The 56,720-nt window shown below is 66.0% G+C and carries 48 protein-coding genes and 1 pseudogene (2 of these 49 running past the window's edge); 16 read left to right on the plus strand and 33 right to left on the minus strand.

Going from position 1 to position 56,720, the window contains the following annotated elements; translation table 11 throughout:
• From DRF71_RS12195 to DRF71_RS12280, 18 genes are all read right to left on the minus strand, one after another.
• A protein-coding gene (locus DRF71_RS12195) for a baseplate J/gp47 family protein (RefSeq protein ID WP_112310785.1) crosses the window boundary here: on the minus strand, nucleotides 1–1,609 show its 5' portion. The gene continues 854 nt to the left of window position 1, outside the view; 1,609 of the gene's 2,463 nt are visible here — the first part of the coding sequence; it begins with the start codon at nucleotides 1,607–1,609; its stop codon lies beyond the left edge, outside the window.
• On the minus strand, nucleotides 1,606–4,086 hold the full coding sequence (locus DRF71_RS12200; protein WP_112310786.1) for a putative baseplate assembly protein: 2,481 nt from the start codon (nucleotides 4,084–4,086) through the stop codon (nucleotides 1,606–1,608). The genes DRF71_RS12195 and DRF71_RS12200 overlap by 4 nt, the downstream gene beginning before the upstream one ends.
• The gene (locus tag DRF71_RS12205) at nucleotides 4,083–4,451 is read right to left on the minus strand and encodes a GPW/gp25 family protein (protein WP_112310787.1); all 369 of its coding nucleotides are present in this window, start codon (nucleotides 4,449–4,451) and stop codon (nucleotides 4,083–4,085) included. The genes DRF71_RS12200 and DRF71_RS12205 overlap by 4 nt, the downstream gene beginning before the upstream one ends.
• A complete protein-coding gene (locus DRF71_RS12210) occupies nucleotides 4,448–4,783 on the minus strand; it encodes a hypothetical protein (RefSeq protein ID WP_112310788.1) in 336 nt (111 codons plus the stop codon). Before DRF71_RS12210 ends, DRF71_RS12205 begins: the two co-directional genes overlap by 4 nt.
• Nucleotides 4,784–4,798: 15 nt before the next feature.
• Complete coding sequence (locus DRF71_RS12215) at nucleotides 4,799–5,317, minus strand: phage baseplate assembly protein V (protein ID WP_112310789.1); 519 nt, start codon at nucleotides 5,315–5,317, stop codon at nucleotides 4,799–4,801.
• Nucleotides 5,314–6,432 carry a hypothetical protein gene (locus DRF71_RS12220; protein ID WP_157971055.1) on the minus strand — a complete coding sequence of 373 codons (1,119 nt, stop codon included), beginning with the start codon at nucleotides 6,430–6,432 and terminating at the stop codon, nucleotides 5,314–5,316. The genes DRF71_RS12215 and DRF71_RS12220 overlap by 4 nt, the downstream gene beginning before the upstream one ends.
• Nucleotides 6,419–6,739 (minus strand): LysM domain-containing protein, encoded by a 321-nt coding sequence (locus DRF71_RS12225; RefSeq protein ID WP_112310791.1) that lies wholly within the window; start codon nucleotides 6,737–6,739, stop codon nucleotides 6,419–6,421. The genes DRF71_RS12220 and DRF71_RS12225 overlap by 14 nt, the downstream gene beginning before the upstream one ends.
• A 9-nt stretch (nucleotides 6,740–6,748) precedes the next feature.
• Nucleotides 6,749–7,405, minus strand: a complete 657-nt coding sequence (locus DRF71_RS12230) for a hypothetical protein (protein ID WP_112310792.1) — start codon at nucleotides 7,403–7,405, stop codon at nucleotides 6,749–6,751.
• Nucleotides 7,406–7,408: 3 nt separating this feature from the next.
• Nucleotides 7,409–10,759 carry an eCIS core domain-containing protein gene (locus tag DRF71_RS12235; RefSeq protein ID WP_112310793.1) on the minus strand — a complete coding sequence of 1,117 codons (3,351 nt, stop codon included), beginning with the start codon at nucleotides 10,757–10,759 and terminating at the stop codon, nucleotides 7,409–7,411.
• Complete coding sequence (locus DRF71_RS12240; protein WP_112310794.1) at nucleotides 10,749–11,024, minus strand: hypothetical protein; 276 nt, start codon at nucleotides 11,022–11,024, stop codon at nucleotides 10,749–10,751. The genes DRF71_RS12235 and DRF71_RS12240 overlap by 11 nt, the downstream gene beginning before the upstream one ends.
• Complete coding sequence (locus tag DRF71_RS12245) at nucleotides 11,021–12,949, minus strand: ATP-binding protein (RefSeq protein WP_112310795.1); 1,929 nt, start codon at nucleotides 12,947–12,949, stop codon at nucleotides 11,021–11,023. The genes DRF71_RS12240 and DRF71_RS12245 overlap by 4 nt, the downstream gene beginning before the upstream one ends.
• Entirely contained in the window at nucleotides 12,946–13,674 is a 729-nt protein-coding gene (locus DRF71_RS12250; RefSeq protein ID WP_112310796.1) for a Pvc16 family protein, read from the minus strand. Before DRF71_RS12250 ends, DRF71_RS12245 begins: the two co-directional genes overlap by 4 nt.
• Nucleotides 13,671–14,549, minus strand: coding sequence for a hypothetical protein (locus tag DRF71_RS12255; protein WP_112310797.1), 879 nt, complete (start codon nucleotides 14,547–14,549; stop codon nucleotides 13,671–13,673). Before DRF71_RS12255 ends, DRF71_RS12250 begins: the two co-directional genes overlap by 4 nt.
• Nucleotides 14,546–15,313 (minus strand): hypothetical protein, encoded by a 768-nt coding sequence (locus tag DRF71_RS12260; RefSeq protein ID WP_112310798.1) that lies wholly within the window; start codon nucleotides 15,311–15,313, stop codon nucleotides 14,546–14,548. Before DRF71_RS12260 ends, DRF71_RS12255 begins: the two co-directional genes overlap by 4 nt.
• A gap of 7 nt (nucleotides 15,314–15,320) precedes the next feature.
• On the minus strand, nucleotides 15,321–15,845 hold the full coding sequence (locus DRF71_RS12265; protein ID WP_112310799.1) for a phage tail protein: 525 nt from the start codon (nucleotides 15,843–15,845) through the stop codon (nucleotides 15,321–15,323).
• Between the two features lie 10 nt (nucleotides 15,846–15,855).
• Nucleotides 15,856–17,898, minus strand: a complete 2,043-nt coding sequence (locus tag DRF71_RS12270) for a phage tail sheath family protein (protein ID WP_198672185.1) — start codon at nucleotides 17,896–17,898, stop codon at nucleotides 15,856–15,858.
• A 930-nt stretch (nucleotides 17,899–18,828) separates the two neighbouring features.
• Nucleotides 18,829–20,631: an NAD(P)-binding domain-containing protein gene (locus tag DRF71_RS12275; RefSeq protein ID WP_112310801.1), complete on the minus strand. Its 1,803-nt coding sequence runs from the start codon at nucleotides 20,629–20,631 to the stop codon at nucleotides 18,829–18,831.
• Nucleotides 20,632–20,702: 71 nt separating this feature from the next.
• The gene (locus DRF71_RS12280; RefSeq protein WP_112310802.1) at nucleotides 20,703–21,773 is read right to left on the minus strand and encodes a 2,3-butanediol dehydrogenase; all 1,071 of its coding nucleotides are present in this window, start codon (nucleotides 21,771–21,773) and stop codon (nucleotides 20,703–20,705) included.
• A gap of 284 nt (nucleotides 21,774–22,057) precedes the next feature.
• Between DRF71_RS12280 and DRF71_RS12285 the strand changes: the two genes are divergently transcribed.
• The 10 genes from DRF71_RS12285 (at nucleotide 22,058) to DRF71_RS12325 (ending at nucleotide 32,790) form a co-directional block, all read left to right on the plus strand.
• A complete protein-coding gene (locus DRF71_RS12285; RefSeq protein ID WP_112311299.1) occupies nucleotides 22,058–23,917 on the plus strand; it encodes a sigma-54-dependent Fis family transcriptional regulator in 1,860 nt (619 codons plus the stop codon).
• Between the two features lie 86 nt (nucleotides 23,918–24,003).
• Nucleotides 24,004–24,237: a winged helix-turn-helix transcriptional regulator gene (locus DRF71_RS28035; RefSeq protein WP_198672187.1), complete on the plus strand. Its 234-nt coding sequence runs from the start codon at nucleotides 24,004–24,006 to the stop codon at nucleotides 24,235–24,237.
• Nucleotides 24,238–24,866: 629 nt separating this feature from the next.
• Nucleotides 24,867–25,166, plus strand: a complete 300-nt coding sequence (locus tag DRF71_RS29040) for an aldo/keto reductase (RefSeq protein WP_198672224.1) — start codon at nucleotides 24,867–24,869, stop codon at nucleotides 25,164–25,166.
• Nucleotides 25,163–25,420 carry an aldo/keto reductase gene (locus DRF71_RS29045; protein ID WP_198672189.1) on the plus strand — a complete coding sequence of 86 codons (258 nt, stop codon included), beginning with the start codon at nucleotides 25,163–25,165 and terminating at the stop codon, nucleotides 25,418–25,420. Before DRF71_RS29040 ends, DRF71_RS29045 begins: the two co-directional genes overlap by 4 nt.
• Before the next feature lie 168 nt (nucleotides 25,421–25,588).
• Nucleotides 25,589–26,989, plus strand: a complete 1,401-nt coding sequence (locus DRF71_RS12300; protein ID WP_112310803.1) for an LLM class flavin-dependent oxidoreductase — start codon at nucleotides 25,589–25,591, stop codon at nucleotides 26,987–26,989.
• A 21-nt stretch (nucleotides 26,990–27,010) separates the two neighbouring features.
• Nucleotides 27,011–27,982: a sugar ABC transporter substrate-binding protein gene (locus DRF71_RS12305; RefSeq protein ID WP_112310804.1), complete on the plus strand. Its 972-nt coding sequence runs from the start codon at nucleotides 27,011–27,013 to the stop codon at nucleotides 27,980–27,982.
• A 7-nt stretch (nucleotides 27,983–27,989) separates the two neighbouring features.
• Nucleotides 27,990–29,552: a sugar ABC transporter ATP-binding protein gene (locus tag DRF71_RS12310; RefSeq protein ID WP_112310805.1), complete on the plus strand. Its 1,563-nt coding sequence runs from the start codon at nucleotides 27,990–27,992 to the stop codon at nucleotides 29,550–29,552.
• The gene (locus tag DRF71_RS12315) at nucleotides 29,552–30,574 is read left to right on the plus strand and encodes an ABC transporter permease (RefSeq protein ID WP_112310806.1); all 1,023 of its coding nucleotides are present in this window, start codon (nucleotides 29,552–29,554) and stop codon (nucleotides 30,572–30,574) included. The genes DRF71_RS12310 and DRF71_RS12315 overlap by 1 nt, the downstream gene beginning before the upstream one ends.
• A gap of 3 nt (nucleotides 30,575–30,577) precedes the next feature.
• The gene (locus DRF71_RS12320; protein WP_112310807.1) at nucleotides 30,578–31,558 is read left to right on the plus strand and encodes an ABC transporter permease; all 981 of its coding nucleotides are present in this window, start codon (nucleotides 30,578–30,580) and stop codon (nucleotides 31,556–31,558) included.
• On the plus strand, nucleotides 31,558–32,790 hold the full coding sequence (locus DRF71_RS12325; protein ID WP_112310808.1) for an acyl-CoA dehydrogenase family protein: 1,233 nt from the start codon (nucleotides 31,558–31,560) through the stop codon (nucleotides 32,788–32,790). Before DRF71_RS12320 ends, DRF71_RS12325 begins: the two co-directional genes overlap by 1 nt.
• A 3-nt stretch (nucleotides 32,791–32,793) precedes the next feature.
• On the opposite strand, the gene DRF71_RS12330 is transcribed toward DRF71_RS12325, so the two are convergent.
• The 6 genes from DRF71_RS12330 to DRF71_RS12355 form a co-directional block, all read right to left on the minus strand.
• Nucleotides 32,794–33,849, minus strand: a complete 1,056-nt coding sequence (locus DRF71_RS12330) for an ABC transporter ATP-binding protein (RefSeq protein ID WP_112310809.1) — start codon at nucleotides 33,847–33,849, stop codon at nucleotides 32,794–32,796.
• Nucleotides 33,842–34,894, minus strand: coding sequence for an ABC transporter ATP-binding protein (locus tag DRF71_RS12335; RefSeq protein WP_112310810.1), 1,053 nt, complete (start codon nucleotides 34,892–34,894; stop codon nucleotides 33,842–33,844). The genes DRF71_RS12330 and DRF71_RS12335 overlap by 8 nt, the downstream gene beginning before the upstream one ends.
• Nucleotides 34,894–35,736, minus strand: a complete 843-nt coding sequence (locus DRF71_RS12340; RefSeq protein WP_112310811.1) for a carbohydrate ABC transporter permease — start codon at nucleotides 35,734–35,736, stop codon at nucleotides 34,894–34,896. Before DRF71_RS12340 ends, DRF71_RS12335 begins: the two co-directional genes overlap by 1 nt.
• Nucleotides 35,733–36,602 carry a carbohydrate ABC transporter permease gene (locus DRF71_RS12345; RefSeq protein ID WP_112310812.1) on the minus strand — a complete coding sequence of 290 codons (870 nt, stop codon included), beginning with the start codon at nucleotides 36,600–36,602 and terminating at the stop codon, nucleotides 35,733–35,735. Before DRF71_RS12345 ends, DRF71_RS12340 begins: the two co-directional genes overlap by 4 nt.
• A gap of 123 nt (nucleotides 36,603–36,725) precedes the next feature.
• Nucleotides 36,726–38,258, minus strand: coding sequence for an ABC transporter substrate-binding protein (locus tag DRF71_RS12350; protein ID WP_112310813.1), 1,533 nt, complete (start codon nucleotides 38,256–38,258; stop codon nucleotides 36,726–36,728).
• Between the two features lie 41 nt (nucleotides 38,259–38,299).
• Nucleotides 38,300–39,352: an NAD(P)-dependent alcohol dehydrogenase gene (locus DRF71_RS12355; protein WP_112310814.1), complete on the minus strand. Its 1,053-nt coding sequence runs from the start codon at nucleotides 39,350–39,352 to the stop codon at nucleotides 38,300–38,302.
• A gap of 340 nt (nucleotides 39,353–39,692) precedes the next feature.
• Between DRF71_RS12355 and DRF71_RS12360 the strand changes: the two genes are divergently transcribed.
• Nucleotides 39,693–41,558, plus strand: coding sequence for a sigma-54-dependent Fis family transcriptional regulator (locus DRF71_RS12360; protein WP_112310815.1), 1,866 nt, complete (start codon nucleotides 39,693–39,695; stop codon nucleotides 41,556–41,558).
• An 88-nt stretch (nucleotides 41,559–41,646) separates the two neighbouring features.
• On the opposite strand, the pseudogene DRF71_RS29435 reads toward DRF71_RS12360, so the two are convergent.
• Nucleotides 41,647–42,759, minus strand: a pseudogene (locus DRF71_RS29435) (RNA polymerase factor sigma-54); the annotation flags it as partial.
• A 116-nt stretch (nucleotides 42,760–42,875) separates the two neighbouring features.
• Between DRF71_RS29435 and DRF71_RS12370 the strand changes: the two are divergent.
• On the plus strand, nucleotides 42,876–43,790 hold the full coding sequence (locus DRF71_RS12370; protein ID WP_157971056.1) for a hypothetical protein: 915 nt from the start codon (nucleotides 42,876–42,878) through the stop codon (nucleotides 43,788–43,790).
• Here the strand turns inward: DRF71_RS12370 and DRF71_RS12375 are convergent.
• The 3 genes from DRF71_RS12375 to DRF71_RS12385 are packed head-to-tail and all read right to left on the minus strand — an operon-like array spanning nucleotide 43,765 to nucleotide 45,436.
• Nucleotides 43,765–43,950 carry a hypothetical protein gene (locus DRF71_RS12375; protein WP_112310818.1) on the minus strand — a complete coding sequence of 62 codons (186 nt, stop codon included), beginning with the start codon at nucleotides 43,948–43,950 and terminating at the stop codon, nucleotides 43,765–43,767. The two genes, DRF71_RS12370 and DRF71_RS12375, sit on opposite strands and share 26 nt — an antisense overlap.
• 14 nt (nucleotides 43,951–43,964) lie before the next feature.
• Nucleotides 43,965–45,143, minus strand: coding sequence for a WD40 repeat domain-containing protein (locus DRF71_RS12380; RefSeq protein ID WP_112310819.1), 1,179 nt, complete (start codon nucleotides 45,141–45,143; stop codon nucleotides 43,965–43,967).
• 11 nt (nucleotides 45,144–45,154) lie between these two features.
• Nucleotides 45,155–45,436 carry a hypothetical protein gene (locus DRF71_RS12385; protein WP_157971057.1) on the minus strand — a complete coding sequence of 94 codons (282 nt, stop codon included), beginning with the start codon at nucleotides 45,434–45,436 and terminating at the stop codon, nucleotides 45,155–45,157.
• A 59-nt stretch (nucleotides 45,437–45,495) separates the two neighbouring features.
• Here DRF71_RS12385 and DRF71_RS12390 point away from each other — a divergent pair, with 59 nt between their 5' ends.
• On the plus strand, nucleotides 45,496–45,771 hold the full coding sequence (locus DRF71_RS12390) for a hypothetical protein (RefSeq protein ID WP_157971058.1): 276 nt from the start codon (nucleotides 45,496–45,498) through the stop codon (nucleotides 45,769–45,771).
• Nucleotides 45,772–45,776: 5 nt separating this feature from the next.
• On the opposite strand, the gene DRF71_RS12395 is transcribed toward DRF71_RS12390, so the two are convergent.
• Complete coding sequence (locus DRF71_RS12395; protein WP_112310822.1) at nucleotides 45,777–46,241, minus strand: hypothetical protein; 465 nt, start codon at nucleotides 46,239–46,241, stop codon at nucleotides 45,777–45,779.
• Between the two features lie 745 nt (nucleotides 46,242–46,986).
• Here DRF71_RS12395 and DRF71_RS28625 point away from each other — a divergent pair.
• Entirely contained in the window at nucleotides 46,987–48,552 is a 1,566-nt protein-coding gene (locus DRF71_RS28625; protein ID WP_157971059.1) for a TCP-1/cpn60 chaperonin family protein, read from the plus strand.
• A gap of 70 nt (nucleotides 48,553–48,622) precedes the next feature.
• The gene (locus DRF71_RS12405; protein ID WP_112310823.1) at nucleotides 48,623–49,666 is read left to right on the plus strand and encodes an NAD(P)-dependent alcohol dehydrogenase; all 1,044 of its coding nucleotides are present in this window, start codon (nucleotides 48,623–48,625) and stop codon (nucleotides 49,664–49,666) included.
• Between the two features lie 92 nt (nucleotides 49,667–49,758).
• Here the strand turns inward: DRF71_RS12405 and DRF71_RS12410 are convergent, their stop codons facing one another.
• From DRF71_RS12410 to DRF71_RS12420, 3 genes are all read right to left on the minus strand, one after another.
• Entirely contained in the window at nucleotides 49,759–51,777 is a 2,019-nt protein-coding gene (locus DRF71_RS12410) for a sigma-54-dependent Fis family transcriptional regulator (RefSeq protein ID WP_232831479.1), read from the minus strand.
• 124 nt (nucleotides 51,778–51,901) lie between these two features.
• The gene (locus tag DRF71_RS12415) at nucleotides 51,902–52,144 is read right to left on the minus strand and encodes a hypothetical protein (RefSeq protein ID WP_112310824.1); all 243 of its coding nucleotides are present in this window, start codon (nucleotides 52,142–52,144) and stop codon (nucleotides 51,902–51,904) included.
• A gap of 466 nt (nucleotides 52,145–52,610) precedes the next feature.
• Nucleotides 52,611–53,549: a LysR substrate-binding domain-containing protein gene (locus DRF71_RS12420; RefSeq protein ID WP_112310825.1), complete on the minus strand. Its 939-nt coding sequence runs from the start codon at nucleotides 53,547–53,549 to the stop codon at nucleotides 52,611–52,613.
• Between the two features lie 145 nt (nucleotides 53,550–53,694).
• Here DRF71_RS12420 and katG point away from each other — a divergent pair, with 145 nt between their 5' ends.
• Nucleotides 53,695–55,911 carry a catalase/peroxidase HPI gene (katG, locus tag DRF71_RS12425; protein WP_112310826.1) on the plus strand — a complete coding sequence of 739 codons (2,217 nt, stop codon included), beginning with the start codon at nucleotides 53,695–53,697 and terminating at the stop codon, nucleotides 55,909–55,911.
• A 107-nt stretch (nucleotides 55,912–56,018) separates the two neighbouring features.
• Here the strand turns inward: katG and DRF71_RS12430 are convergent, their stop codons facing one another.
• Nucleotides 56,019–56,720 carry the 3' portion of a transporter gene (locus tag DRF71_RS12430; protein ID WP_232831480.1) on the minus strand. The gene runs 69 nt beyond the window's last position, so 702 of the gene's 771 nt are visible here — the last part of the coding sequence; its start codon lies beyond the right edge, outside the window — the gene reads right to left on this strand; its stop codon occupies nucleotides 56,019–56,021.

The raw sequence follows: 56,720 nt of genomic DNA on the forward strand, positions 1-56,720 counted from the left end.
CACCCCAGAGGCTGTCGACCGGATGATACAGCCGCCCGCTGACCCTCAGTTCCAGCGCCGGCGCATAGCCGCGCGGTCCGGGCGCTGCAATATGGGCCAAAGGCGCGCGCGGCAGGGCAAAGCTTTGCAGCCGCCGCGACGGATCGCCCGAGCCGATCACCTCGATCCCTTGCGGCGCGGATTCACCCTGGACCGCGCCGCAGCAATTGCCGGCGATCTCCAGCGTAGCGCTTTTCCAGCGCTCGGTTGCGTTCCCGGTGATGGTCAGCCGGGTCCGGTTGTTGTCGACCGGCTCGCATTTCTCGACCGTCACCACCCGGGCCAGCGGTTTGCCGTCGGTGCCCAGCCCCTGGACGATCAGCCGGCGCCCGGGTGGCAGATCGACGGCGCTGGCCAGCACCAGGCGGCGCGAGACAAATCCCATGGGTACGTCTTCGGGCAGTTGCAGCACCGCGCCGCGCGCTGTTTCCAGGCCGATCACCACCGCCCGCGCCTCGGCGCTATGCGCGGTGAGATTTGCGTCCGCGACACTGATGCGGGTCACCTTTGCGGCAAGGCCAAAGCCGGTCACCCCGGTTTCGACCGTCCGGGTGATCCGCGCCGCGCGAGCATCCGCCCCGGCGCTGCGGGTGAAAAGCGCCACCCGGCCCGGCGCGGCCTCGCCGTAAACCGCATCAAGATCCAGCTCCGCCGCCGTGTCGGAGACCGACAGAAAGGCCGGCTCGGTCCAGGGACCAAGATTGAGCTGACCCGGATCGACCTGCAGATCTCTCAGGATCCCGAGGATGGTCTGGCGCAGGCTGGGGGCGGTGGCCCCGAAGACCTGGGCCCTTGCGCCCAGAACGATGACTGTCCCGGCGACATTTGGCAGCGTCGCCGCCGCTGCAATGCTGCCCCCGCCGGCAAGCGCCAGCCGGGTGCGCGGCGGGTCGGCCACCGGGTCCGGGGCGACCCCGGTGATCCGGAACCAGAGCCAGCCGGTTACCACCCGGACCAGCAGGCCGTCACCGGCCCTGGCATTGAAACTGCCGCCTTCGACGGTGATCCCGGTGCTTGCCATGGTGATATCGGGCAGCGGGCTTTCGCGCCAGGGCAGCAGGCGGTTCCAGCCCGGCCGGGCGACCAGGTCGGTTTCGGTCTCGAAGATCACCGGCAGGGCGCCAGGTTCGGGCGTCGAGGCAATTTTGCTGCCTTTGGGCACCAGCACCTCTTCGGGCGCACCGGCAAGGTCATCAAGCTGGAAGGCCAGCACAGTCCCGGCCGAGATCGCCGGTTTCGGGCGGTAGCCGACCAGCCCGGTCAGCGAGGCCAGAGCCTCCGGGTCCTGGCTCAGCCCCAGGGTGCCATCGGCGTAAAGCTGGCCGATCACCCCGCCCAGAACATGGGTTGCCGCCGCCGCCGCGTCGATCAGCGCGATGGCGGGGTCGCCAGGATCGCCGCGCATCAGCCCGGCCAGCGGGCGCTTTCCAAAACCTTCGGCGCGGGTGATGCGGTCCAGCATCCGCTCGCGCAGGTCGGAATGGCGAAAGGCCAGCGCATCGCCGGGCAAGGCGCCTGCACCGGTATCCCTGCAGTGACAGCCGCCGCCACAACCGCAATCCACAGTCATCGCCCGCCTCCCATCATCAGGGTCAGCCGTCCACGTTCGGGGAAGTTCGGATCATCGGCCAGTTCCAGGATGCCGGTGCCGCCCGGACGGATCACGCCGGCGGCAATCTCGCCATCCGGGGCGCGGCCAAAGCGCTGGAAGGTGAGGGGCACCACGCTTTGCACGCCGGGCACCGCCAGCACGGCAGCGATCAGGCGCGACAGGTAAAGCACGGATCCGAAGGTGAAATTATCGGGATGGAAAAAGCCCGGCGCTCCGTCTGCCGGCCCGAACGGGCTGAGGCTGCGGCGCACCGCGCGCGCCACTGCGCTGCGCAGATGGCCGGGGGCGGCGCAGATCGTCAACGCGATATCAAGCGGGATGGTTCTGGCGTTGCGGATCGCCACATCGAACCCGGCAAGGCGGAAATGGTCGAGATGCACCAGCAGGGCATCGCGGAACCCGGCATCGACCGCCAGCCCGCCCTCGCGGTCGATATGGATCAGCATGGTCTGCCAGGCGCCCGTCCAGCGCGGCACTGCGACGGCATTGGCGACTCCGGGGAAACGCATCGCGGCTGCGGCATAATCGGCGGCGCTGACGGCGCGCTCCTGGCGGCGGAAGGCCTCGGGCGCGGCGATGCGGATCTGCGCGAGGCTCTCCGGCCCGGCCCCGCCTTGTGCGGGCAGCGGGTTCCAGATGCGGGCGATCCCGAGGCTGCTGTCGCGCACCACCGCGCGGCCAAGCGCGCCCGGCCCGATCATCCCGGCCCGGCCCAGTCCAAACCGCCCGGCTGGGGAAAAGCGCAGGCCGGTGCCGGGGCGCAGGCCCAGAACCCCATCGCCAAACCGGATCTGCGGCAGGCCGGCAGGGGTCTCTTCCAGCACGAAATCGCGATCATATGGGCCCGAGGCCAGCAGGTCGTCGCGCGCCTGCCAGGAGGTGAAGCCGTCATCAAGGCTCAGCTGTGCCACGCAAAGCGCGGGGTCCGACGGGATCAGCCCGGCCGCGCTTTCGCTGTTGTCCTCTGGCAGGCAGCGCGCCACCGGCCCGGGCACATTGCGCAGAACCGGCCGCCAGGGCAGCCCGTCGGGCGGCGAGGGAGGGTCGGGGCGGGGCGACAGCCCGGCCCCCGTCACTGCCGGCCCCAGCATCGCCGGCGGCGGCAGGCTTTGGCCATGGTCTGCGGCGGTGACATTGCCCAGCACCAGGGCGCAGGTCAGCCGCAGATCCGGGCCGGAGACCTGGGCGATATCGGCCTCGATCACCAGGTCAAAGGGCAGGGCATCGGCCTCGGACCAGGTGACCTGCACAAGGTTGGTGCCAGCCGGGGCCAGCGGGTCGGATACCGCGCTTACCGCAGTCAGCCGCACCGCATGGCGCAGCGCCGGATCGGCGTCGGCGGCAGCACCGGTATCGGGCGCGCGGGTCTGGACCAGTACGAGGTCATCGCCCGGCTTTAGCCCCCCCTGGCCACCGCTGCCATCCACCAGCGTCGCCGAGACCGCGCCACGCGGCAGCATGCAGAGCCCATCGGACCAGGTGTGAAAGCGGATCTCATTGCGCCAGGACCAGAGCTTTAGCGCGCGCATCGTCTCGAACACGGTGAGATCGCCGGTGACGGCGATCCGGGCATATTCTTCGGGGGAGCAGAGCGGTCCCTCGCCGCTTCCCGCCAGCAGGGGTGTGCTGCGCGGCAAGAGCGCGCCCTCGGCCAGAGGCGAGACCGGGCGATACTCGACCGCGATGAAGGTCACTGCGCTGGCCCCTTCGCCGGGCTGGTAATCGAGGAGGCGGGCATGGGCGACCATGGCGGCGCGGGTGCGGGCGCTGTCGGGCAGGGCTTCGGTCCCGATCCAGTCGGCGCTGTAGCTTTGCTGGTCGAAACGCGAGGCCAGGGCTTCGATCAGCGTCACCGTCAGATCGGCGGGATCATCCTCGCGGAAACCGGGCACCAGCACCGCCATCCGGTCCAGCATCAGCCGGCGCAGGCTGGCCCAGTCGCGCGCCATCAGATCGAAGGGCACCTCTGCGCCGGTATTGCGCGGCAAAGGCGGCTCTTCCGCACAGTCGAAATCCGAGGGGCAGTCGATCTTGAAGGTGAAATCCACCGCCGCAAGGCGCGGGTCGATGAAGCCGGGCACTCCGTTTCCGCCACTGGCCACCAGTTCCAGCCGATAGGTCGAGAAATCGGTCAGGCCGGGGACAAAGATCACCCGATACTGGCTGACCTCATCCGGCCCGGGTTCTGCAATCACATCGGCAATGGCGGGCGCCGGATAACGCACCCCGCCGGTGACGCGGATATTCGCCTTTGTCAGCGCGGCGGCAGGCAAAGGCAGCGGGCGCACCAGATGGATGTCGATCTCGGTTGGCAGCGAGACCGGATTGCCCTGCCGCAGCTCGATATAGTCGATGCCCGACAGCCCGGCCGGCCCACCGATCTGCAGTGCCGCGCGCCGGCCCGGGTCGCAGCAGTCATAGCGCGCGCCGGTCATGTCAGTTCCTTCCTCAGAACGGTGGTGCCTGCCTCGCGGGTCGAGAGCACCTCATAGCTGACGGAAATCTCCAGCAATGCCTCATCGGCAGTGACGCCGAGGTCAAGCAGGTCAAGCACATGGCCCAGATGCTGCATGATCGCAGCCTGAAGCGCAGCCTCAAGCGCGATGGCCTGCGGGCCGCCGGTCGGGCCGAATACCATCTGCCGCACCGGGGTGCCGAAATCGGGGCGCATCACGCGCTCAAGCGGCATGGTGAAGATCACCAGCTCCAGCATCTGGCGGACATGCGCGGCCGAGCCATAAGCGACCGAGGCGCTTTGTCCGAGCGGGGTGACCGACCAGGGAAAGGCAAGCCGGCTCATGTCGCGATCACCCTTGTCTGCGACGAGATCACCGAGGGCGGCCCGCCCGGGATCTGCTCGGCCGAAAGGCACAGCCCGACCGCCGGGTTGATCAGCACCGGCTGGCCGCCGGCAGTCACGCGGGTGGCGCCGATGATCCAGCGCGTCGAGACGCAGGGCTGCGGCTTGCCGGGTGGCAGGGTAAAGACGCAGCCGGCAATCGGTGCGGCATCGGTGACCACCGCGACCGGCATCCCCGAGACCTGCACCCTGGGATTAGCCGCGATGATGTTCAGCGAGCCGCCATGCGGGCAGATGGCAACCGCGCCTGCGTGAAGAACCGGTCCTGGCATGGCATCCTCCGTCTTTCAGGTCACGACAAGCGCGCCGCCATTGATGATCACCGAAGGCCCCGACATCTGGATCGAGGCGCCCTGGCCGTTCGAGATGGTGATGCCCTGGGCACCGATGGTCAGCATGGCGCCGGCGGGCGTGCGGATCTGCACCTGGCTTGCGGGCAGGTCGGACAGGGTCACGCTGACCCCGGTGGTGGTCTGCAGATGCAGGTTCGGGGTGACCGGGGTGGCCCCGATCAGGGCCGAAGTCGGGAAACCGCCGATATCGGACCAGAAGCCACCGCTCCAGATCGGGCAATTCGGGTCGCCGGCTTCGAATTCGACCCAGACCGCATCGCCGATGGCGGGCATGGCGACGAGCGAGGCGCCGCCCTTTCCGGCGCGGGGGAAACAGGGCAGCACCCAGGTCGAGATGAAGAGCCCGTATTGCTCGGACAGCTGAACCTGGAGGCGGCCCTGGAATTGCGGGTCCTGGTTGTTCAGCACCGTCGCGCGGTATTTGCCGTAATGGCGCGGACCTGACTGGCTCATACTGCGACCCTCCCCACCAGGCTGCCAAAACCGTCGCGCGACAGCTGGAAGGCTTGTTTCCAGCTGCCCCGCGAAAGCGTGTGGGTGACCGAGCGGCAGAACCAGACCCCGTCATGCGCCGCGCCGGCGCCGCGCACCCCCACCAGTTTGCGCGCAGACAAAGGCGCGCCGTAACGGGTCAGATCCATGCTGCCGGTCGCGGTCACCGGATCGGTGCCCCCCGCACCGCCCAGCAGCGTCTTGAGCACATCCGGGAGTTTCAGCCGGTCGGTCCCCATCATCCGCGTCCGGTTCGGCAGCATCGGGCGGCGCGACAGCGGCGGTTTCAGGATCCCCACATCCGGCACCGGCACCGGCACCGAGAAATTCGCGACCTTCACGAAACCGATCGGCAGCACGGCGGCATTCCCGTCGGCGGAAAAGCTCATGGAGTCGATATTCGAGGCCTGGTCCATGTCGATGGTCAGCGCGGGCTGCATCATCCCCACCCTGACCGGCGGTCCCCAATAGGCGGTGTTCATGCCGGGTGTCGGGCCGCAGGTGACATACCAGTCATAACCGGCATCTTTGGCCAGTTTCTCGGCATATTCGTAATCGGTGCCCTGCTGATGCGGATAGCTGTCGGTGGGGGAGGACGCCGAGGAGAACGGGTCCGGGATCGTCACCGGCATCACACCCAGCGGCATGTATTTCGTCAGCATCATCGCCACCTGGGCGAAGGGCGGCATCGCGGGAAACGGCACCCCGGTCAGATCGACGATGTTCATATAGCCGCCCATATCCTCGCCGGTGAGCGTCAGCTTCCACTCCCCGGGTTTTGTCGAGGCGGTCATGTCCTGGCGGCGGATCGGCCCATCGGCCAGCACGACGGGCGTACCGCGCAGGGTGGCCACCAGCATGGCGCGGGTCATCGGCTCGAAATAGCCCGAAGGCAGCAGGTCGGTCGCGATGGGCGAGGTTTTCGAGAAACTGAAACTCAGCTGAAAGCCCGAGCGCGCGCCGACGGCCTCGGTCACCGTGGCGGACTCGAAGGCCTGGGCCAGCACCGCCGGCACCGGCCTGACCGCCAGCGGTCCCATTTTCAAAGACAGGGTGACGGCACTAAGCGGAGCCATTATCGGCCACCTCCAGCGGCAGGGGGATCGTCAGCAGGCGGCCCTCGGGGCCGGAAAGGCCGGCAGGGTCGGGCTCGCCTGCGGCATCGGCGATGCGCCACCAGAGCGCGGGGTCGCCGTAAGCGGCATAAGCGAGGGTATCGGGGCGCTCATCACCGCTGAGCCGCACCCGGTCGAGCGGCACGAACCGCTCGGGTGCGGGCAGGATGCGGCGTGCCAGCGAATATTGCGGCGCACCATCCGGCCCGGTCCGGGTCAGCACGGCGAGATTGGCGTAGCGGCTGTTTTGCGGAAAAGGATTGTCCATCTCGCCCTCCTATGGTGCGCCCGAAAGCCCGAAGACCTGCAGCCCCGGCATGCGGCGCGTGGCCAGTTTCTCTTTGCGCCTGAGCGCCGCGAGGAAGAGCTCTGCCCCTTTTGAGCCAGGCGCCAGATCGTCGCTGCCCAGCACCCTCAGCCCCAGCGTGATGCGGGCCAGGATCGGGTTCAGCTGCTGGTCAAACGCCTCTTCGGTGACGGAAAACTCGGTCACCCGCACCGGAAGCGTGCGGTTCCTGCCCAGCACCAGCACCAGAAGCGGCGAGGGCAGCGGCAGGATTTCCAGCACCCCCTGGCCCGCCAGCGCGGCGGCGGCGGTGATATCGGCGGCTTTGGGGGTGATCATCATCTCAAGCTCTGCCAGGTCTGCACTGATCCCTTCCGCCACCGTCAGCGGGTTCTGCGCCGGTTTCTCCAGCCGGTCGGTGGCGTCGAGCACGACCTCAAGGCGCAGCGTTTCAACCGGAGGTCCGGTCAGGCGCAGCGCCTCGACCCGGTCGCCGCCTTCGGCCGCGGCGCTGCGAGGCGTCAGGCTGCGGGTCAGGGTCTCGGGGTTGTATTGAAACGCGACCGTTCGCAAAACCGCGTTCCCGGCCGCATCCATCTCGATGAACCCGCCCTTCAACAGCTTTGGTGCGCCGGGGAAGCTGGTCATGGCTCAGGTCTCCTTCGCTTCGCCACGGTTCATCATCTCGCGGACCACCTGCATCGGGTCGATCTTTTCGGGCTCCATTTTGATCTGCGACAGGCTGGGCCAGGTGATGTCACCCGCTTTGGAATAGGCGATACGGCCAAGGGTCAGTTTTACCTCGGGGCCGATCTGGGCCTGGACGGCGGCCACATTATAGACCCAGCGATGCGAGAAGGCCCCCCAGGCGGCATAGAGATCGGCGGCAAGATCGACCTTCGCCTTTGCGATCAGCCGGCCTTTGGCGAAGGCCTCGGCGGAAAAGGCAAAGCCGTCGCGATCATAATCGGCCTCGACATCAAGCCCGCCCTCGCCCTCGATCCTGAGCGCCGGAGTGATCTCGATCCCGCCTTTGGCCCCCACCGCGCCAAGCGCCACCTCAAGCCCGATATAGGCGCCAAAGGTGCCATAGATCTCGCCATAGGCGGGCAGCGAGAAGGCGCCGGTCAGTTTGGCTTTGACCTGCGGGTCATCCTCCAGCGGGTAAAGCTCGCCATTGAATTTCACGCTTTTCAGCATCACCGGCCCGACGCCGTAGCCCAGACCCAATGATCCCCTGATCTCGCCATAAGCGGTCACCGCCGGCACCGGGGTCGGGATCGAGAACTTGACTCCGACGCTCCGGATGATGTCGATCTGGCCACCCTTTTCATTCGGCCATTTGCGCGAGAGGGGGATGTCGGAAACCGCCACCTCGCCAAAGAGTTTCACCCGCCGGTCGCGGGTCAGCTCTACCCCCAGTGTCGGGCGCAGGGTTTTGGTGACCTGGTAGGAAAGCTGGCCCTTGCCCCAGTAATTTCCCTGTTCGTCAAAGCTGAGATTGATGATGCCGCTGGCCTTTTCGGTTTTGACCTCGACATCGGCCTTGCCGGAAAAGCGCCCCTCTTCCTCATCGGGTTTGCGGGCGTAGCCGATGGTGATGGTGCTGTCGATACTCCGCCATTTGATGCCGGCCTTGCCCTCCAGCCACAGGCCGGCATCGGAATAACGGCCCTTGAGTTTGACCGAATCGACCATCGGCAGCGGTTTCGGGATATCGACCTCGCCGTAATAGCTGATGCCCTGGCCCTTCCAGCCCGCGCCAAGGGTCAGGGTGGCGTCGCGGATGCGGGTTGTGATGGCGCCGCTGGCATAGGGGGAGAAGCCGCCACCCTCTTCGCGAAAGCCGATCTCGACATTGGCCTCGGATTTCGGGATCGAGGAGGAGGCCGCCTTTACCCGCCCGCTCCAGCCGGTATCGGATTTCCACAGGACCTCGCCATCGGCGGCCGAGATGCCGGGGATCTTGCCGGCCGGCACCAGGCTGCCTTTGGCGATGAACACGCCGCCGATATATTCGACATGGATGCCGCCGCGCAGCAAAGGTTTGCCCGCCGGCCCGATCTCGAAATCCAGATCGCCCGAGGGGACGAGGCTGGGTGAAAGCTGCATTTCCAGCTTGCCACCGGTAAAGCGGAAGGCGCCAGGGAGCGGCGAGACCAGTTTCGCCGCAGGGATGGGCGCGATCAGCGACAAAACGTCTTTGGCGTATTCCACATCCAGCTTCGGCAATAGCGGGATGCTCGGCGTTATGGTGCCCGAGGCGATCAGCCCGCCGGTATCGTCCAGTGCCAGTTTCGTCAGAACGCCGGGGCTGAGATAGGGGTAGTAGAACGGGATCTTCTGCTGCGACTGTGTGCCGTCGAATTTCAGCTGCCGCGCCTCGGTCACCGGGCTGGGTTCCGCCCCGGGTTCCGCGCTGGCGGGCGCCTTATGCGGCACCGCTTTCAGTTTGATGCTGGCATCGGCGCTGGAACTCATCCGCATCGCGCGGCTGTCCAGCTCGGCCGTGACAGTGTCAGAGACGCTGTTCCTGCCATTCGCACCGCGTTTATAGCTGGTCAGCCGCATCCCCGGCACGATCCGTTTGGTCGCGGCGGTGATCGGGGTCTCACCGGATTCCTTCACCTGGACCGCCTCGCCCTGGCCGCCGGCGCTCAGATGCACCGGCGTGCCGCCAGCCAGTGTTTTGACCTTTTCCGATCCCGCGACCGCGCCTTTTCGCAAAAGCGTCTCGATGACAAAGCTGGCATCCGTGGTCCCCGCCGGCACCTGGATCGAGGGGATGCGCAGCTGGATATTCTTAACCTTGTCGCCGCGCATCGCGGGCGAGCGGATCTCGCGCACCACATCGACCAGGGCGTTATAGGTCGAGGCGCCGGATTCGCGGTTCTTGGTGGCATCAAGCAGCTGCATATTTGACGGGATCGAGGTGCCGCCGATCTGCTTTTCGACGATATGGTCGATGTCGCAGCCGGCTTTGGTCAGATTGGTGCCCAGCCCGTCCACCACCTTTTTCACCGCAGTATCGGTCAGCGCGGTCTTCACCTCTTCATTGGTGGCGGCGGCGGTGGTGAAGGCCTTTTTCACATCCGCCGTGGTGGCGAAACCGTAATGGCCCAGCCAGATATCCTTGTATTTCTCGCCCCCCTCTTTCCAGGCGGCGATGGAATTGCCGGTGATCTCGGGCGAGAAGACCAGCCGCCCGCCCGCTGCCGCATCGGTGTAGGCCTGGCGGACCCAGGCGCCCATGCCTTTCTCTTTGGGCATGGCGAAATTCTGCAGCTCAATCACCAGCTCATCGGTTCCCAGCCCCGCGGGCGTGTCGGTGATCACCTTGCAATTCGCTGGCAGCGGTCGCGCCGGGGCGGTGACGCGCGAGGGCGGGGTCGGCGCGGCCTGGGCGCTGCCCGCCGGCAGGCCCGCAGGCGCAGCGGCCGAACGTGCCGCCCGCATCACCCGTTTCGCGGTCTTTTGCCGGATGGCGGGGCGCTCACCCCTGGCGGCGGATCTGACGGCGGCCTCGGCCTCGGCTTCGGCGGCCTCGGTTTCGGCGGATCCGGGGGAGGCGGGTCCGGGGGAGGCGCTCCCCTTGTCGCCCTGTTGCTGTAAGGCATGGGCCAGTTCATGCGCGATCAGCCCGCGCCCCTCATCGGTATCAGGGCGGAAGGCGCCGGCGGCAAAGGCGATATCCGCGCCATGGGTCAGGGCGCGGGCGCCGTGTTTTGCTGCCAGAGTATCGCCGGCAGCCCCGTCATGCAGCCGCAGCGCGGGCAGGGGCGTGCCGAACCGCCCCTCCATATCGCTGCGCAGCGAAGCGGGGAATTCGCGCCCCGCCGCCAGATCGGAGCTTGCGATACCGGGCGCAAAAGCCGGTCGCGTCAGTGCAGATTTCGCAGGCGCAGGTTTCGCCGATGCAGGTCTCGCGGGAGCGCGCGTCGATGCGGGAAGGGCGGCGGCGGCCGGGCGATGCGCCATGGCGGGCAAAAGATCACGCTTCATCGCCGTGCCTCCCGCTCCTGGCCACGCCTTCGCTGCGAAGAAGCGCCGCCGTCGCGATGCGCAAGGCGATGCGTTCGGCCTCGATCTCGATGCGCGGCCGTCCGGCTGCCGGGCGCAGGGCCGGCAGCTCGGGCCAGCGCGAAAAGGAGTGCTGCAAGGCCGCAGGCAGGGCGCCGGCCAGCCGCTGCACCTCGATCCGCGAGGCGCCGGTGATCCGCAGATCGCCGATCCGCACCGTGACCGGGGGAGAGGGGCGCGTGTTCATGCCGCTTTCCCCCAGTCGATCCGGGGCACCGGCAGGTTCATCTTGCGCAGCTCTGCCGCGACTTCCTCGGCGATCAGCGCGCGGGTCACCACCTGGCCGCCCGCCGCAGCCCGGAACGCCGCGCCAAGCGCCACATTGCGGATCGAGCCGCCCGAAAGCGGCAATGCGGCAAGGACCGACCAGTCGATTTCCTCGCAAGGCGTCGGGGCGGGGAAGGCGCGGCTCCAGAGCCGCAGCCGTTCCTCGATACCCGGGGCCGGGAACTCGACCGCAAAACGGAAGCGGCGCAGGAAGGCGGGGTCGATCGCGCTGCGCAGATTGGTGGTGACGATGGTAAAGCCGGAAAACTCCTCCATTCGCTGCAAGAGGTCGCTGATCTCGGCATTGACCACCCGGTCGGTGCCGCTGGAAACCGCGCCCCGGCTGCCCCAGAGCGCCTCGCCCTCATTGCAGACCAGCACCGCGCCCGAGGCTTCGGCGCAATCGAACAGGGCGGCGATGTTTTTCGAGGTCTCGCCGATCCATTTCGACATGATCTGCGAGAGATCGACCGCCAGCACGCGCAGCCCCAGCGAGGCCGCCAGAACCTCGGCCGCCATGGTCTTGCCGGTGCCGGGAGGACCCGAGAACAGCGCGGCGACGCCGCGCCCGCGCCAGCCCTCGCGCCCGCCCATCCGCGCGGCGAAACCCCAGTCATCGAAGACAAGGCTGGCATGGCGGACATGCGCCCCGATCCGGTCGAGGGCCGAGGCGGTGGCGGCGGGCAGGATCAGATCGTCGCGGATATAACCCGGCTCGATCAGCCGCGCGCCGGGGATGCCGGGATCGGGAACGGCCCGGGCAGCTGCGCGCCAGAGGGCGGTTTCCGGTTCCGCCGTCGCATCGGCGAGGGCATTGTCGAGCGCAGGGGCGGCTCCGGCAATGGCGGTGGCGATACCGGCCGGGTCCAGCCGGAACTGCGCGGCGATGCGCCCGATCCCCCGGCCAAGCCGTGCCACCAGTGCTGGCCCGAGCGCCTCTTCCCAGGCGCTGCGCGCCAGCGCCGGATCGTCTTTCGGTGGCGGCAGCAGGTGCAGCCCGCGCAAAGGCGGCGTGGCAGGAATGGTATCCAGCACGATCTGGCCAAGAAAGCGGTCGGCGAAGCCCGGGGTCAGAGTGCCGGTGACGATCAGCGCCGCCCTGGACAGCGCCGCCTCACGGCTGAGAAGATCGGCAAAACCGGCGCGTTCGGGCGGATCCTGCGGCAGATCGCTCGCGGCGATCACCCATGGCTGCAGCCCGGTGGCGGCGATCAGGGTGGCAAGCGCCCCCGGGGTACGGCCCGGCGCGGCAATGGCCGGCGGCAGGCCAAACGGCCCCCGCGCCTGCAGGCCCGCCAGCAGGCTGGCCGATGCGGAGGCCCCTTCCTGCGTCCCGGCCCTAATCCCGGCCCGCATCTCCACCGGCATCTCGGGTGCCACCACCCGCGCGCCCACGCGGGCATCCGGGGCCTCACCGCCCAGAAACCGGTCAAGCAGCGCCGGTGAGATCCGCAGCCTTGCCTCGATCCTCGGCGCTGCTGGGCTCAGGGTTTCCACCATGTCAAACCGCATCAGCGGCGCATCGGCGGCAAGAGCCGTTGGCGTAAGGCCGGGGATCAGCCGCATCAGCAGCCAGAAGGGCAGGCCTGGCCCCGGCTGGCCGCCCGCCATGGCCTCGGCACTCACCGCTGCCCGCGCCACCCGCTCGGAAAGGCTGGCCGCTGCCAGCACCGCAAGCGCCGCGACCGAGGGCTGAGACAGCGCGAAACCGCTGCCGAGCTGCGCGAGCGGATGCCCCTCGTCCTGCGCCAGCGCGGCGCCGAGCGGGGCGAAAAGATCGGGCGTTTCCGGCGCGGCCAGCGCGGCCAGCGTCAGTCCCTCGGCCAAAGCAAGGATCGGGGTCATGCCTCATCCTCCTCTGACCGGGGAACCGGCAGTACCCGCTTGCGGTCGGGGTCGGGATGGGCCGCAAGGCGCAGCGCCTCGACCAGCCGGGCAGGGGGCACGGCCTCATCGAGATGGAGGAACACGGTGGTTACGAGAAAGGAGGCCGAGGGTCGCAAAGGCGCCTGCAATGCCGACCAGAGTTTGGTCGAGAGGTCGAAATCGACCGGGTTCTGGGTGACGGTGATCTGTTCGGGCTGGTGAAGCGGGTCGAAAAGCGGCTCATTCCCCAGCTCTTCAATCGGCGTGGTGGGCTGCGCCGGCACCTGCAACTGGCCAAGGATGGCATGGACGCGGGAGCGCGGCACGATGGCCGCGCGGGTCAGCGCATGGATTCCGAGGCCCAGCAGCATCTCGCGCTCCAGCGCCGGGCCGGTGGCGGCCAGCAGGTAATGCAGGTCAAGAACCACCGGCGCCGCGACGATGCGGCGCCCGTCCGGCCCCGTCTGCGGATCATGCATGTTGCGCCAGGCGGGGTTCGGGCCGGCATGATGCAGAAAGAGATGCAAAGCGAGCGGCTCGGGCGGTGGCGCCTGGTTTTCGCGCAGTGGTGCGGGCTGCTGGCGCGGCGGTGGCTCGGCCAGCACGGGGGGCGGGATAAAGCCCTGCCAGGCGGTCTCCAGCGCCTCGCGAAGGAGGCCGCACAGCACCACCGTGGTGGCGGGTATGGCGAAATGGGCGGTCATCGTCCGGGCTTTCCGGCCTGATCGAGATAGTCGCCAAGGGACGGCGCATGGGGCGGCGCGCGCTGCGGGTTACGGGTCGGCGCGCGTGGCGGGGCCGGATCGGGGCCGAGGCGGATCTCCAGCCGGGCAATCTCGATCACCACGGGGGCGGGGTGGTCTGTTTCGGCGGGGGGCAGGTCGAGGGCGAAGGGGGAGGGTGCGGTGCCCGGACCCGCGGCCTCTGGCTGCACCGGCAATGCGGCGACGGAGGCAGCCGGGGCGGGGCTGTCCCGGAGTGGATCATCCCCGCCTTTGATCTGTCGCGGGGACGGGTCATCTTCGTCGGACAAAGCGGGCTGAGTGGCATCTGCGAAACCGCTTGCTGGCACTGAAGGGTGGTATGCTGGCCGCGCCTCGACGGTCGGCGGCGGTGGGGCGGCGATATCAGAGGGGGCGGTCTGTGCACCTGGCGCGGGCACGGGCGAGGTCCGCACGGGCGCCGGATCCTGCGGCCCGGCGCCACCAGGGGCGGGGTGATCCGCCCCGCGCTCTTGCCGTTGCGGAACCGGCAGGGCTGCGATGGGCCGTTCAGCCCCTGGATGGCCGGGATCGGGGCCGCGATGATCGGGGCGCCGGGTTGCGCGCTCTCCGGTCCCGGCGGCAGGGCGGGGCCTGTCGGGTGCTGCATCGCCGAAGGGGAGTTCCGGGCCGGTAAAGCCCGGCTCTGCTTCCAGCGAGAAAAAGGGAGAGGCGTCGTCTTGCGCTGTGGTCCCGGTCCAGCCCGGTCCGGTATCCTCAAAGCGGGAGCGCGGGCGGGGGGTGGCGAGGCTCTGGCCTTCGGTTACCGGGGCCGGCAGGCCGGCGGCAAGGCGCAAGGCGGTCAGATACTGGCTCATGCCCGCCCCCCTGCTGCCAGTCTTCGCGCGGGGACTGCGCCCGTGGTGCCGGTGCCGGCGCTGCCGGTGGCGAGGATCATGCCGACATAGCGGCGGCGGCGGTTTTCCGGCAGCGCGAGGATCTCGCCCTCGCTCCAGCCATAGGCACGGGCGATCAGGTCGATTTCGCGAAACAGCCGGTCGATCAGCGCATCCAGCACCGGGGCGACAAAGGCGGCCGGATCGGCCAGCGCAGCAAACCCCTGGCCGCAACCGGCGCAATCCAGACCCAGTGTGAGCGAGCCGGCGGGGTCTGCCTCCTCCCAGGCGGCGGCAAGTGCGGGCAGGTCGGCGGCGGTGAAAGCCCGGGCATCCGCCCCGGCGATCAGCGAGCGCGCCAGGCGCAGCGGGTCAGCGGCCAGCGGATCGCCCGCCGCCGGCAGCCCCGCCCGCATCGGACCGGCCGCTGCGGTGAGACCGACAAGGCTGCCCGCTGCCGGCGCCGGCAGGGCAAGCAGTGCATCGACCGGCAGCGCCACCTCATTCGCGGCCGCGCAATGGGGGCAGATCATCTGCGCCTCGGGCAGCCGTCCGGTCAGCGCCCGGTGCAACAGCAAAAGCCGCTGGTTGCGCCGCCCGGGCCCGTCGGCGGCGACATCCTGGCCAAAGACCGCAAGGCAGAACCGGGCGAGCCGTGGAGATGCTGCGCCAGCCTCCGCCGCATCCGGCCAGTGCCGCAAGAGATCGGCGGCAGCCGGCAGCACTGGCAACAGATCCAGAGCCATGACAGCCTCAGTTCGGTTCCGAGAAGCTCGGCTCTGCCGGCTCGGTCACGGCATAATCGCGCTCCCAGCCCTCATTTTCGAGCTTCAGTTTCGCGATCGCCACCGCATTCGCATTGGCATCCAGATCGGGCAGCGCCTGGTATTCCGACACCCAGCAGCGGTAGATGCTGTAGCTCAGCACCACCTGGCCGGCCTCATTCAGCAGGTCGATAATGATATCCTTGCGGAAGTCGGCCAGCGAGACCTCGCCGCCCAGGCCGGACCCGAAATTCCAGACCTTATTGGCCCATTTCTCGAAATCCCCGTCATGGGTGACGCCGCGTTCAAGCGTGATCGCGTCATATTCGGTGCGGCCAGGCGATTTATACGAGGTCGAGGGGTCGCCTCCTGCGCGGTGCTTGATCACCTCGGTCGTGCGTTTCAGAAGCGATACCTTTGAGATGCCCGCGACATAGCGACCATCCCATTTCACCCGGAATTTGAAGTTCTTATAGGGGTCGAGCCTGCGTGCATTCAGGGAAAACTGTGCCATATCTGCGCCCTCAGCCTGTGGCCTGTGTGATCTGCCGCAGATTGATCACGACAAATTCGGCGGGTTTCAGCGGCGCGAAGCCCACGACGAGATTGACGATGCCGGCATTGATATCGTCGGCGGTGGTGGTCGAGGAATCGCAGGCGACGAAATAGGCATCGCGTGAGGAGGTGCCCTTGAAAGCCCCCTGACGGTAAAGCCCATGCATGAAACTGGTGGCGGCAATGCGCAGCTGCGACCAGAGATCCTCGCCATTGGGCTTTTGCACCGCCCAAAGCAGCCCCTCGGACAAAGAGCGCAGGATGTAACTCGCGGTGCGGCGCACGGGGATATATTTGTAATCGCTGGCCATGGCATCGGCCCCGTCCACCGTGCGCGATCCGAAAGCCACGGTGCCGAAGATCGGGAATTTGCGGATCACGTTCAGGCCAAGCGGGTTCAGCAGCCCCTGTTCGATATCGGGCACATCCAGCGCCGGGCCGAAAGTGCCGCTCAGCCCGGCCTCGGTGCCTGCCGGCGCCTGCCATACTCCGGTCTGGGCATCGGTGCGGGCGATCATGCCCGCCACCGCGCCCGAAGGCGGATGCGAGCGGATCGCGCCCGGCTCAAGCGGGTCGGAGACGCGAATATTCGGGAACCAGGCGCCGGCATGTTCCGAGCGAAAGCCGAATTTCACCGATTTCCACGCCTCGGCGCTGTTGGTGCTGGTGGCGTCGGGTGGCGGGTCCACCAGCAGGAACGCGTGTTTCAGAGCGCAGATCCGCGCAGCCTCGGCATAGATCCCGGCCGCATCGGTATGGTGCAGCGCCTTCGGATCGCTGGCCGAGGGCCGTACGAGGTCAGGCAGGCAAAGAAGATTGAAGAAAGGATCGGGGATCTCAAGCGCAGTGACGGCGGCCTGAAAGACGGGCGTTTCGGGCTGGCCGCCGGCGCTGTCCAGCCCGGCGGTGAAGGCAGTCACCTCGCCGCCGGCCAGAGCCAGACCCAGCCGGTAGCGCGAGGGCATCGTCTGCAGCTGCGAGATGCCGGCAACGGCCATGAATTTGTTTGCCGCAGCCGCCGGATCGGTCAGCGAGATCACCGCATCATGCACCCGCGCCGAAGGCGCCGCCCCGGGCGCGCTGAGGGTCAGGCGCAGCAGGCGGTTATCCTCGAATGTGGCGCTCTGGATCGTGGCGCCGCCCAGTTTCGCGAAGAGGGCGGTGTCTGCGGCCAGCTTTGCATTCAGCGCCCGGGTGAGAAGGAGGGCCAGATCGGCGGGATTGGCGGGGCGCGCCTGGTTCGCGGTGAAAACCGTGACTTCCTGCCCCTGGATCGAATTGGCGGCATCGGCGGTGCCATCGGCGGCATAGCGGCTGATGCCAAGAATGACCTTCAGCTCATTGGTCATCACCATGGTCGCGACCGAAGCGGGCAGGCGGTAGATCGAGCCGTTCGGCTTTGGCGCGGGGCCGTCATTGCCGCTCAGGCTCAGCGCGATCAGTTTCGATCCGGTGTCCGGGTCCTTCAGCACATCCGGCGCACAACGCGCCGAATTCGACGCGGTGGAAAGGCCGCCGAACCGCTCGCTGCGACCGTTGACCGGGTCGAGAATGGTCAGGTTGAAGCGCGGGCTCAGCGCGCCATCGGTGGTCGAGAAGGGGTTGGTGCCCAGGCCGAACGGGTCGATCTCGACATAAAGCGCATTGCCGCCACCGCCCGAGGAAAGCGCCTCGAATGTCATGGCCCGGTCAGGATCGGCGGCTGCCTTCTTTTGCTGTTTCAGCCCGAGCGAGGCTTTTGCCGCGCCCTTGCCCGCCACCCGTTTCACCCAGGCCTGGCCACCACCATTGGCAAAGAAATGCAGGACGGAATAGGAAAGCGCGCTCTCGGAACTGAGCCCGCCAAAAGCGCGTTCGAAATCGGCAAAACTGAAGAGGCGGGTCGGCCGGTCATCAATGCCGCTTTTGGTTGGCCCGACGAAAAGCGCCACCGAAGTCGGTGCCCCGGCAATGCTGCGCACGCCAGAGGGGATTTCGCGGGTATAGATGCCTGGATAGGTTAACTGCAGCATGGAAACGGGCCTCCAATCTCTCATCCGCAGATGGTGAAGGCAAACCCCGACCATGGGTCACAAGTGCTGTGGCCGTAAGAAATGCCCTTGAAAATCAGAAGGTTCTGGTTCCCCGTGAAGGGGTGCCGTGCCGAAACGCTACTGCCTCAGTTCGATTCGGACAACCCGGAATATTTTTAATGCAAGCGCATGGCGATGCGTCGCCAGCCGAGCGCGCGCCGGCAAATTCAACGCCAGGTTTTTGGGGGAAATCTGTGGGAGAGGCATATGGAACCGGCCATTGCCACTATGATTCCAGCCGTAAATCAGACCTGAAATCGCTCGTCTGAAAGACACCGCCGCATTGCCGGTTATCAGATGCCAGAGAGCCGTATTCTGCGGCGTGATCCTGATATACGGGTCGACATGCGGGGAGGCTGTTTCACAACAGGATTGTAGTTCCGGCTGTTGCCGCAGCCCGGGTTTGTCACCACCGTTCCATCCGCAATATGTGCCGTCGACTGTCCGGGCGCGGCCCCTTTTCGCCGGTCTGCACCAGTCCTGGTCCTGTGGGGGGCGCCGCCATGATATGCGGTGTCACGATGGGATCGGGGGGCGATGTCCGGCGGGTAAATCCCGGGGCGTTCTCTCGCGGGGCGGGCATGGCCTGGCTGCCGGATTGCGCCAATGTTGCCTTGCCACCCGGCGCCGCAATCGCCTTGCAGAACAGCATCGCAAAGAGGCGGGGAGCAGTCCTGCCCTCGGGCGTGTGGCGGGAGGTTCATCGCCCGACTACAGGGTCGCAATCCCGAACCCTTGCCTCCGGCCCGGGACCTGAGGCCGCGCAGATCGGGATGGCTGCCCGTGTTCTGCCGTCAGAGCTGCCGCAGCAGGAATACAGTGGGCGCGATTTGGGGCTGGCCTTCAATCGCGCCCGCCTTCAGCCGGGGTTCAGCTCAGGTGATGCGGCGCCTCAAGCCCCCAGACCGGCGTTTCGATTCCGGCATGCCGCGCTTTCAGCTGCAGCGAGAGATAGCGCGAGTAATGGCGCGACTGGTGCAGGTTGCCGCCATGGAACCAGAGGCCCTCTTGCATGGTGGGTTTCCACATATTGCGTTGCTCGCCCTCCCACGGCCCGGGATCTTTGGTGGTCTCAGACCCCAGACCCCAGCATTTCCCGACCTTATCCGCGACCTCCTGGCTGATCAGATCCGCAGCCCAGCCATTCATCGAGCCATAGCCGGTGGCGTAAACCACCAGATCGGCGGGCAGCTCAGAGCCGTCATCCAGCACCACGCCGGTCTCGGACAGATGACTGATCCCCTTGCCGGATTGCAGCTTGATCGAGCCATCAATGATCAGATCACAGGCGCCCACGTCGATGTAATAGCCCGAGCCACGGCGCAGATATTTCATAAACAGGCCCGACTCATCATCGCCGAAATCAAGCATGAAGCCGGCTTTCTCCAGAGCCGCGTAGAAGTCAGCGTCGCGGACCTTGATCTCGTCATATTGCGGCACATGGAAATCGGCCATGATCTTATAGGGGACGGATGCGAAGATCATATCCGCCTTGTCATGGGTGATCCCGTTCGCCACCGCCTGTTCGGAATAAAGCCCGCCGAGGCAGACCTCCATCAGGCTGTCCGATTTGACGATATGGGTGGAAGAGCGCTGCACCATCGTCACATCCGCCCCGCCCTCCCAAAGCGCGGCACAGATGTCATGCGCCGAGTTGTTGGCACCGATCACCACGACCTTCTTGCCCTTATAGGCATCCGGACCGGGGTGCTGACTGGAATGCTGCTGCTCCCCCTTGAACACGTCCTGGCCTTTGATCACCGGCACATTGGCCTTGCCGGACATGCCGGTCGCCATGACCAGCTGTTTCGGGCGGAGCGTGATGTCACGCCCGTCGCGATGGACCACGACCTCCCATTCGCCCCTGGCCTCGTCATATTTCGCCGATTTCGCGGTGGTGGAGGACCAGTAATTCAGCTCCATCACCCTGGTATACATCTCCAGCCAGTCGCCGACCTTGTCCTTCGGCGCAAAGACCGGCCAGTTGTCGGGGAAGGGGATGTAAGGCAGGTGATCATACCAGACCGGGTCATGCAGGCAGAGCGATTTGTAGCGGTTGCGCCACTGATCGCCGGGGCGCGGATGTTTGTCGATCACGATGGTCGGAACGGAAAGCTGCCGCAGCCGCGCGCCAAGCGCGATGCCGCCCTGGCCGCCGCCGATCACCAGCACATAGGGTTGATCTTCAAAGCCAAGCCGCGCGGCCTCATCAAGCTGCTTTTCCTTCCAGGTCTTGCGGTTCGGGTCATGGCCGTGCTCGGCCCCCATCGGACGGCGCAGCTTCCTCGGCTCCTCATGGCCTTTCAACTCGTGGAGGGTGGTCAGAAGGGTCCAGATCTTGCCCTCTTTCATGCGGATATAGCCCTGACCCCGGCCCGTGGCGGTCTCGATATTCAGCCAGCCCTCGGTGACGCCACCGGCATCGGCAACCGCCTCGGCAGGGTCCAGCGCCAGGGCTTTCGGGGCGACTTTCGGCAGCTGCGCGCGGGCCATTTCGGCGATCTGCGCCCGGCCCTCACAGGTTTTCAGGTTCCAGGTAAAGGCCGCCAGGTCGCGCCAGAAGCCGGTTTCCAGGAACAGATCGGCCACCGCATCCGCGTCCTGCGCCACCAGCGCGCGTTCCAGATCGGCGACCAGCGCGGCAAGCGCGCCCTCTTTGGTGGTATCAAGCATGGTTTCTCCTCCCATGTGGTTATGAAACGCACCGGCCGGGGCCTCCCAACCCCGGGGCGGTGCGGGTTGGATCAGGTCAGATCAATCAGGATCTTCAGCTGAGTGCCGGCCGGGTCGAGCAGCACGTCGAACCCCTCCGCTACCGCCTCATCGAGGCGGATCTTCTTCGTCACCACCTTTGAGGCAGGGATGGCGCCGGAGGCGATCAGGTCGATCACGCGCGGCCAGAGATGGGTCGGATAGGCCCAGGAGCCGCGCAGATCCACATCCTTGAAAGTGACATTGTGCCAGTTCAGCCCCGAATTCCCCGGATGCAGGCCGACCTGGACGATGGTGCCCTGTTTGCGCACAGCATCGAGGCAGCTTTGCAGGGCTTTCTCATTTCCCACGCATTCCAGCGCCACATCAACACCGACACCGCCCTCGGTTGCGGCACGGATCACCGCGCCGATATCATCGCGCCTCGGGTTCAGCGCGATCACGCCCGGCAGGATCTTTTTCGCCAGCTCCAGCCGGGTGTCGTTCAGGTCTGACAGGAACAGCTTCGTTGCACCAAAGGCCAGCGCCGTCAGCGCGGTCAGGATGCCGATCGGCCCGGCACCGGTGATCAGCACCGCATTCCCGGCCGTGACCTGGCCCCGGTCGCAGGCATAGACCGCAACGGCAGTGGGCTCGACCAGCGCCGCCTCTTCGTCGCTCATCGTGTCCGGGATCTTCACCACGTTGTAATCGTTGAGCAGCGCGCCCTCGGCCATGCCACCCGAGATCCAGCTGAGCCCTGCCAGCGCCAGGTTCTCGCTGAGGTGAAACAGCCCGCGATCCGCGAAATAATCGCCCGAGCGCGGCATAATCAGCGGCTGCACCGAGACGCGGTCGCCCACCGCGATATGGGTGACACCGGCGCCCACCGCCGTCACCACGCCGCCGAATTCATGGCCCAGCACCTGCGGGCCGGAACTGCCGGTGAACGGATGCGGCGCGGTCGGGATAAAGATCGGGCCGTAGGCATATTCATGCAGATCGGTGCCGCAGATGCCGACAAAGCGGTTGGAAATTGCCACCTGGCCCGGGCCTGGCGCGGGAATCGCCGCAATATCCTCGACTCGCAGGTCTTTGGCGGCGTGGAAGCGCAGAGCTTTCATACTGTCTCCTCCTCGAAACTGTCACCATGCTGTCCGGGCCACAGGCAAAGCGAAAACGCGAAAACTGCGTTGAGCGATTTCAACCACTTGGGCCTGCGACCTGTGGCAGGGGCTGCGCCATGTGTTGCATCCTGGTGCAACAGGTTCGCCGCAGTGCAGCGCGATGCTGCGCCATGCAGACAGCCGGGTTCATCCCTGCGCCGATCTGTGCAAGGATCACCCCAGGGATCACGGGGGGACTGCGCTGCGGGAAACACCGTGGCGGGGGGCGCAGAGGAGGCCATTTGCAAACCGATATCGACCATATCCGTGAGATCGAGGTGGTGTCGCATCAGGGCAGCGGCACCCGCGATCCGGTTGTGGTGCAAAGCTGGCTGCGCTGTCTGGAAAAGCACGGGCTGGACCCCGCGACCCGGGCCGAGGCCTATATCCTGCCGGATGCGGCGCTGCGCCGCCATCGCCAGCGGTCCGAGGATCTGATCCGCATCGCGCGCTCGGGGATCGACGATCTTTACAAGCTGGTGGCCGGGCAGAATTACGTTTTGCTTTTGTCGGATGATGCCGGGGTGACGGTCGAGTATCTGGGCGAGGAGGTGCAGAAGGAAGAGCTGCGCCGCTCGGGCCTCTGGCTGGGCGCGGAATGGTCCGAGGCGCGGGCCGGGACCTGCGCGCTTGGCGCCTGTATCGAGACGGGCGAGCCGCTGATCATCCATCAAAGCGACCATTTCGATGTGACGCATGGCGGGCTCTCCTGCACCGCTGCGCCGATCTATGACACCGAGGGCCGGCTGGCGGCGGTGCTGGATATCTCGCTTTTGTCGTCGCCGCTGGCACGGGCAAGCCAGTTTCTGGCGCTGAACCTGGTGCGCCAGACCGCGCGGCGGATCGAGATGGCGAATATCATGGCCGAAAGCCGCGAAGACTGGGTGCTGCGGCTGGCGGGCAGCCCGGATTTCCTGGACGTTGACCCCCAGGCGGCGATCAGGCTGGATCAGGCGGGCCGGGTGATCGGCATGACCAATGGCGCGGCGCGGCTGATGGCGCGCAGCCTTGGCCAGGACTGGCGGCGGGGCGAGGCGCTGATTGGCCGCTCGATCACCGATATGTTCAACCTGGAGCTTGGCGATCTTGAGGGGCTGACGCGGAGCCACGCCGCCCGCGACCGGCTCCTGGAAACCCGCGACGGCTACCGTCTGTTCGCCCATGCGATCGAGCCGCGCCGCAACAGTCCGGTTGCCGCGCCGGCGCTGGCACGACCACAGGTGATCCCGCCGGCCCTGCGGGAGCTGGCGGGGGATGATCCGGCGATGCGCCAGATTGCCGGGCGCGCCGCGCTGCTGGCGCCGGGGCGGCTGCCGATCCTGATCGAAGGCCCGGCGGGCAGCGGCAAATCCGGCCTGGCCCGGGCGATCCATGATGCAGCCCGGCGCGGCCCTTTCATCACCCTCGCCTGTGACAGCATCGCCGAGGATGAGGCGGCCATCCTGTTCGGGCGCGGCGATCCGCGCAGCTACAGCCCCGGCCTGATCGACGCGGCCGAAGGCGGGACGCTGGTTCTCGACAATCCCGGCGCGTTGCCGCCGCGGCTGCAGGCCCGGCTGATGACCCTGATCACCGAGCGCAGCTTTCGCCCCGTCGCCGCGCTGCGCGAACGGGCCTCGACCGCGCGGGTGATCGTGACCCAGACCGATGCGACCGGGCTGCGCGAGGATCTGTTGCACCGGATCTCGGGAACAAGGCTAAGCCTGCCGCCTTTGCAGGCGCGCCAGGATCTGGTTGCGTTGGCCATGCGGATCTTTCAGCGCGCCTTTGGCGGGCCGGTGCTGTTTGACCGCGAGGCGGTGGCGGCCCTGACCGCCTGGTCCTGGCCCGGAAATCTGGGCGAGATGACTGTGTTGGCCGAGGCTCTGGCCGCCGGATGCGCGCCGAAACAGACCGGCACGATCACGCTGGGCCTTGCGCAGTTGCCTGAGCAGTTTCTGTCCGGCACTGGTTCTGCGCCGGACAGTGCCGCGATGCTGGCGCATCTGCTGGGTGAAAGCGGCTGGAATGTCTCGGCTGTCGCGCGGGAGATGGGGGTCGACCGCAGCACCATCCACCGTCAGATCCGCCGCCACGGTCTGAACCGCAGCGGGAGCCTCTGACGCCCCTGGCGCCAGAGGCTCCCGCAGGGATTTTGCCAGCGATATGCGGACATATACGCGATAGGGCGCCCTGTTGCAGCGCGGTGATGCGCGACGCCACCCGTCGGATCGGTGCCGTCTATGACGAGGCCCTGGCCCCGTTCGGCATCAATGTCGCGCAATATCCCCTGTTGCGCCGGATCGGGACGCTGCAGCCGGTCAGCTTTACCCGGCTGGGCCATGAGCGGGAGCTGGATCGCTCCACCGCCAGCCGCAATACCCGTGTGCCGAAAAAAGGCACATCTGGTGGCGATGGGCCGGGGCGAGGAGGATCAGCGTGAGGCGGTGGTGGGCCTGACCCCTCGGGGCGTCGCCGTCCCTGAGGCCGCACGCCCCGCCTGGGGGGCATGCCAGACGAGGATCGAGGCGCGGATCGGCGCCGCCAGCCTGGATTTCTTTCCCAAAACCCTGAAGGAACTGCAATTTTTTGCCGCTTAGCCTGCATATCCCCATAAAAATCGCTGCCAGCGGCAAAACCCGGAAAGGAAAGACGAGGCACTGTCTCCCCTTTGGATCGACCGGCCGGAGCCTGTCGCAGATCGCCCCTGGCACCGGGGCATTCGGCACCGGCTGGGGCCATAGAGCCAGCGCCGCTGACGCCGCCGCGATTTTGACGCCTATGCAGTGGGGGTGGCCATGTCATCGACACTGCCGCTATCTGCCAGTTCGGCAAGTCGGAAGAGATCCTCGGCACGCCGCTGGCCGGTCAGCGCGAGAATGTCCTGCGGGCCAGAAATTACACCAATGGCGCGCTGCCAGGCTGGTCACCGGCAACAGCCGCAAGGCGATGGTGGCCTCGTCTGAGGCCAGCCTGACGCGCCTCAGGAGCGACCGCGGGTGCACCATCCCGATGGCGTGACCCGGTGGAAGAGATCCTGCGCGGGCTGGATGACCTCGCCCTTGCAGGCAAATCCTTTATGCGGGCCTGTCGAATTTCCCCGCCTGGCAGCTGTCGCGGGCGGTGACGCTGGCCGAGGTGACCCGCAGCCTGCTGATCGCTGCCGCGCAATTCGAACACAGCCTGGTGCGTCGTGAGGCCAGGGCCGATCTTTTCTCCACGGCCCGCGCCCTGAGGCTGGGCATTGCCACCTGGTCGCCGTTGGGGGATGGGGTGCGACCGGCAAAGACCGGTGCGGCGAAACGGGTCGGGTCGAGGCCATGGGCGGCCCGGTCTTTCAGCCTGAAAACAGCCCGCAGCGCGGCCTGGTGATTGACACAGTGATGGAGATCGCCGCCGATCCTGGTGCGAGCCCCGATCAGGCGGCCCTCGCCTGGGCTGGCAGCCATGGTGCGCTGCCGATGATCGGGACGCGCAGCCTGATGCAGCTTAGCCCCAATACCGGAGCGCTTGTGCTGGAGCTGACGCCGGCCCTGATCGTCCGTCTCGATGAGGTCAGTGGCAGTCCGATCACACCGGCGCGGCAGGCGGCGGAGCCCCGGAAAGCCGCTGCGCCAGGGCTCTGACCCCGGCGGCCGCAAAATCCGGCAGTTTCAGAGGCCGGAGAGAGAATTTCTGATCCGGCATGCCTTCACGAAACAGCCATGCCGGATCGGCGCGATCTTTAGACGACCCGTTTTATAGACATTAACCCCGCCGAAAGAGAGAGTCGTCCCGATCCTGGAGACGATCCGATGAGCCGGCGCCTGCGCTTTAATGCCTTTGAAATGAACTGCGTGGCGCATCAGTCGCCCGGGCTCTGGACATTTCCGGGCGACCGCGCGCGGCAATACAAGGATATCGGCTACTGGACCGATCTGGCTTTGATCCTCGAAGAGGGGCGTTTTGACGGTATCTTCATCGCCGATGTGATCGGCAGCTATGATGTCTATGGCGGCTCCAACGGGGCCGCCTTGCGTGAGGCGGCGCAGGTCCCGGTCAATGATCCGCTGCAGCTGGCTGTGCCGATCTCGATGGTTACCGAACATCTGGGGATCGGCATCACCGCCTCGACAAGCTACGAGCATCCTTACCTTTTCGCCCGCCGTCTCAGCACCGCCGATCACCTGACCAAAGGGCGGATCGGCTGGAACATCGTCACATCCTATCTCGAGAGCGGGGCACGGAATACCGGCATCCCGCTCAGGCCCCATGATGACCGCTATGAGGTCGCGGCGGAATATCTTGAGGTGATCGGCAAGCTGCTGGAGGGCAGCTGGGAAGAGGATGCCGTGCTGGCCGACCCGGCGCGGAGGATTTACGCCGATCCGGCAAAGGTGCATCCGATCCGGCATAAGGGCCGCTGTTTCGATGTGCCGGGGCCGCATCTGTGCGAGCCCTCGCCGCAGCGCAGCCCGGTCCTTTATCAGGCGGGCGCCAGCCGGGCTGGTATCGGCTTTGCGGCAAAGCATGCCGAATGCGTCTTTGTGTCGACCCCCACGCAAGCGGCGCTGGCCCGCTATATCACCGCGCTGAGCGAGGCGGCAGCGGCCCAGGGCCGGCAGCGCCACGATTTCCTCGTCTATGCGCTGGCCACGGTCATCGTCGAAGAGACCGATGCAAAGGCGCAGGCTTTGTACCAGCACTGCCTTGACCATGTCTCGACCGAGGGCGCGCTGGTGCTGCTTTCGGGCTGGACAGGTGCCGATCTGTCGGCTTACGCGCCGGGGGATCCGCTGGCAAAGATCCGGGCGGAGTCCGGCCTGTCGATGCTGGAGCGCTTTGCCGATCAGCGTGACTGGAGCCTTGCCGATCTGGCCCGCTGGGCCGGGATCGGCGGTGCAGGGCCGGTGATCGTCGGCGGGCCGGAAACCGTGGCCGATCAGCTTGAGGCCTGGCAGGAGACGACCGGGGTGGACGGGTTCAATCTTGCCCGCGTCACCGCGCATCAGACCTTTGCCAATGTCACCGGCTATCTTGTCCCCGAACTGCAAAGACGCGGCATCTATCCGCGCGATTATGCCCCCGGAACCCTGCGCCAGAAGCTTTTTGGCCAGGGCGACCGGCTGCGCGCATCGCATCCGGCGGCCCGTTTTCGCCATCCGGCGGCCATGGCGGAGGCGCCCGGGCCGCATCTCGTTCCCCCCTTTTCCTGACCTCTCATCCCGGAGCCTTCGATGACCCCCACTTCCATCCGCAGCGCGCTTGTGGCGCTTGTCGCGAGTACCGCCCTGACCGGCGCGGCACTGGCCGATGATGCAAAGCCGCTGGCCGGCAAGACCATCGGCATCACCACCATCCGCGCCGACAACCAGGCCGACCGATTGTTCTATCAAAGCGCCATCGCCGAGGTCGAAGCGCTTGGTGGTACCGTGATCGGGCTGGATGCGCAATCGAATGACCAGACCCAGATCGCCCATATCCAGACGCTGATCGCGCAGAAACCGGATGCGGTGATCGAGATCCTCGGCAATCTTGAGGTGCTGGAGCCCTGGCTTGCGAAAGTGACCGAGGCCGGCATTCCGCTTTTCACCATCGACACCACCTCGAAAGCGGCGGTGAATGTGGTGGCCTCGGACAATTACGGGCTGGGGTCCGCGCTGGCGCTGCAACTGGTGAATGACATCGGCGCCAAAGGCAATGTGCTGGTCTTCAACGGCTTCTATTCGGTGCCGCCCTGCCGCATCCGCTATGACCAGTTCCGCTATGTTCTGAAAGATTTCCCCGAGATCACCGTGATCGAGCCGGAACTGCGAGACGTGATCCCGAACACCGCGCAGCGCGCTTATTCCGATGTGACGGATATGCTGACGAAATACCCCAATGAGGGCGATATCAGCGCCGTCTGGTCCTGCTGGGATGTGCCGCTGATCGGCGCCACACAGGCGATCGACGCCTCGGGTCGCAAGGGGATTTATACCTATGGCGTCGATGGCAGTCCGGATTTCCTTGACCAGGTGGCCGATCCGGAAAGCGCCGGCGGCGCCGTCGTGGTGCAGCAGCTGGTCGAGATGGGCAAGGTCTCGGCCCGCAACGTCGCCGCCTATCTGAACGGCGAGACCGTGCCGCCGGTGACCTTTGTTCCCGGCATCATCGTCACCAAGAAGAATGCGGACGAGGTCATCCCGACCCTGCCGGCAACCGACTGAGCGCGCCATGACCAAAGCACCGGATCCCCGCCTGCCCGCCTCCCAACCCGCTGTCGAGCTTCGCGGCATTGTGAAAACCTATGGCGCCTCGCAGGCTTTGCGCGGCGCGGATCTGGTGCTGCATCCGGGGCAGATCCACGGGCTTGTCGGCCAGAACGGCGCCGGCAAGTCGACCATCATCCGCATTCTTGCCGGGATCGAACAGGCCGATCCTGGCTCGGGTCTGGTGCAGGTGTTCGGCGAAGCCGTCAGCCATCCCAGCCCCGAGGAGATGGAGCGGCGCGGCATCCATTTCATCCACCAGGACCGGCTGCTGGTGCCGACCGCCACCGTCGCCGAGGCCATCGCTTTGGGGCAGGAGCCGAAATTCGGCCCCTTCTACAATGGGCGCCGCGCCACGCGCCAGGCGGAAGCGCTGATCCGCCGGCATTTCGGGCTTGATATCCCCGGCAACCGGCTGATCCGCGACCTCTCGGCGGCGGAACAGAAGATCGTGCAGATCAGCCGCGCGCTGGCCTCGGATGCGCGGGTTCTGGTGCTGGACGAGCCGACCGCCGCCCTGGTGCGGCGCGAGGTCGAAAGTCTGTTCAGCGTGTTGCGCAACCTGCGGTCTCGCGGGCTGAGCATCCTTTTCATCTCGCATTACATGGATGAGATCGAAGAGATCTGTGACCATGTCACCGTCTTCCACGACGGCCGCCATGTGGCCTCGCATCCGGTCGCCAGCACCTCGATCCCCGAAATCGTCACCGAAATGGTCAATCGCGAGGTGGGCGAGCTTTACCCCCGCCGCAGCCACGCGCCCGGCGCCGTTGTGCTGAAGGTCGAGGGCCTTGGCCGCGACGGTGCCTTTTCGGATGTGGGTTTCGAACTGCGCGCAGGCGAGGTCCTGGGCATTTCCGGCCTGCTTGGATCGGGGGCGAAAGAAATCCTTGCGACGCTGTTCGGGCTTGCCCCCGCCGATCATGGACGGGTCACGCTGGAGGGGCGCCCCTATGCGCCGGGATCGGTGCGCGCGGCCGTCAGCCGGGGCGTCGTGCTGGTCCCCGAGGACCGGCGCCGCCAGGGGGTCTCGGTCTCGCATTCGATCCGCGAGAATATCACGCTCGGCAATCTCGGGCTGCTCAGCCGTCTGGGCCTTGTCAGCCGTTCCTCTGAACGCAGCCTTGCCGGGCGTGGTATCGCCGATCTTTCGATCCGCACCACCGGGCCGGATCAGAAAGTCGCGGCGCTGTCGGGCGGCAATCAGCAAAAGGTGGTGTTGTCGAAATGGCTGTCCTCGGGCGCCCGTGTCTATCTGCTGGATGAGCCGACCGTCGCCGTCGATGTCGGCGCCAAGGTCGAGATCTACACCGTGCTGAACCGGCTGGCATCCGAGGGTGCGGCGGTGATCGTGCTGTCATCCGACCTGCTGGAACTTGCGGGTCTTTGTGACCGGGCGCTGATCATCCATCGCGGTCGCATTGCCGGGCGGTTCGAGGGCGAGACCCTGCGCCCGGAACTGATGCTGGCCGCCGCAAGCGGTGCCACCCCTCATCTGCCCGGACCCAATATGAAAGGAGCCGCGTGATGACGCTGGCGCAAACCGAAATTACTCTGCCGGGGCCTGGACCGGGCCGGGTCAGGGCCTGGACCGCCACGCTTTCCGGCGGCGATGTGACAAGGCTGGTCGCGCTGGCCACGGTGGCGCTGGTCTTCATCGGCTTTGCGGTCACGACACGAGGGTTCTTTACCAGCTGGAACATCCTCAATGTGATCGAGCAATCGGCGATCCCGGGGATCCTTGCGCTGGCAATGGCGCTGGTGATCCTGACCGGCGGATCGGATGTGCAGACCGGCGGCATCGACCTGTCGCTGGCGGCCAATATGGGGCTTTCCGCCGCGATCTTCGCGGTCGCGCTGCGCGCCGGCTGGGGTGAACCTGCCGCCCTGGCCGCCACATTGGGCGCGGGCATGCTGGTCGGCGTGGTGAACGGGCTGGCGGTGGTGCGGCTTGGCATCCTGCCGCTGCTGGCGACCCTGGCCATGAGCAATATCGTCGGCGGCCTGGAGCTGGTTCTGACCGAAAACACGGTAATCCCAGCGACATCACCGATCCTGAATGTGCTTTCCGCCGGCAGTTTCCTTGGCCTGTCCAGCCTGACCTGGGTGCTGATCCTGGTCAGCACTCTCGCCGCTGTTATCCTCCATGCCAGCCCGCCGGGCCTGCGCCTCTATGCGACCGGCGGTCACCCCGAAGCCGCGCGCGCCGCCGGCGTCTCCGTGGGACGGTTGATCCTGGGCAGCTATGCGGTGGCCGGCTTCACCGCCGCCTTCGCCGCCATTCTCAGCGTTTCGCGGTTGTCGGCCTCCTCGACCGGCACCGGCGAGATGCTGCTCTCGATCCTTGCCGCGGCCTTGCTGGGAACGGTGTTTTCCCGGCGCGGAGTGCCGACTGTTGCCGGCACATTGATTGCGGTGCTGTTCATCGGCTTCCTGTCCAACGGCTTCCAGCTGAAGGGCCTGTCGAGCAACTGGGTCTCGGGCGTCCAGGGCGCGCTGATCCTTGCCGTGGTCGCCGCCACCGCGCTGAACCGCCGCAAAGGGGGCTGAGACATGAGCATCGCATTGCCCCGCGCCGGGCTGATCGGCGAGAGACTGGCGGCATCGGCCCTGCTGATCGCCTTTGCCGGGCTGTTCCTGTTCTTTGCGCTTTCCGCCCCGGCCTTCCTGACCGCCGGCAATCTGAAGAACATCCTTGTCAACAATGTCGCCATCCTGGGCGTGGTCGCCATCGGCATGACCTTTGTGGTGAAATCCGGCGGCATCGACCTTTCGACCGGCGTGGCGCTGGATGCGGCGGGCTTTGGCTTCGCCTTCGCGCTGACCGCCGCAATCGCCGCGCCGCTGGCGATCAGTCTGGGGCTGGCGGCGGCCCTGGTGGTGGGGGCGGTCAATGTGCTGTTGATCGCCAGGCTGCGGCTGAACCCGTTCCTTGCCACGCTTGCGCTGTTGTTCATCGGCCAGTCGGCGCAAAGGCTGCTGACCGGCGGCGGCAGCCCGATCTATCTGGGCAACCGCTCTTACGCCGATGTGCTGGGGGCGATCGGGCGGTCCGATCTGCTGGGCATTCCGACCCCGGTGATCGTGCTGGCGCTGGTGGCGGCGCTGGCCTTTGTGATCCTGCATCGCGGGCGGCTGGGGCGCGAGATTTCGGCCATCGGCGCCGCCCCCGAGGCTGCGCATTATTCCGGCATCAGCACCACCTTTGTTCTGGCCCGCGTCTGGCTGATCGCAGCGCTTCTCAGCGGCATTGCCGGCATCCTTCTGACCGCGACGGTGCGCTCTTACATCCCGATGTCGGGGAATGGCTATCTGCTGGATGCCATTGGCGCCGCGTTCATCGGCACGACGCTGAGGCGCGACGGGCGGCCCTCGGTGCATGGAACGCTGATCGGCGTTTTGCTGCTGGGTGTGGTCCGGAACGGGCTCTTGCTGATCGGGTGGAATTTCTACTGGCAACAGGTCGGGATTGGCGTCCTCGTCTTTGCTGTGCTGGCGCTGAGCTATGGGTTGCGGCGAGAGGGACGACATTGATGAACACTTATTCATATATCGCGGATGGACAGGATGAAGCGGCGCATTACGCTGCGCTCTCTGCCCGCTTTCAGCCGGTTTTCGACCGCATCGCCGAAGGGGCCGTCACGCGCGAGACTAACCGCACCCTGCCGCATGAGCCGATTGCATGGCTGAAAGAGGCTGGTTTCACCCGCATCCGGGTGCCGCAGGCCCATGGTGGCGATGGCGCTTCGATCACCGTTCAGGCGCGGCTGCTGATCGACTTGGCCGAGGCGGATTCCAATATCCCCCAGGCGCTGCGCGCGCATGTCTCGATGGTCGAGGATGCGCTGAACCGCCCCGCAGACGAAGCCGCGCCCTGGCTCCGGCGCTTTGCTGCGGGGGAGACCTTCGGCAGCGCCTGGACCGAGCTGGGCAATGCGCAGGGCGAGGTGCAGACCCGTCTGCGCCCGGATGGGGCAGGGGGCTGGCTGCTGTCGGGGCAGAAATTCTACTCGACCGGCACGCTTTTTGCCGACTGGATCGACGTTTTCGCCCGCGACGGTGAGACCGGCGCCGATGTGATCGCGCTGGTGCCGGCAAAGGCGGCGGGCGTGACGCGGGTGGATGACTGGAAGGGCTTTGGTCAAAGCCTGACCGGCAGCGGCACCACGCGGTTTGAGGCGGTGCGGCTGACGGCGGATCAGGTGGTGCCGTTCCGCGCGCGATTCACCTATCAGACCGCCTTTTACCAGCTGATCCTGAATATCACCCAGGCCGGCATCGCCCGCGCCACCCTGCGCGACGGCGCCGGGGCGGTGCGTGCGCGGCGGCGCGGTTTCAGCCATGCCAGCGCCGCACTGCCGGCCGAAGATCCGCAGATCCAGCAGGTGATCGGGCGGCTTTCGGTCACCGCTTTCGCGGTAGAGGCGGCGGTGCTGGCCTCGGCCCGCAGCCTTGATGCGGTTTATGAGGCGCTCAGCACCGGGGCGCCGGCTGAGGTGCTGATCATCCGGGCCGAGCTTGATGCGGGCCGCGCCCAGGCGCTGGCAAGCCAGCTGGTGCCGGCAGCGGCGACGCAGTTCTTCGATGCGCTTGGCGCCTCGGCCACCGACCGCGATGCTGCCCTTGACCGGCACTGGCGGAACAGCCGCACCATCGCGCAGCACAATCCTGCGATCTTCAAAGAGCGGGTGATCGGCGACCACGCGATCAATGGCACGCCGCCCGTAGGGCTGTGGCAGGTGGGCGAGGTGGCGGCGAAGGCCTGATCCTCAGGCCATCAGCCGGTCATCAAGGTATAGCCGCAGCCGCCCCGGATCCAGCGCGATGCCGGCGGTATCGCCGGGCACGAGCCCGGTGCCGGCGGGTGCGCGCAGCCGGATTTCGCCCGCCGGATGGCGGATCGCAATGATCTCATCCAGCCCTTCGAACCACAGGCGGGTGACGGTGCCCGACAGTATGGCATCCGCTGTGGCGAGGCGCGCATGTTCGGGCCGGAAGCCAAGGCTCAGCGCGCTTCCGGCCCCTTCCGGCAGCGGCATGGAAAGCCCGGTGCCCGGCACCACTGCCGCGCCCCCCTGCGCGGTGGCGGGCAGGAAATTCATCGCCGGTGCGCCGATGAAACTGCCGACATGCCGTGTCAGCGGGCGCTCGAACAGGTCTCGGGGGCTGCCGGCCTGCACCACCTCGCCGGTATTCATCACGATCACCTCTTCGGCGAAGGTCATCGCCTCGGTCTGGTCATGTGTCACCAGCACCATGGTCACCCCGAATTCCGCGTTTATTTCCTTGAGGATGCGGCGCAGCTCGAATTTCTGCTGCGGGTCGATCACGGTCAGCGGCTCATCCAGCAGGATCGCCGCCACATCGTCGCGCACAAGGCCGCGCCCCAGCGAGACCAGCTGTTTCTGATCCGCCGTCAGCGCATTGGCGGGGCGGTTCAACGCGCCGGTCAGACCGAGACGTTCGGCAATCGCCTCGACCCTTTTACGGCGATGCGCGGCGGGCACCCCCTGGCAAACCAGCGGGAAGCCAAGATTCTGCCCCACCGTCATCGAGCGATAGATCACCGGCACCTGAAACACCTGGGCGATCCTGCGCCGCCCGGTGTCGAAAGCGGTCACATCCTGGCCGTCAAACAGCACCCGCCCCTCAGACGGGCGAATGAGACCCGAGATGATGTTCAGCATCGTTGATTTGCCGCAACCCGAGGGGCCGAGCAGCGCATAGGTCCCCCCCGAGCGCCAGATCATATCCAGCGGCTTCAGCGCATAGGTGCCGCCCGGGCTGTAGCGATGGGCAAGGGTCTCCAGCCGGATCTCAGCCATTCCGGCCCCCTTTCGCAATCAGCCTGCCATCCGGCCCATAGATCAGGGCCGCCTTGAAATCGGGTGTCACCACGAGGCTGCTGCCAAGGGCATGCTCAGCCACCTGGCGCTCCAGCATCACCAGCGGCTGCCCGCCCGCATCGAGATGGGTGACGGTTTCCGAGCCGGAAACCTCGGTCAGGGCAACGCGGGTCATCAGGCTGCCGCCCTGGCGGATGTCTTCCGCCCTGAGCGCCAGGGTGTAGCGGCCAGGCGGCAGGGGGGGCAGCAGATCGCGGGGTGCAGGGCCGAGATGGTCCAGCACAAGGGTCGTGTCGCTGACCGCAGCCCCCAGCAGATTGACCGGCGGGTCATTGACCACCCGCGCCGCATCCAGCGTTTCCGGCGCGGCGAAGACCGCGCGCGGTGCGCCCGATTGCAGCGCCCGGCCCTCGGCCATCAGCACGACCTGATCGCCCATCCGCAGCGCCTCACGCGGGTCGGTCGAGGCATAGATCACCGTGGTGCCGCTGGCTTGCAGCAGGGCGGAGAGTTCCTCGCGCATCCCCTCGCGCAGGTTGTAGTCGAGGTTCACGAAGGGCTCATCCAGCAAGAGGATCGGGGCGCCCTTGACCAAAGCGCGGGCGATGGCGACGCGCTGCTGCTGGCCGCCGGACAGTTCGGACGGGCGGCGGGAGGCCATTTGCGACAGGCCCACCCGGCCCAGCATATCGCGCGCGGTCTCGCGCGCTGCCGCCTTTGCCTCGCCCCGCCGCATCAGCGGGAAGGCGAGGTTATCCAGCACATTCAGATGCGGGTAGTTGATGAATTGCTGCGTCACCATCGCGACCGGGCGCTGCCAGGGGGCCAGGCGCGACCAGTCCTCGCCGTTGAAACGGATCTGCCCGGTGGGCTGCGCCAGCCCGGCAATCGCGCGCAAAAGCGTGGTCTTGCCGGCGCCGGTGCGGCCCAGCAGTGTGGTCAGCCCGGGTCTGAATGCAAGGCTGATCCCGGCCAGATGCGGCACGCCGGATTCTGTGAGGGTGAGGTCTGAGAGGCTCAGCATCAGCGCACCGCCCCGGCCAGGCCGCCCTTCGCGAGGAAACGCTCGACCACGAAGGCCAGGACCGCGAGTGGCGCGACCGAGACGATGGCGGCGGCGGAAAGCGACCACCAGGGCGTGACGGAAGAGTTCAGCGCGACGATGGAGACCGGCAGCAGCTGTGTCTCGGTAAAAGTCAGCGTGAAGGCAAAGAAGAAGTCGTTCCAGCCGAAGATCAGGCAGAACATCCCCGCGACCACCAGGCCCGGAAGCACATTGGGCAGGATCACCCGGAAAAAGGTGGTCACCGGCGTGCAGCCATCCATCCAGGCCATCTCATCCAGGGCGCGCGGGATGGTGTTGAAAAAATCCACCATCACCCAGACCGCGATCGGCATCAGGGCTGCAACATAGACGAGGATCAGCCCCGCAAGGCTGTCGAGCAGCCCCAGCCAGCGCAGCATCAGGAAGAACGGGATCGCCAGCACGATGGGCGGCATGATCCGCTGCGAGATGAAGAAGAAGGTGATGTCCCCGTTGCGCAGCGGCCCGGCGCGGAAGGTAAAGCGCGACAACCCGTATGCGGCCAGCGTTCCCAGCACCAGCGCGATCACCGAGGCCGAGCCGGTGACGATGACCGAGTTGATGTAAGGCTTCACGATATTGATGCCGCCCGCGCCGCCGAACAGCGACTTCCAGCCGGCGAGCGAGGGTTCAAACTGCGCCCAGGGGAGCCAGGTCGCGCCACCGGTGACGGCGTTCGAGGTTTTGAAACTTGTCGAGAGCATCCAGAGAAACGGGAAGATCACGAAGGCTGACCAGAGCGTTACGGCAAGGTATTTCAGCGCGAGATACAGCGTTTTCATGCATTCGCCCCCCGCACCATCAGCCGCATCAGGGCTTTCGCGATCAGGGTCAGAGCCACCGCCATGATGATCAGATAGGTCAGCGACAGGGCCGCCGAATAGCCGATCTGGAAATCACGCATCCCCCGGATATAGATGTAGTAACTTACTGTTTCGGTTGAGGTTCCCGGGCCGCCCGAGGTCAGGACATAGACCGTTTCCATGATCTTTGACGCCTCGATCGCGCGGATCAGGATGGCACCCACGGATATGGCGCCCATCATCGGGAAGGTCACAGAAAGGAAGGTGCGGATCGGCCCGGCACCATCGACTTTCGCGGCGAGATAGGGCTCGGATGGCAGCGACAGAAGGCCCGCAAGCAAGAGAAGGAACATGAAGGGCGTCCATTGCCAGATCTCGACAATCATCACGGCGGCGAAGGCAAAGCCCGGTTGCGACAGCCAGGGCTGCGCGCCGATGCCGATGGCGTTCAGGATCGGGTTCAGCGGCCCGAGGCTTTCATGGAAGATCGTCCGCCATATCACCGACATCACCACCGGCGTCGTCATCATCGGCACGAGGAACAGCACCCGGAAGAAGCGCCGCGCGGCGATCTCGCGCCACACGAGCAGCGCCAGCGCGAAACCCAGCACATATTGGATCAGCACGGTCGAAACGGACAGCAGCGAGAGGCGCCACAAAGCCTCCCAATAGCGGGCATCTTCCCACATGCGGGCATACATCGCGCCGCCGGCATTGTTCAGCCCCGGATTGTAGACATCCCAGGAGGAAAAGCTGACGCGGATGGTGAAGAGGAGCGGGAACAGGATCACCGCGATCAGCACCAGCAGGCCGGGCAGCAGGAAGATGTATTTCTGGCGGTACATGGCGCTCCTCGTGGCAGGGACGGCTGGCTGTCTGGTTCCGACGGGATGCGGAGCACTGGATGGCTGGCCGGATATGCAAAAGCGGAGGGCCGGGCACGGCCCTCCGGTTGCGGTCAGCCGCGATCAGCGGTCTTCCAGGGCTACCACATTGGCATAGGCCTCGCGGACCCGGTCGGCACCGATACGTTCCACGATAGCGGTCCATTCCGCGGCAACACCGTCAAGCGCTGCCTGGGCCGTCTGTTCGCCCGATTGCGCCCGGGCGACCCCGGCGGCGAGCGAGGACATGAATTCCCCCACTCCGGGCACCCGCAGGTCAAAGACCTGGTTCGGCGCGGTGTCGATGCCTTTCAGGGTGGTGGTATAGGTCTCGGCCACCGCCTTGTCCCAGCCAAGTTCCGCCTCATAGAAAGCCGGATCGAAATGGCTGTCGCGATAGGGGTTGATGCCGAAACGCCCGATCTGGAGATCGGATTCCGTGTTCCCCTCATTGGCAAAGAAGCACAGGAAATCGAAAGCCATATCCTGGTTCTGGCTGTCCTTCGCCACTGCCGAGGTCCAACCCCAGGTGACATAGGCGACGCGGTTCGGCTCGTCGAACGTGTCCCATTGGCCGGTCTCGCGGTTCCAGACCTCGCGCGCGCCGGGCAGCATGGCAGCGGCGACCTTGTTGCGGATCGGGCTGTCTTCCTGCATCGCCTGGATGAAGGCGTCATCCCAGCTGTAAGACATCAGCGTCTGGCCGCCGCCGAAGGAAAAGATCTCGTCGCCCAGCCCAAAGGAGGTGCCGCCGGGCGGCATCGAGGCCTGGGCCTCGACAAACAGCTCCAGCCCGCGCACCCAGCCGGGCGAGTTGACCAGCGGGGTCATGGTCTCAAGGTCAAAGAAGAAGCCACCCTTCACATCGGGATGTTTCGCGTAAGGCGCGACACGGCTGATAAAGGCCGAGAACATCAGGTCGTCGCGTTTGGTGACCTCGGCGGTGCCGAAATTCGGCGCGCCATCGCCATCCCAGTCGGTATTGGTGAAGGCGGCGGCGACCTCGTTATACTCTTCCCAGGTGGCGGGGACGGTCAGATCGCGGCCGGTTTTCTCTTTGAACAGCGCCTGGGCCTCGGGGCTGTTGAACACATCCGCGCGGTATTTCAGGTAATGCCGGTCGCCATCCATCGTATATTGCAGCATGCGATCCCCCCAGGAGGCGATGCCGCGATAGGTGGCGGTCACGGATTCCATGCCGGAAACCTGCTGGTACTCCGCGGGCACTTCGGCAAGATAGGGGTTGAAATCGCCGATCCAGAGCGAGGCGTAGAACAGCACGTCATAGGCGGCCTGCCGGGTCTGGAACGGGATCATCACGCGCTGGAACAGATCGCCGAAGGGGACATGGACGACATTCACCGTCGCGCCGGTCAGCTCCTGAAACTGTTGGGCGTGCAGCGCGGTCGGCTCTCCGATCACCGGGATCGCATGGGTGATGACGTTCAGCGTGCGGCCGGAATAATCCTTGGCATCAATGGACGCATAGCTGCAAATCCCCGGCACATCTTCTTTGATACCGTATTTTGAGTAATCCTCGGCCAGAGCCCCGCCGGCGGTCAGTGCCAGTGCGGTCGTGGCCAGAAAGCCCCGTTTCAACGTGGTTCCTGCGGTCATGACTTCCTCCCAGAGTCCTGTTGCGTTTGGTCGGGCGCCCTTTACGGCACCAGCACGGCGCGGCCGCGGATCCGGCCGGCATGCAGGTCCTGCAGCGCCTCATTCGCCTGATCGAGCCGGTAATGTTTCGTCGCGAGTTCCACGAGGCCGCGATCGGCGAGCGCCATCAGCTCGGTCAGTTCGGCCCAGGTGCCGACCAGATTGCCGATGATGTTCTTCTCGGTGATCACCATATCAACGGTGGGGACGCGGATATCCTCGCCATAGCCGACGACGTAGTAACTCCCCATGGCGCGGGTCATATCGAGACCCTTCTTCGTGGTGCCCTTTTCGCCCACGAAGTCGATGACGGCTTCCGCCCCCTTGCCGCCGGTCAGCGCGAGCACCGCATCGACCTCGCCGCCATCGGCCTTGATCAGATGGTCGGCGCCATGTTCGGCGGCCAAAGACAGCGAGGCGTCCGAGGTGTCGACCACGATGATCCGGGCTGCGCACATCGCCCGCAAGACCTGGATGCCGATATGGCCAAGCCCCCCCGCTCCGATCACCACCGCCGCCTGATCCGGCAAAAGCTGCTGCGCCGCCTTTTTTGCGGCCCGGTAGGCGGTCAGCCCTGCATCGGCATAGGGTGCAACGTCTTTCGGAGCCAGCGTCTTCGGCAGCGCGATCAGGTTCCGGGCCGAGGTATGCAGCAGTTCGGCGTAACCGCCATTGCTGTCGAGGCCGGGGAACTTCCCCTCCCCATGCATGTCATGGCCACGCCGGCAGGCGATACAGGTGCCCCCAGTCACTTTCGGATGGACGATCACCGGATCGCCCTTTTTGAACCCCTCGACCTCCGGCCCGACTTCTTCGATCCAGCCGGCATTCTCATGCCCCATGATCAGAGGCAGGAGGGCGGTGCCCGAGGGGTCGGTATGGGGACGCCAGATGCCCTCGATAATATGGAGATCGGTGCGACAGACACCCGCGCCGCCGATGCGGATGATCACGTCATTCGATTTCACGATCTTCGGATCGGCCACCTCTTCGCCGCGCACCCATTGGGGGGCGGTCAGAGCGGGATCATAGGTATGAAGAACCTGTGCTTTCATGGTCGGGGTGCCTCCTCGGATACCGCCCTCCCCGGCGGTGAGAGGCACTTTCCCCACCGGGGAGGGCGGGGGCAAATAAAGGCGATGCTGCGCCGGCAGCCGTTCGCGAAATGAACGAAACGGCGGTGGAGCCTGTTCAGGGTCTGAACAGCGGGGGTGCAGGGTTCCGGGATGGGTGCCGGGCCGGAGGGAGTGTTCAGAAACTGGACAATATCAGGCGAATCACAGGCTTTGATTGACAGAGAACCCCGGACCCTTAGGCTTTCCCAAAGCTGACGCGCCTGTGGGGAGACAGGCCGGGCGGTCGTGATGGACAAAGCCCGGGGGAGGGGCCTCGGCCATGGATATGCAGACTTCGGCGCTGACCCGTGCCCGCCATCAGCTTGAAACGCAAGGGCGTTTTCCCGGCGGTGCGCTGCCCGGGGATATCACGGAAAGCTGGCTGCGCAGCCTGTCGCATGGCCTTGATCCGCTGGAGCGGAGCCGGCGGCTGATCCAGTCCTCCACCGAATTCACCGCGACCTGTCAGATGCATGCCGATCTGATCCGCTTCGCGCGGCCGGAACTGGAACTCTTGTTCGACCAGATTGCGGGGTCGAATTTTATGATCGCGCTCGGCTCGCCCGAGGGGGTGGTGCTGGACACCATGCATGACCCGCAATTCGCCGAGACCGAGGCCGGCGCCCAGGTGATCCCCGGCTCGGTCTGGAGCGAGGAACTGCGCGGCACCAATGCGATGGGGGTCTGTATCGCGACGGGGCGCCCCGCCCAGGTCTATGGCGGCGAGCATTTTTTGCGCGCCCATGGCGATGTCTCCTGCATCTCCGCGCCGATTTTTGACGGGGCGGGGCGGCTGGCCGGGGTGCTGGATGCGTCCTCGATGTCGGCGGTCAGGCAGCAACATACGGCGGCCCTGGTGCAGATGTCGGCGTCGAGCATCGAGAACAGTCTGATCCGCGCCCGCCATGATCGCAGCATCGTGCTGCAATTCCACCCGCGTCCGGAATATCTCGGCACGCTGTCGATGGGGATGCTGGTCCTGGGCGAAGACCTCACCGTCACGGCGATCAACCGCAAGGGCGAGATGTTCCTGACCGGTTTCCCGCGCCTGATGGGGGAGAGCTTCGACCGCATTTTTGAACAGCCTTTCGCCGCGATCCAGCGCCGTCTGGCCGAGGGAGAGACGCTGCGCATCCGCGACCGGATCGGATCGGCCGTGTCTTTGCGCGCGGTGGCGAACCGGGCGAGTTTCGCGCTGGCGCGGCGGCTCCGTCCGGTGGCAGTCGAGGAGGCGCCAGCCCGGAACCTCTTTCGCGATGTGGTGGTCGAGGATGCGGCGCTGTGGCAGCGGCTTCAGGCGCTGCCCGATGCGGCGCGGCGTGGCGTGGTGATTGCGATCAGCGGCGAGACCGGCACCGGCAAGGCGCTGATCGCGCGGCTGGCCCATGCGGCGATGGGGCGGCAGGGGCCGCTTGTCGTGCTGGATGGCCGGATGCCGGGCGACGCCGATCTGCCGCAGCTGCTGGGCGCGGAGGGGCAGCCGGGGCTGTTGCAGCAGGCGAATGGCGGCACATTGCTGCTTGATGAGGTGACGGCGCTGCCGCAGATGGTGCAGGCGGCGCTGGCCGCCGTGATGGATAGCGGCGAATACCGCCAGCCCCGGACCGGCGCGCTGATCCGCTGCGATCTGCGGCTGGTCAGCGTGACCAGCGAAGCGGATGGGCTGGCGGGGCTGCTGCCGGCCCTTCGCTACCGGCTGGAAGGGTTCCGGCTGGAGCTGCCGCCCCTGCGCAAACGCAGCGATCTGGCGGCGCTGGCCTCGCGCTTCGCGCGCACGGTGCGGCACGAGGCGCGAATTTCCGATCCGGCGCTGGCGCGGCTGGGGGCACATGACTGGCCCGGCAATCTGCATGAGCTGCGCGCCACCATCATCCAGGCCATGCTGACCTGCGCCGATGAGGTGCTGGAGCTGCGCGACCTTGACCCGCTCTTGCCGCCGGATGGGGCGCCGGAGGAGGCCGAATGCTGCAACCAATGCGCGGGCGTTCCCTGGAAGGAAAGCCAGTGCGAAGCGATCCGCGCTGCAGTGCAGCGCCATGAGGGCAATGTCTCGCTGGCGGCGCGGGCGCTTGGCATGTCGCGCACCACGATCTACAAACATCTGGGTGATCAGCCCCAGGCATCACTTCGGCCGCGCAACCTCTGACTGCGGATCGGAATTCCCAGCTCTTCCCGATATTGGCGACGGTTCGCCGCGCCAGCGGTAAGCCTTCGCTGCGCAGCATTTCCGCCAGAGCCGCATCGCCCAGCGGGGCCTCGGGGTCTTCGCCCGCGATGATCTGGCCCAGCCGGTGCCGGATCGCCGAACCCGCCATGCCGCCCCCGCGCGACGGCCCGCTATAAAAAAGGCTGCACAAAGTCCGCATCCCATGCGGCGTTTCGACCAGCAGATCGCGGGCCACCCGACCGACCGTGCTGTCATGCAGCCCCAGCCCGGCGGCGATTTCCGACCGGCTGAGTGCCCTGATCGCGCCGGGTCCATGGTCAAGAAAGCCGCGCTGCCGCAGCAAAACTGCCCGAGACACTGCCAGCACCGTTCGGTTGCGACGCTCTACAATCGAGGCGATCCATTCCGCTTCGGCCCGGACGGCGCGCAGGGCGGCGCCGGCCTGTGCGCGCGGCGCGAGGCTCAGCACCGGCAGCGTGCTGCGGTTCAAGTCGATTTGCCAGCCGGTTGCTGCGCGCGAGACGATCACATCCGGCGCCCGGATCGGGGCGGTGCTGCCGCCAAAGGCGAGGCCCGGGCGCGGATCCATCCGCCGGATCTGCGCGAGGCAGGTCTGCACCAACCCGATGGCCAGACCGGCTGCCCTGGCCACCGCCTCTGGTCCCGTTGCCACCAGGTCAAGATGGCGCAGAACCGCCTCCATCGCAGCGTTCAGCTGACCGCGCTCCCGCGCCTGGATGCGCAGACAATCGGCAAGGTCCCGGGCGAAAAGGCCGGCCGGCTCCAGTTCGTGCTGCAATGCAGCAAGTATATACTCCGCCTCCCGCAGCGAGCGCCCGGCGGCAGCGGCAATTGCGGGCAGCGGCCGGTCCAGCCAGCCATTGCCGTCCAGCGCCTCGACAAAGGCCATGGAGAGCGCCTCATCCGCCCGCGCTGCGGCAATCATACGCAATTGCGCCATCACATGCGCGTAAAGACCATCCGGCGCGCTGCCCTCTTCGCCGGTTTCACCCGCATTGCCAGCCGGCAGCCGTAACCGCAGAAACGGGTTCGCTGCGGCGCGGCGAGACAGCTCTGCCGTCAGGTCCTCATTCGAGAGCCGCAGCAGGTTCACCGCCTGGATCTGGCGGAAGCCCAGCGTTTGGCGCTGGCTTTGCGTCAGGCGTGAGGCTACCGTCATGCTGTCTTACCTTTCGGGGAGGAGCCGCCTTGGCGCATCGGGCATTTGATCAACCCATTGGACCTGAACGTTTCTACCGCGAAATGTCGCCGCAGCTCGCGGCGCGTTTGCGGCAGATGTGGTCCGCGCGCGGGCATGATCTCGACAAGCTCTGGGGCGAATGTATCCGGGACCTGCCGGGCTTTCGCCCGCTGCCCGCGACCGAGCGGCCCGAGGCCGACAGTCGCGCGCATGACCGTCTTTGCCTCTTTGACCAGGCGCTGATCTGGGTCATGGCGCTGAACCGTGCCGCCGGGGCCGGTATGCGGCTTGAAGGGCTGCGGCTCGCGCGGGATCAGTTCTGCGCGCTGCATATCCTCAGCGGGCGGGTGATCGAGACGGTATCGGCGATCCGGCTGCTTGTGCTCTCGGAACTGGCGGTGCCGGCGTTGCAGCTGGCGCGCTCGGTTTCCGAGGATGTCGATATGCTGCTGGCGCTTTTGCTGCGCAGAAAACTGGCGCAGCAATTTGTCGCCTGCCACAGCGCTGACGAGGCGAATGACTTCTGGCGCCGCCATATCGCGGGGGGGCGCGCCTTCCGGCTGGTGGCCGAAAAGCTTTACGCCATCGGCCTCGATCATTCCGATCAGAGCGAATATGGTCGCTGGCGGCGCGAGGTGCTGACATTGCTGGGCTCGGCGGTTCACAGCTCTCCGCTGGGCCAGGGGGAACGCGGACGTGACGCCGCCTGGCCGGCCAATCCGGTCGCGCGGGACTGTCTGGAATTCGTGACGCACCGCCTGCACGAGCTTTGCGCCTGGGCGCATCTGATTGATATCGGGCTGGAGGAGGATCTCACGATGATCGCCGCGGTCGGGGCGCCGGAGGCGCGGTTGCTGGGCTTTTCGGCCGGGTCGCGCGATATTCTGCTCGACCAGATGCGATGGGCAATGGTCGGTCAGGGCGCGGCCCAGACCGGGACGGTCGAAGCGGGGGCAGCGGGCGCCACCTCCGGGCCCGGCCTCTTCAATGCGGGGCGGGCGCTGCACTGATCTTGTCGCTGGCGATCCAGCGCGCCGCCAGAACCAGGGTGCCCATCGCGAAATCCTTGCCATGGGCGGCGATCATCTCTTGCGAGATTTCGGCGATCCTGGCGAAGAACGCATCCTTGCTGGCATCCTCATCCGTTTGTTTCTGCAGGGCTTCACTCATGTCGGATCCTTTCCTTATTTGAAGAGCTGTTCGGGCAGGGTCACCAGCGCGGCCGAGCCTGCTGCCGTGCCGATGGCGAGATGCAGACCGTCCGCCGACCAGGCCAGCGCGGTGACCGCAGAGCCATCGGCATGGCGCAGCGGCATTTCCTCGGGCTGGCCGATCCGGGCGATGGAGACGGCGCCATCGGCAGTTCCGAGGGCGATCAGATCGCGGCGGGGATGGGCGGCGAGTTTGTCGATCAGCACGAGGCCCGGGCGGCCGGTCTTCAGCGCGCCGGTCATCTGGTTGCCGGTCATCTGGTTGCCGGTCTGGCCGTCGCCCAGCGGCGGCTCGGCCAGCGACCAGCCGGCGGCGCGGAAGGCGCCCGAGGCAAACACCGCCCCGGCGCTTTTGCTGAAGGCGATTGCCGAGGGCGCGGCGCGGAAATTGCCGATCCGCGCGGTGGTGCCATCCGCCCGCCGCAAGAGCCATATCCCGTCCTTGCCGTTCGACCCTGCAACCCAGGCGCCGTCGGCCGAGAAACCCAATGGCCCCTTGCCGCCGAGCGGATGGCTTTCATAGCCCTGGCGCGGCTGGCCGATCAGCACTGTCTCTTCCAGCATCACGGCGAGCGAGCGGTCATCGGGGGCGAAGGCCAGCGCATGCGCCGGGCCAGGGGTCAGCAGCCCGATCAGCCGCGCCATCCCCTCTTCCTCATGCAGATCGGTGCGGCCGTCGCGCGCAATGGCGACCCTGCCGGCCCCATCCGTGGCAATGGCGAAAATCGGGCTGGCCTTATCGGTCATGGCGATCACCTGGCCGCGCGGGGTGACGCGGTGAATGCGCCCATCCCGCCCCGCGGCGATCAGCCCGATACTGCCCGAGGCCGCCAGCATCGCCGCCCCATCGGCCAGCTCCGGTGTCAGCACCGGCTGAGCCACCGGCTTTTCACGCGGCCGGATGGTCGAGCGACCGGAATCCGCCTCGACCCGCATCCGGCTGATCGGGCCATCGGCATCCTCCAGCGCCATCAGGGCGAGGCGGCCATCTTCCAGTGCGAAGCCGGCGATCTTGCCGGCGGCGTCGAAAGCGAGGCCGGAAATGCCGGCCTCAAGTTGCCAGCTGCGCGCCAGCAGATCGAAAAGCGGAGATTGGACTGCCTGTTGCGGCGCGGGTCTGGCCGGCGCCTCCGGGGTGGCGGTGTCGCTCATCTACAATGTCCTCATGTCAGATCGGAGAGTTCCCGCCCCAGGGCGGAGAGTTGCTTTTCCAGCGCCTCGACCTGCAATTCACAGGTCTCGGCGGTCAGTTTCGCGGCGATCTCAATGCGCTCCGCCTCGGCCAAAGCGGGGCCGGGATCATCCTCGGCCATCTGCCGCGCAAAGCCGGCGGCAGCGACCTTCTGCAAAAGGCGGTGATATTCGCCGGTCATCCGGCTCAGTTCGGCAGTGATGCGGAACTGGTCCGACAGAATCTCTTGCATGCTGCGCTTTTCGCTGCTCATCTTTGCCCCCATCCGCCGCCCGATCCGCCGCAATGCCCGGCCGCAAGCAGAAGCCGCATATGCAGACGCCCAGTCCCGAGACCCGTTTCCTTGCCGCCATTGGCCGCGCGGCGTTGGCCGAATTCGGAGCCGGTCATCCGCTTGCCCTGGCCACCAAAGCGGCGGCTGAGGGTGGCTCCCCCGCCGATGCCGCGCGGGTTCAGGAGATACTGGCGGGGCTGGAAGACGGCGTTCGTGAACGATTGCTCGCTTTCGCCCATCGCGAGATGCGCGAGGATATCGCGGCGATCTGGGGTCTGCTGCCGGGCGCAGCGCAACCGGGTGGGATGCATTGATCCGGTCATAATCTGAGCCGCCGCAGCTCGGCCTCTTCGGCGTTCAGGCTGGAGACGACGCGGGAAATCCCCTCGCTGAAGCGTTTCTCGGCAATGTCGATATGGGCGGCTATGGCGTCCCAGATATCGACCCGCATCAGTGTCTCGACGTCACCGGTCAGGATCTCGATCTCGCCCAGGCGAAAGCTGCGCGCGAGAGAAACGCCGGTGGTGACAAATTCGCGCAGTTCGACCGCATGGCTGTCGATGAAGAAGGGCAGCAGCGGATGGCTTTCGGGGGTGACACCCGCCTGCGCCAGCCGGGTCTCAAGGAAATCGCGGAAATGGCTGTGCAGGATTTCCTGGCTCTGGCCGAGAAAGCGCATGGTGAAGACCAGGTCATCCGGCGCGCGGGCCAGCATGGCCTCGGCCGTTGCGCGCGAGGGGCTCTGGCCGGGAAGCAGCGGGTCAGGGTGTATCGGGTCTGACATGGGAAAGGCCTTTGGCGATCAGACCGGACAGTGCCGGCAAGTCAGCCGATGGTAACAGCCGCGAGGGGCTGAAAACAGAGTCTATGTGGTGATAAGATGATGAATATAAACGGGAAAAATACGTTCATCCGTTACGAATGTAACATTTCTTTCCAATGGGTGATTACAGTTTTTCAGCCGCGTTACATGCTGCAGCGCCGCATAAATTTGCCGCACTCTGACAAAGATGAAATCGTCCCGAATCGCGCAAATGAGGGGTGTAACGCCCGCTGCGTTACAGATTTGTGCAACGCCGGTCGGAACCGGCGTGACAGTTGTAACGAAACGCTACGCTGACCGGTGGCGCGGGTCTGGGGCCGCAAAAAGCCGGCCCAAAAATTATGCAAAAAATAAAATCATATATTTCAATCCATTACCTCAGGTCGCGCACCCGTCTGGCAAAAATCTTCGGGGCGAGGCCAAAGCTGGCACAGGTTCTGCATGTATCCCTGGCACAATAAGGCGGTTCTCCGATGCGGAAAGGCGCCACAAGAACGAAGGAATGGGAGGAGAAGCGAGGCCACCGGGAAACGGCAGCACGCTTGCGCATTGTCGTTATTGCCCCTGGCCCCGTTGCCCGGAACCTTTGCCGTGACCTGACCCGGCCAGCCGTCCTCTAGGCGGAGCGGCCGGAAAACCCGGGCGGATCAACCGCCCACCGGCAGGGACCGCCAGTCCCGACCGTCAACATCAGGAGATTCATGGCATGACGCAACTGACGCTCAACAAGATCACCGCGCAACGCGGGATCTCGGTCGGCGAAGCGACGAAGCGGATCTCTGACCTTGGCTGGAACCCCAGCTATGTTCAGGAAGCCGCGACATTCCCGACCGATTACAAGATCGCCAAAGCGCCGCGAGACCCGATGAAACAGGTGCTGCGCTCTTACTTCCCGATGCAGGAAGAGAAAGACAACCGCGTTTACGGCGCGCTCGACGCGGCTTTGCGCGGCGATATGTTCCGCAACGTCGAGCCCCGCTGGGTCGAGTGGATGAAGCTCTTCCTCGCGATCATTCCCTTCCCGGAAATCTCGGCCGCGCGGTCGATGGCGATGGTTGCCCGGATCGCGCCGGGTGAGGATCTGCGCACCGGTTTTACCATGCAGATGGTTGACGAGTTCCGCCATTCCACCATTCAGATGAACCTGAAGAAGTGGTATATGGAAAACTATATCGACCCGGCCGGCTTTGATATTACCGAAGAAGCGTTCGGTAAATGCTATGCGACCACCATCGGCCGCCAGTTTGGCGAGGGCTTCATCACCGGCGACGTGATGACCTCGGCCTGCATGTACCTGACCGTGGTCGCGGAAACCGCCTTCACCAACACGCTTTTCGTCGCCATGCCGTCGGAAGCCGCCCGCAACGGCGACTACGCGCTGCCGACCGTGTTCCTTTCGGTGCAGTCGGATGAATCGCGCCATATCGGCAATGGCCACTCGCTCTTGATGGCTGCGCTGAAAGAGCCGGAGAACCATCTCCTGCTGGAGCGCGATCTGCGGTATGCGTTCTGGCAGAACCATGCGATCGTCGATGCCGCCATCGGCACGCTGATCGAATACGGCACCCGTGAACAGCTGGGCGCGGCACGGCAGGTGCGGGCCTCGGCCAGCCAGACCACGGTGATCGGTGGCGCCGGTGATGCGGGCGCGATCACCGCGCGGCGTCTCCAGGTGCAGCGCCAATATGACATCGCGCCGCCGAATATCGAACAGGACAAGCTGCGCGAGCGGCTGGCGAAACTTTCGGGCGGCACGGCGGTGATCCATGCCGGCGGCCTTACCCCGGTGGAGCAAAAGCGCAAGATCCAGCTGATCGAGGACTCGCTTTACGCCATCCGCGCGGCGGTCGAAGAGGGCGTGGTGCCCGGCGGCGGCTCGGCTCTGGCCCATACCGCGCCGTTGCTGGATGCGGTCGTGGCCGATGCTTCGGGCGATGTGGCGGCGGGAATCGAGCTGGTGCGCTCGGTCCTGACCCGGCCGCTGGCCCGGATCGCGCTGAATGCGGGGTCTGACCCGAATGCGGTGATCGCGGAAGTGGTGCGGTCAGAGAGTGGCGTCGGCTTCGATGCGTCCCAGGGCAAGTTCCGCGACATGATCGAGGCCGGCATCGTCGACCCGGTCCGTGTCACCTGCTCGGCGCTGGCCAATGCGGCCTCGGTCGCGGCGCTGATCCTCACGACCGAGACCCTGATCGGTCATGCCGAGGACTATGTCGATCCGACGGCCGGACCGGCGCTTGGCGGCGGATCAGAACGGCTTGGCCGGCAGTGAGAAAAACGGGCGGCCCCGTAGGCCGCCCGACCTCCCCCCAGGAACCCAATCCCAAGGCAAGGAGCGCGCCATGAAGGCCGCAAGACTCTACGAATATGATCCCGCGATGAATGTGCAGCTGGTGATCGAGGATATCCCGGCGCCGACCATTCTTGCCCCCGATGAGGTGATCGTGCGTGTCGGCGCGGCGGGGCTGTGCCGCACCGATCTGCATATCATCGAAGGCGTGTGGAAGCCGATCATGGATCCGCACAATACCCTGCTGCCCTATGTGATGGGCCATGAAAATGCCGGCTGGGTCGAGGATGTCGGCTCAAACGTCAAGACGGTGAAACCGGGTGACGCGGTGATCTGCCATCCGCTGCGCACCTGCGGCGTCTGTCTGAACTGCCATCACGGCCATGATATGTATTGCGATCATGGCCTCTTTCCGGGGCTCGGGCTGGATGGTGGTTTTGCCGAGTATTTCAAAACGAATGAACGTTCATTAATTAAGCTGAACACCGATATCATGCCGCTGGATGTGGCGCCGATGGCCGATGCCGGCATCACCGCCTACCGTGCGGCAAAGCGGGCGGCAAAGATGCTGGCGCCCGGAACCTGGTGCGCGGTGCTGGGGGTGGGTGGCCTTGGCCATATCGCATTGCAATCTCTGCGCGAGCTTTGTGGCGCAAGGCTGATCGCCATTGACCGCGAACCCGGCGCGCAGCTGCTGGCGAAAGAGCTGGGCGCCGATGTGGTGCTGGATGGTGGCCCGAACCTGATCGCCGAACTGAAGGAAATCACCGGCGGTGGCGCCCATGTGGTGATCGACTTCGTGGGGGAGCTGGGGGTGGAAAATATCTGCTGGAAGCTGTTGCGCAAGGGCGGCGAATGCATCGTCGTGGGCTATGGCGGCACGGTCGAAGTGCCGACGCTGGAGCTTGTCGCCAATGAGATCAAAATCGGCGGCAGCCTGGTCGGTGACTATACCGAACTGGTCGAGCTGATGGAGCTGAACTCAGACGGCAGGGTGAAGATGCATTACACGCCCTATAAGCTCGACGACATCAACACCGCAATTGACGACTTCAAGAACCGTCGCTTTACCGGCCGGGGCGTGATCGTTCCCTGAAGGCACGATCCGGGGGCTCAGCCCCCCGGACCAGACAAAAGCGGCAGGAAAAGGCGCCACGCTCCCCCCGGTGGCGCCTTTTCTATGCGCGCTTACTCGTAAGTGCGTTTGATGCCATAGGTCTTGAGCTTGCGGTAAAGCGTCGGGCGCGAGATCCCCAGCACCTGGGCCACGCGGGTGAGATTGCCCTCTTCGGCGGTCAGGGTGCGCCGGATCGCCTGCTCTTCCATATCGGTGAGATTGACCGGGGCCACCGGCCCGGACGACGCGGCCACCGTCTCGCGCGGCATGCTGCGGATCGCCACCGGCAGATCCTCGGGTGTCACCATGCCGCCATTGACCATCAGATGCAGCCGTTCGAACAGGTTGCGCATCTCGCGGACATTGCCGGGCCAGCCATAATGCGCAATCATCGTGGCGGCCTCTTCCGACAGGATCAGCGCCTCACGATGCAGCCGCGTCGCCACGGCGCGGTTGAAATGATCGGCCAGGGCGAGGATGTCACAGGGGCGTTCGCGCAAGGGCGGCACCTCGATCGTCATGGCGCCGATGCGGTAATAGAGATCACGGCGAAAGCGACCGGCCTCGACCTCTTCGCGTAAGTCGCGGTTGGTCATCGCGACCAGCTGCACATCGACCTGACGACGTTTCGAACAGCCGATGCGATAGACCGCGCGCTGCTCCAGCACCCGCAGCAGATAGGGCTGCAATTCCAGCGGCATCTCGCCAATCTCATCGAGGCAAAGCACGCCGCCATCGGCCTGTTCGAACTTGCCGGGCTTGCCGTCGCGGCTGGCGCCGGTAAAGGCGCCCGGCGCATGGCCGAACAGTTCGGAGCCGAACAGCTCGGCCGAGATCGCGCCACAATTGACGGTGATGAAAGGCGCACGGCCCTTATGCGGTGCGGCGGTGTGGATGAGGCGGGCGAAAAGCTCTTTGCCGGCGCCGGTTTCGCCCTGGATCAGCACGACCGAGCCAGCCGCCGCCGTGCGCCGCGCCAGATCGACGGCGGCGGTGAATTTCGGCGCCTGGCCGACCATCAGCAGCTCATCGCGCTCGGCCCCGGCGCGGGGCGGAATGCGGAAAGGCTCCATCGGCGCGGCCGGAGCGGCGGCTGCGGCCAGCCGGGGCGGCAGGATCAGTGCGGCGCCACTGAATTCGCCGTCAAGGAACAGGCGCGAGATTCCGCTGGGGCGCAGATGCGGCGGGATGGCACGGGCGATGTCCTGATCGCTCATCGACCCCGACAGCGGGATGAATTGCTGCCCGAGCGACAGTTTCGGGGCCGCCTGGTCGCGCGTCGCTCCCGAGGGCAGGCGATGATACATAACCCGCCCGATCCGGTCGAGGATCAGCACCGCATCGCGGCTGCCCTGGGCGGGGCCATTGTCGAGAAACTCTTCCAGCAGCCTGGTGCGCCGCATCTCCTGGCGCTCGGCCAGCGCCGCCTCGATCTCACGCGCGACCGAGGCGATCATCGCGACATTATGCGGGCGAAAGATCGCGGGCGGGCCAGAGAGATCCACCGCCCCGATGATACGCTGATCGACCGGATCGCGCACCGGAGCGGCGGCGCAGGTCCAGGCCTTGATGCCCTGGCAGAAATGCTCTGATGCATGCACCAGCGTCGGGCGACCCGAGCGGATCGCAGTGCCGATCCCATTGGTCCCGATAACGGCCTCATCCCATTTCCCGCCCTGAATCAAATGGATAGAGCGTGCCGCATTATGGGTTCGCAGATCGCCGATCTGTTCCAGAACCATACCGTCGGCATCGGTCAGGATCAAAAGCGCATTGGCCTCGGACAAAAGCGGCCCGATCTTTTCAAACGGCTCGCGGGCGGCGACGCGCAGATCGGCATTCTTCTGCCGCGCGTCCTCAAGCATCTCCTCGGTCTCGTCCAGGGGCGCCAGCTCGGCCGTGGCGTCGATCCCGGAGGCGAGACTGCGTGACCAGGATTCAAGGATCTCGCGGCGAACGCCGGAGGTGCGGCTTTGTTCGATGTCGCGATAGGTGAGGAAATCCTCCCAGGCGCGCATGGTGGCGCGCTGGTCGAGCCAGTCATCGAACATGCCGGTCCGGGTGTGGAAACCCGAAAGCGCGTCGGTCATGCAAGTCCTCCCAATGGGCTGGGGCGATCTCGTCGCCCTTGCTGGCGCACGCGAACATGCAGGTGGTCAGGCAACTGCGGGAGGGCCGGCGCCAAAGGAGTGTGAGGCCGGCGGAGCGGGTGGTTCAGCGAAACCCCAGGCGTTCGGATATTTCTTCGGACAGCAGGGTCTCGGGGCAGGCCTGGTCGATGATCTGACCATCCAGCTCGCCGATTTTCCCGGTCACCTCATCGGGCAGGGGCGAGAAGAATCCGTTCTCCTTCGAGGCGATGGCGAAGTAGCGCGTGCCCTCCTGGCGGCGGATTTCGCCGAGATGCAGCACCTGGCGCCCCGAGCCGCTGTCATAGGCGACGACGCGGTTGTTCACGCTGACCTTGACGCGGATTTCCCCGCTGTCGGAACTGATCCGTGCGCCGGCGCCGCCGTCATAGATCAGCGTGCCCTCGGGTGCCGGTGCCGCGCTTGCGCCAGCGGCTTTCGCGCGCTTGTTGGCGCTGTAACTGCCCTGTGTCAGGTGATCGGCGATCTGGGTGATGGCACCCTGATTCGCCTGAATATGCGTCTTGCGCGTTCATCCTCGCGGCGCGGACCGTCGCGTTTCGATATGATGTCGACCATGGTCATCCTCCCAATGTCCAGTGATCACAAACCAGTAAAATCAGGCTCTTGCCCAGCATCAGCCTCCCTGCTGACCCTGGGGTGGAACCTTTGCATTGTCGGTTCAGCACAACCCTGCGCTGTCGCTTCTGTGAAAGAAAGCTACAATAGGGATGTGCCTTTCAGCAAGCATTTCCGCAGAAGGGGTCTCTCTTGCAGCTGCGGCATAGCGGCGATCAGTCGCGGCGCCAGCCCGGCAAACTGGTCAGCCCGCTGGCCTGTCTGAGCCGGTTGCCGCAGTCGCGAACCACCTCGGCGATCTGCATCAGCTGGGCCTCCATCGCGCTGGATTTGCGCCAGACCATACCGATGGACCGCAGCGGCTGCGGGTCGCGAAACCGCGCCACCGAGACGGCGGCCGAGCGGGTCTCGATCGGCACCGCCATCTCGGGGATCAGCGTCACGCCGACGCCGACGCCGACCATCTGCACCAGGGTGGAAAGCGAGCTTCCGTCCAGCATCTCGCGCGGCTGGCTGGAGGGCACATCGCAAAAAGACAGCGCCTGCTGGCGGAAGCAATGACCCTCCTCCAGCAGCAAAAGCCGCATCTCGCGCAGCTTGTCGCGGTGCGGGACCGGCTTTTCCGCGTCAGCCGCCGGGCGGATCAGCACGAAGCGCTCGTTGAACAGCGACACCTCGGTCAGGGCGGGTTCCGAGACGGGCAGTGCCAGAATCGCCGCGTCGATGCGGCCATCCAGCAGCTCCTCGATCAGGCGCGAGGTCATGCTTTCGCGCAGAATCGGGCTGAGGCCGGGGAACAGCACTGCCAGCCGGGTGATGACCGAGGGCAGCAGATAGGGCGCGATGGTCGGGATGACGCCAAGCCGCAGCTTGCCCGCAGGGGCGCCACCGGCGCTGCGGGCAAGCGCATCAAGGTCTTCAAGGATCGCAAGCATTGTCTGCGCCCGCTGATGCACCATCTCGCCAAAGGCGGTCAGCCGCACGCCGCGCGGGCCGCGTTCCAGCAGGGCCGCGCCGGCACCTTCCTCCATCTCTTTGATCTGCATCGACAAAGCCGGCTGGGTGACCGCACAGGCCTCGGCGGCCGCACTGAAAGTGCCCAGACGCGCCAGGGCGTCGAAATAGCGGATCTGTTTCAGGGTCAGGCTGCGCATAAGGAAACCTTATACACATCATCAGAATATTCAAGTTTCCCTGAGGTCTGCCCCGGGCTAGAATGATTCCAGACTGGCCGGACCCCCGAGGAAGGGAACCGCCGGTCCGCGGCCGGCAAGGGCCGCCGATCTCTGGGAGGAAGACATGGACGGAAACAAACCCGCCGGGCGTTGCCCGGTGATCCACGGCGCTGTGCCGCAGACAACCCTTGGCGGGCGCGGAAACAAAGACTGGTGGCCCAATCAGCTGAACCTGTCGATCCTGCATCAGCATGCACCGAAATCGGACCCGATGGGACAAGGTTTCGACTACCGGGCCGAGTTTCAGAAGCTCGATTATGACGGGCTGAAAAAGGATCTGGCTGCCCTGATGACCGAAAGCCAGGACTGGTGGCCGGCAGACTGGGGCCATTACGGCGGGCTGATGGTCCGCATGGCGTGGCACGCGGCGGGCACCTATCGCACGGCGGATGGGCGCGGCGGCGGCTCGACCGGCAATCAGCGCTTTGCGCCGCTGAATTCCTGGCCGGATAACGGCAATCTCGACAAGGCGCGGCGTCTCTTGTGGCCGGTCAAGCAGAAATACGGCAACCGGATTTCCTGGGCCGATCTGATGCTGCTTGCCGGCAATGTCGCGATGGAGACGATGGGCTTCAGGACCTTCGGTTTCGCCGGGGGGCGCGCCGATATCTGGGCGCCGGAGGAAGACATTTACTGGGGGCCGGAAGGCGAGTGGCTCGCCACTTCCGACAAGCCATCCAGCCGCTATTCGGGCGAGCGGGACCTCGCGAACCCGCTCGCTGCTGTGCAGATGGGGCTGATTTACGTCAATCCGCAGGGGCCGGATGGCAATCCCGACCCGGTCGCCTCGGGGCTTGATGTGCGCGACACCTTCGGTCGCATGGCGATGAATGACGAGGAAACCGTGGCGCTGGTGGCCGGTGGCCACACCTTCGGCAAGGCGCATGGTGCGGGTGATCCCGCATTGGTCGGCGCCGAACCCGAAGGTGGCGCGATCGAGGATCAGGGGCTTGGCTGGCTGAACCGGCTTGGCAGCGGCAAGGGCGTTCATACCACCACCTCGGGGTTCGAGGGCGCCTGGAAGCCGGACCCGACCACCTGGGATAACGGCTATTTCGACATGCTCTTCGGCTATGAATGGGAGCAGGTGAAAAGCCCGGCCGGCGCGATCCAGTGGCGCGCGAAAGACTGCCGCCCCGAGCATATGATTCCCGACGCGCATGACCCGAACGTGAAACACGCGCCCTTTATGACGACGGCGGATCTCTCGCTCAGGTTCGATCCGGTCTATGAGCCGATTGCGCGCCGTTTCCACCAGAACCCTGACCAGTTCGCCGACGCCTTTGCCCGCGCCTGGTTCAAACTGCTGCACCGCGATCTGGGGCCGAAAACGCTGTATCTCGGGCCCGAGGCGCCGGCGGAAGATCTGATCTGGCAGGATCCGATTCCGGCCCGCGATCATGCGCTGATTGACGCGGCGGATATTGCGGAGCTGAAGGCCGAGATCCTTGCAACGGGTCTGACGACTGCGGAGCTGGTCGCGACGGCCTGGGCTTCGGCCTCGACCTTCCGGGGTTCCGACAAGCGCGGCGGCGCCAATGGTGCGCGCATCCGCCTCGCGCCGCAAAAGGATTGGGCGGTCAACCAGCCCACCCGGCTCGCCCGGGTGCTGACCGCGCTGGAAGGCGTTCAGGCCGATTTCAACGCGGCGCAAACCGGCGGCAAGAAGGTCTCACTGGCCGATCTGATCGTGCTGGCGGGCGGTACTGCCATTGAGGCGGCGGCGCTGGCGGGTGGCAATCCGGTCTCGGTGCCGTTCACGCCGGGCCGGATGGATGCGACGGCGGACCAGACCGATGCCGCCAGTTTCGACCCGCTGGAGCCGGAGGCCGATGGCTTCCGTAACTACTCGAACGGCGCGTATCGCACCGCGCCCGAAGAGATGCTGGTCGACCGCGCGCAGCTTCTGACGCTTTCGGCACCGGAGATGACGGTGCTGGTCGGGGGACTCAGAGTGCTGGGCGCCAACCATGACGGCGCTTCCCATGGCGTGCTGACCACCCGCAAGGGCCAGCTGACGAATGACTTCTTCGTCAATCTGCTGGATATGGCGGTGGAATGGCGCTCGGTCACCGAGGATCAGACCCTGTTCGAGGGGCGCGAGCGCAAGACCGGCCAGCTGCGCTGGACGGGGACGCGGGCGGATCTGGTCTTTGGCTCGAATGCGCAGCTGCGCGCTTTGGCCGAGGTCTATGCACAGGCCGATAACGGCGCCAAATTCACCGCCGATTTCACCCGCGCCTGGGTGAAGGTGATGGAGCTTGACCTGTTTCAGGGCTGAGCGAAACGCCGGATCAGCGGCGCGCGGCGGCTTTCTTGCCGCGCCCGCAGGAACAGACCGGCCCCGGAATTGCGGGACGGGGCCGGCTATCGGGCAGGGCGCCGGGGTCAGAACATCTTCATCAGGCGGATCTGGGCCACGGTGTCATATTCAAACCCGCCCTTCACATTGATGTCGCGGCCGATCATGCCCTGGAGCTGGAAATCCTCGGTCAGGAAGGTCGAGCCATAGAGGTGGATCTGGTCGCGGTTGTTCTCCAGCCCGGTCTCGACGCCGTTGAACTTCTGCTCACCGCCGCGATGGCCGTTATAGCCGATGGCGATTGAGGTGGTCGGCGTGACCTGCTTCCTCAGCATCGCCTGGACCTGCCAGGAGGGCTCGCGCGAGACTTCGATGCCGTTCTCGTCATGGTCAAGGCTGAACGCCACATCGACGATGCCGTCGAGGTAAAAGCCGTTGCCAAGCCCCTGGATCAGCCCGACCTGGGGCGTGAACTGCCAGGTGCCCTCGCCAATGCCGACCGAGCCGAATTCATATTTCCCGGTGGGCGCGGTGACGAAAAGCGAGACGCCCGGCGTGGTGCCGGTTTCCGGGTTCGAGGGTTTCACCGGCCAATAGGTCAGGCCGAGGGTCAGATCGCCGATCCCTTCGGCCACCGGCTGATCCGCGCCGCCGATCCGGGCGGTCGGGATGCCGGAAATCGGCAGAACCACATTCCACAATACGGTCTCGCCGCCGAGATCGGCATACCAGAGCCCGCGCAGGATCGCGACATTGGCGCTGAACCTGGAATCCGGCACCTCGGTGCC

Source organism: Pseudogemmobacter bohemicus (assembly GCF_003290025.1).
GTDB lineage: Bacteria > Pseudomonadota > Alphaproteobacteria > Rhodobacterales > Rhodobacteraceae > Pseudogemmobacter > Pseudogemmobacter bohemicus.

Excerpts from the sequence above, each read along its gene's own strand:
- DRF71_RS28035 (WP_198672187.1), top strand. The coding sequence starts at position 24,004 with ATGCGCGACGCCACCCGTCGGATCGGTGCCGTCTATGACGAGGCCCTG.
- DRF71_RS12350 (WP_112310813.1), bottom strand. The coding sequence starts at position 38,258 with ATGACCGCAGGAACCACGTTGAAACGGGGCTTTCTGGCCACGACCGCA.
- DRF71_RS12355 (WP_112310814.1), bottom strand. The coding sequence starts at position 39,352 with ATGAAAGCACAGGTTCTTCATACCTATGATCCCGCTCTGACCGCCCCC.
- DRF71_RS12345 (WP_112310812.1), bottom strand. The coding sequence starts at position 36,602 with ATGTACCGCCAGAAATACATCTTCCTGCTGCCCGGCCTGCTGGTGCTG.
- DRF71_RS12260 (WP_112310798.1), bottom strand. The coding sequence starts at position 15,313 with ATGGCTCTGGATCTGTTGCCAGTGCTGCCGGCTGCCGCCGATCTCTTG.
- DRF71_RS12225 (WP_112310791.1), bottom strand. The coding sequence starts at position 6,739 with ATGGACAATCCTTTTCCGCAAAACAGCCGCTACGCCAATCTCGCCGTG.
- DRF71_RS12220 (WP_157971055.1), bottom strand. The coding sequence starts at position 6,432 with ATGGCTCCGCTTAGTGCCGTCACCCTGTCTTTGAAAATGGGACCGCTG.
- DRF71_RS12200 (WP_112310786.1), bottom strand. The coding sequence starts at position 4,086 with ATGACCGGCGCGCGCTATGACTGCTGCGACCCGGGCCGGCGCGCGGCA.
- DRF71_RS12405 (WP_112310823.1), top strand. The coding sequence starts at position 48,623 with ATGAAGGCCGCAAGACTCTACGAATATGATCCCGCGATGAATGTGCAG.
- DRF71_RS12410 (WP_232831479.1), bottom strand. The coding sequence starts at position 51,777 with ATGACCGACGCGCTTTCGGGTTTCCACACCCGGACCGGCATGTTCGAT.
- DRF71_RS12380 (WP_112310819.1), bottom strand. The coding sequence starts at position 45,143 with ATGAGCGACACCGCCACCCCGGAGGCGCCGGCCAGACCCGCGCCGCAA.
- DRF71_RS12325 (WP_112310808.1), top strand. The coding sequence starts at position 31,558 with ATGAACACTTATTCATATATCGCGGATGGACAGGATGAAGCGGCGCAT.
- DRF71_RS12395 (WP_112310822.1), bottom strand. The coding sequence starts at position 46,241 with ATGTCAGACCCGATACACCCTGACCCGCTGCTTCCCGGCCAGAGCCCC.
- DRF71_RS12375 (WP_112310818.1), bottom strand. The coding sequence starts at position 43,950 with ATGAGTGAAGCCCTGCAGAAACAAACGGATGAGGATGCCAGCAAGGAT.
- DRF71_RS12255 (WP_112310797.1), bottom strand. The coding sequence starts at position 14,549 with ATGAGCCAGTATCTGACCGCCTTGCGCCTTGCCGCCGGCCTGCCGGCC.
- DRF71_RS12320 (WP_112310807.1), top strand. The coding sequence starts at position 30,578 with ATGAGCATCGCATTGCCCCGCGCCGGGCTGATCGGCGAGAGACTGGCG.
- DRF71_RS12310 (WP_112310805.1), top strand. The coding sequence starts at position 27,990 with ATGACCAAAGCACCGGATCCCCGCCTGCCCGCCTCCCAACCCGCTGTC.
- DRF71_RS12265 (WP_112310799.1), bottom strand. The coding sequence starts at position 15,845 with ATGGCACAGTTTTCCCTGAATGCACGCAGGCTCGACCCCTATAAGAAC.
- DRF71_RS12420 (WP_112310825.1), bottom strand. The coding sequence starts at position 53,549 with ATGCGCAGCCTGACCCTGAAACAGATCCGCTATTTCGACGCCCTGGCG.
- DRF71_RS12330 (WP_112310809.1), bottom strand. The coding sequence starts at position 33,849 with ATGGCTGAGATCCGGCTGGAGACCCTTGCCCATCGCTACAGCCCGGGC.
- DRF71_RS28625 (WP_157971059.1), top strand. The coding sequence starts at position 46,987 with ATGACGCAACTGACGCTCAACAAGATCACCGCGCAACGCGGGATCTCG.
- DRF71_RS12210 (WP_112310788.1), bottom strand. The coding sequence starts at position 4,783 with ATGCCAGGACCGGTTCTTCACGCAGGCGCGGTTGCCATCTGCCCGCAT.
- DRF71_RS12300 (WP_112310803.1), top strand. The coding sequence starts at position 25,589 with ATGAGCCGGCGCCTGCGCTTTAATGCCTTTGAAATGAACTGCGTGGCG.
- katG (WP_112310826.1), top strand. The coding sequence starts at position 53,695 with ATGGACGGAAACAAACCCGCCGGGCGTTGCCCGGTGATCCACGGCGCT.
- DRF71_RS12205 (WP_112310787.1), bottom strand. The coding sequence starts at position 4,451 with ATGAGCCGGCTTGCCTTTCCCTGGTCGGTCACCCCGCTCGGACAAAGC.
- DRF71_RS12390 (WP_157971058.1), top strand. The coding sequence starts at position 45,496 with ATGCAGACGCCCAGTCCCGAGACCCGTTTCCTTGCCGCCATTGGCCGC.
- DRF71_RS12275 (WP_112310801.1), bottom strand. The coding sequence starts at position 20,631 with ATGCTTGATACCACCAAAGAGGGCGCGCTTGCCGCGCTGGTCGCCGAT.
- DRF71_RS12335 (WP_112310810.1), bottom strand. The coding sequence starts at position 34,894 with ATGCTGAGCCTCTCAGACCTCACCCTCACAGAATCCGGCGTGCCGCAT.
- DRF71_RS12340 (WP_112310811.1), bottom strand. The coding sequence starts at position 35,736 with ATGAAAACGCTGTATCTCGCGCTGAAATACCTTGCCGTAACGCTCTGG.
- DRF71_RS12360 (WP_112310815.1), top strand. The coding sequence starts at position 39,693 with ATGGATATGCAGACTTCGGCGCTGACCCGTGCCCGCCATCAGCTTGAA.
- DRF71_RS12385 (WP_157971057.1), bottom strand. The coding sequence starts at position 45,436 with ATGAGCAGCGAAAAGCGCAGCATGCAAGAGATTCTGTCGGACCAGTTC.
- DRF71_RS12230 (WP_112310792.1), bottom strand. The coding sequence starts at position 7,405 with ATGACCAGCTTCCCCGGCGCACCAAAGCTGTTGAAGGGCGGGTTCATC.
- DRF71_RS12245 (WP_112310795.1), bottom strand. The coding sequence starts at position 12,949 with ATGACCCCGATCCTTGCTTTGGCCGAGGGACTGACGCTGGCCGCGCTG.
- DRF71_RS12240 (WP_112310794.1), bottom strand. The coding sequence starts at position 11,024 with ATGAACACGCGCCCCTCTCCCCCGGTCACGGTGCGGATCGGCGATCTG.
- DRF71_RS12235 (WP_112310793.1), bottom strand. The coding sequence starts at position 10,759 with ATGAAGCGTGATCTTTTGCCCGCCATGGCGCATCGCCCGGCCGCCGCC.
- DRF71_RS12280 (WP_112310802.1), bottom strand. The coding sequence starts at position 21,773 with ATGAAAGCTCTGCGCTTCCACGCCGCCAAAGACCTGCGAGTCGAGGAT.
- DRF71_RS12250 (WP_112310796.1), bottom strand. The coding sequence starts at position 13,674 with ATGACCGCCCATTTCGCCATACCCGCCACCACGGTGGTGCTGTGCGGC.
- DRF71_RS12270 (WP_198672185.1), bottom strand. The coding sequence starts at position 17,898 with ATGCTGCAGTTAACCTATCCAGGCATCTATACCCGCGAAATCCCCTCT.
- DRF71_RS12215 (WP_112310789.1), bottom strand. The coding sequence starts at position 5,317 with ATGAGCCAGTCAGGTCCGCGCCATTACGGCAAATACCGCGCGACGGTG.
- DRF71_RS12305 (WP_112310804.1), top strand. The coding sequence starts at position 27,011 with ATGACCCCCACTTCCATCCGCAGCGCGCTTGTGGCGCTTGTCGCGAGT.
- DRF71_RS12370 (WP_157971056.1), top strand. The coding sequence starts at position 42,876 with ATGTGGTCCGCGCGCGGGCATGATCTCGACAAGCTCTGGGGCGAATGT.
- DRF71_RS12315 (WP_112310806.1), top strand. The coding sequence starts at position 29,552 with ATGACGCTGGCGCAAACCGAAATTACTCTGCCGGGGCCTGGACCGGGC.